This window comes from Azospirillum sp. 11R-A, from assembly GCF_049472615.1.
Classification (GTDB): domain Bacteria; phylum Pseudomonadota; class Alphaproteobacteria; order Azospirillales; family Azospirillaceae; genus Azospirillum; species Azospirillum palustre.
The window spans coordinates 558,518-614,799 of record NZ_JBCEBL010000001.1 but is presented as its reverse complement, the minus strand read 5'-3'; the positions used below and the strand labels follow the sequence as shown (position 1 = coordinate 614,799).

At 67.8% G+C, this 56,282-nt stretch carries 53 protein-coding genes and 1 other RNA gene (2 of these 54 running past the window's edge); 22 read left to right on the top strand and 32 right to left on the bottom strand.

Annotation, left to right across the window (positions count from 1 at the left end):
- The 6 genes from VH569_RS02980 to upp all read left to right on the top strand — a co-directional run.
- Positions 1–212: the 3' end of an ABCB family ABC transporter ATP-binding protein/permease gene (locus VH569_RS02980; RefSeq protein WP_423313906.1), read on the top strand. Its footprint begins 1,684 nt before the window's first position; the window shows 212 of its 1,896 coding nt (coding positions 1,685–1,896); the start codon falls outside the window, past its left edge; the stop codon is at positions 210–212.
- A gap of 24 nt (positions 213–236) precedes the next feature.
- Positions 237–827, top strand: a complete 591-nt coding sequence (locus VH569_RS02975) for a biliverdin-producing heme oxygenase (protein ID WP_423313904.1) — start codon at positions 237–239, stop codon at positions 825–827.
- Positions 828–899: 72 nt separating this feature from the next.
- Positions 900–1,613 (top strand): orotidine-5'-phosphate decarboxylase, encoded by a 714-nt coding sequence (gene pyrF, locus VH569_RS02970; protein WP_423313902.1) that lies wholly within the window; start codon positions 900–902, stop codon positions 1,611–1,613.
- Positions 1,610–2,254 (top strand): phosphoribosylanthranilate isomerase, encoded by a 645-nt coding sequence (locus VH569_RS02965; protein WP_109051926.1) that lies wholly within the window; start codon positions 1,610–1,612, stop codon positions 2,252–2,254. The genes pyrF and VH569_RS02965 overlap by 4 nt, the downstream gene beginning before the upstream one ends.
- A 95-nt stretch (positions 2,255–2,349) precedes the next feature.
- The gene (locus VH569_RS02960) at positions 2,350–3,258 is read left to right on the top strand and encodes a diguanylate cyclase (RefSeq protein WP_423313900.1); all 909 of its coding nucleotides are present in this window, start codon (positions 2,350–2,352) and stop codon (positions 3,256–3,258) included.
- Between the two features lie 109 nt (positions 3,259–3,367).
- A complete protein-coding gene (upp, locus tag VH569_RS02955; RefSeq protein WP_109051928.1) occupies positions 3,368–4,018 on the top strand; it encodes a uracil phosphoribosyltransferase in 651 nt (216 codons plus the stop codon).
- Between the two features lie 102 nt (positions 4,019–4,120).
- On the opposite strand, the gene VH569_RS02950 is transcribed toward upp, so the two are convergent.
- Entirely contained in the window at positions 4,121–5,245 is a 1,125-nt protein-coding gene (locus tag VH569_RS02950) for a DUF2235 domain-containing protein (RefSeq protein ID WP_423313897.1), read from the bottom strand.
- 469 nt (positions 5,246–5,714) lie between these two features.
- On the opposite strand from VH569_RS02950, the gene hemA reads away from it, so the two are divergent.
- The 5 genes from hemA (at position 5,715) to VH569_RS02925 (ending at position 10,427) form a co-directional block, all read left to right on the top strand.
- On the top strand, positions 5,715–6,929 hold the full coding sequence (hemA, locus tag VH569_RS02945) for a 5-aminolevulinate synthase (protein WP_423313895.1): 1,215 nt from the start codon (positions 5,715–5,717) through the stop codon (positions 6,927–6,929).
- A gap of 204 nt (positions 6,930–7,133) precedes the next feature.
- Positions 7,134–7,679, top strand: a complete 546-nt coding sequence (locus VH569_RS02940) for a hypothetical protein (protein ID WP_423313893.1) — start codon at positions 7,134–7,136, stop codon at positions 7,677–7,679.
- A 133-nt stretch (positions 7,680–7,812) separates the two neighbouring features.
- The gene (locus tag VH569_RS02935; RefSeq protein WP_376957533.1) at positions 7,813–8,589 is read left to right on the top strand and encodes an Hpt domain-containing protein; all 777 of its coding nucleotides are present in this window, start codon (positions 7,813–7,815) and stop codon (positions 8,587–8,589) included.
- 101 nt (positions 8,590–8,690) lie between these two features.
- On the top strand, positions 8,691–9,575 hold the full coding sequence (locus tag VH569_RS02930; protein WP_423313890.1) for an ABC transporter permease: 885 nt from the start codon (positions 8,691–8,693) through the stop codon (positions 9,573–9,575).
- Positions 9,576–9,599: 24 nt separating this feature from the next.
- The gene (locus tag VH569_RS02925; RefSeq protein WP_423313888.1) at positions 9,600–10,427 is read left to right on the top strand and encodes an ABC transporter permease; all 828 of its coding nucleotides are present in this window, start codon (positions 9,600–9,602) and stop codon (positions 10,425–10,427) included.
- A gap of 3 nt (positions 10,428–10,430) precedes the next feature.
- Here the strand turns inward: VH569_RS02925 and VH569_RS02920 are convergent, their stop codons facing one another.
- On the bottom strand, positions 10,431–10,676 hold the full coding sequence (locus tag VH569_RS02920) for a hypothetical protein (RefSeq protein WP_014248877.1): 246 nt from the start codon (positions 10,674–10,676) through the stop codon (positions 10,431–10,433).
- Between the two features lie 192 nt (positions 10,677–10,868).
- On the opposite strand from VH569_RS02920, the gene VH569_RS02915 reads away from it, so the two are divergent.
- Together VH569_RS02915 and VH569_RS02910 are read left to right on the top strand one after the other, a co-directional pair.
- On the top strand, positions 10,869–11,306 hold the full coding sequence (locus VH569_RS02915) for an acyl-CoA thioesterase (RefSeq protein WP_423313886.1): 438 nt from the start codon (positions 10,869–10,871) through the stop codon (positions 11,304–11,306).
- Positions 11,307–11,346: 40 nt separating this feature from the next.
- Positions 11,347–12,678 carry a class I SAM-dependent RNA methyltransferase gene (locus VH569_RS02910; protein WP_423313884.1) on the top strand — a complete coding sequence of 444 codons (1,332 nt, stop codon included), beginning with the start codon at positions 11,347–11,349 and terminating at the stop codon, positions 12,676–12,678.
- A 10-nt stretch (positions 12,679–12,688) separates the two neighbouring features.
- On the opposite strand, the gene recR is transcribed toward VH569_RS02910, so the two are convergent.
- From recR to ffs, 4 genes are all read right to left on the bottom strand, one after another.
- Positions 12,689–13,282, bottom strand: a complete 594-nt coding sequence (recR, locus tag VH569_RS02905) for a recombination mediator RecR (protein WP_423313882.1) — start codon at positions 13,280–13,282, stop codon at positions 12,689–12,691.
- A 61-nt stretch (positions 13,283–13,343) separates the two neighbouring features.
- On the bottom strand, positions 13,344–13,667 hold the full coding sequence (locus tag VH569_RS02900; RefSeq protein WP_063635355.1) for a YbaB/EbfC family nucleoid-associated protein: 324 nt from the start codon (positions 13,665–13,667) through the stop codon (positions 13,344–13,346).
- A gap of 3 nt (positions 13,668–13,670) precedes the next feature.
- Positions 13,671–15,533, bottom strand: coding sequence for a DNA polymerase III subunit gamma/tau (locus tag VH569_RS02895; RefSeq protein ID WP_423313879.1), 1,863 nt, complete (start codon positions 15,531–15,533; stop codon positions 13,671–13,673).
- Between the two features lie 104 nt (positions 15,534–15,637).
- Positions 15,638–15,735: signal recognition particle sRNA small type (gene ffs, locus VH569_RS02890), an RNA gene on the bottom strand.
- Positions 15,736–15,885: 150 nt separating this feature from the next.
- Between ffs and VH569_RS02885 the strand changes: the two genes are divergently transcribed.
- The gene (locus tag VH569_RS02885) at positions 15,886–17,064 is read left to right on the top strand and encodes an AAA family ATPase (RefSeq protein WP_423313877.1); all 1,179 of its coding nucleotides are present in this window, start codon (positions 15,886–15,888) and stop codon (positions 17,062–17,064) included.
- Positions 17,065–17,127: 63 nt separating this feature from the next.
- Here VH569_RS02885 and VH569_RS02880 read toward each other — a convergent pair whose 3' ends face one another.
- Positions 17,128–18,321: a phosphoglycerate kinase gene (locus VH569_RS02880; protein ID WP_423313875.1), complete on the bottom strand. Its 1,194-nt coding sequence runs from the start codon at positions 18,319–18,321 to the stop codon at positions 17,128–17,130.
- A gap of 302 nt (positions 18,322–18,623) precedes the next feature.
- Here VH569_RS02880 and VH569_RS02875 point away from each other — a divergent pair, with 302 nt between their 5' ends.
- A complete protein-coding gene (locus tag VH569_RS02875; RefSeq protein ID WP_423313873.1) occupies positions 18,624–20,228 on the top strand; it encodes a CHAD domain-containing protein in 1,605 nt (534 codons plus the stop codon).
- Positions 20,229–20,239: 11 nt separating this feature from the next.
- A complete protein-coding gene (locus VH569_RS02870; RefSeq protein ID WP_109051942.1) occupies positions 20,240–20,863 on the top strand; it encodes a ParA family protein in 624 nt (207 codons plus the stop codon).
- 20 nt (positions 20,864–20,883) lie between these two features.
- On the opposite strand, the gene VH569_RS02865 is transcribed toward VH569_RS02870, so the two are convergent.
- The 6 genes from VH569_RS02865 to VH569_RS02840 form a co-directional block, all read right to left on the bottom strand.
- Positions 20,884–21,579, bottom strand: a complete 696-nt coding sequence (locus VH569_RS02865; RefSeq protein WP_423313870.1) for a helix-turn-helix transcriptional regulator — start codon at positions 21,577–21,579, stop codon at positions 20,884–20,886.
- Positions 21,580–21,602: 23 nt separating this feature from the next.
- Positions 21,603–21,980, bottom strand: a complete 378-nt coding sequence (locus VH569_RS02860) for a VOC family protein (RefSeq protein ID WP_098738987.1) — start codon at positions 21,978–21,980, stop codon at positions 21,603–21,605.
- Between the two features lie 109 nt (positions 21,981–22,089).
- Positions 22,090–25,236: an error-prone DNA polymerase gene (locus VH569_RS02855; protein WP_423313869.1), complete on the bottom strand. Its 3,147-nt coding sequence runs from the start codon at positions 25,234–25,236 to the stop codon at positions 22,090–22,092.
- Positions 25,237–25,340: 104 nt separating this feature from the next.
- A complete protein-coding gene (locus VH569_RS02850) occupies positions 25,341–25,862 on the bottom strand; it encodes a hypothetical protein (protein ID WP_395459058.1) in 522 nt (173 codons plus the stop codon).
- A 25-nt stretch (positions 25,863–25,887) separates the two neighbouring features.
- Positions 25,888–26,454, bottom strand: a complete 567-nt coding sequence (locus VH569_RS02845; RefSeq protein WP_109491188.1) for a hypothetical protein — start codon at positions 26,452–26,454, stop codon at positions 25,888–25,890.
- A gap of 139 nt (positions 26,455–26,593) precedes the next feature.
- Positions 26,594–27,661: a GGDEF domain-containing response regulator gene (locus VH569_RS02840; protein WP_423313866.1), complete on the bottom strand. Its 1,068-nt coding sequence runs from the start codon at positions 27,659–27,661 to the stop codon at positions 26,594–26,596.
- 231 nt (positions 27,662–27,892) lie between these two features.
- Between VH569_RS02840 and VH569_RS02835 the strand changes: the two genes are divergently transcribed.
- Positions 27,893–29,785, top strand: a complete 1,893-nt coding sequence (locus VH569_RS02835; protein ID WP_109051948.1) for a potassium transporter Kup — start codon at positions 27,893–27,895, stop codon at positions 29,783–29,785.
- Positions 29,786–29,890: 105 nt separating this feature from the next.
- Here VH569_RS02835 and VH569_RS02830 read toward each other — a convergent pair whose 3' ends face one another.
- The 6 genes from VH569_RS02830 to VH569_RS02805 form a co-directional block, all read right to left on the bottom strand.
- Positions 29,891–30,145, bottom strand: a complete 255-nt coding sequence (locus tag VH569_RS02830; protein WP_109051949.1) for a hypothetical protein — start codon at positions 30,143–30,145, stop codon at positions 29,891–29,893.
- 69 nt (positions 30,146–30,214) lie between these two features.
- Complete coding sequence (locus VH569_RS02825) at positions 30,215–30,811, bottom strand: hypothetical protein (protein WP_423313862.1); 597 nt, start codon at positions 30,809–30,811, stop codon at positions 30,215–30,217.
- A gap of 126 nt (positions 30,812–30,937) precedes the next feature.
- Positions 30,938–31,879, bottom strand: a complete 942-nt coding sequence (locus tag VH569_RS02820; RefSeq protein ID WP_423313860.1) for an Hsp33 family molecular chaperone — start codon at positions 31,877–31,879, stop codon at positions 30,938–30,940.
- 167 nt (positions 31,880–32,046) lie between these two features.
- On the bottom strand, positions 32,047–33,000 hold the full coding sequence (gene argF / locus VH569_RS02815; RefSeq protein WP_423313858.1) for an ornithine carbamoyltransferase: 954 nt from the start codon (positions 32,998–33,000) through the stop codon (positions 32,047–32,049).
- Positions 32,997–34,154 carry an aspartate aminotransferase family protein gene (locus tag VH569_RS02810; protein WP_423314120.1) on the bottom strand — a complete coding sequence of 386 codons (1,158 nt, stop codon included), beginning with the start codon at positions 34,152–34,154 and terminating at the stop codon, positions 32,997–32,999. The genes argF and VH569_RS02810 overlap by 4 nt, the downstream gene beginning before the upstream one ends.
- A gap of 140 nt (positions 34,155–34,294) precedes the next feature.
- Positions 34,295–35,098, bottom strand: coding sequence for an ABC transporter permease (locus tag VH569_RS02805; protein WP_377808561.1), 804 nt, complete (start codon positions 35,096–35,098; stop codon positions 34,295–34,297).
- A gap of 183 nt (positions 35,099–35,281) precedes the next feature.
- Between VH569_RS02805 and VH569_RS02800 the strand changes: the two genes are divergently transcribed.
- Positions 35,282–35,872, top strand: a complete 591-nt coding sequence (locus VH569_RS02800; RefSeq protein WP_423313856.1) for a regulatory protein RecX — start codon at positions 35,282–35,284, stop codon at positions 35,870–35,872.
- Between the two features lie 260 nt (positions 35,873–36,132).
- Here the strand turns inward: VH569_RS02800 and rpmB are convergent, their stop codons facing one another.
- The 10 genes from rpmB to hisN all read right to left on the bottom strand — a co-directional run bounded on the left by rpmB (position 36,133) and on the right by hisN (position 48,094).
- A complete protein-coding gene (rpmB, locus tag VH569_RS02795; protein ID WP_012973047.1) occupies positions 36,133–36,432 on the bottom strand; it encodes a 50S ribosomal protein L28 in 300 nt (99 codons plus the stop codon).
- Between the two features lie 230 nt (positions 36,433–36,662).
- Positions 36,663–37,406, bottom strand: coding sequence for a hypothetical protein (locus VH569_RS02790; RefSeq protein WP_423313853.1), 744 nt, complete (start codon positions 37,404–37,406; stop codon positions 36,663–36,665).
- A gap of 228 nt (positions 37,407–37,634) precedes the next feature.
- Positions 37,635–38,645 (bottom strand): methylmalonyl Co-A mutase-associated GTPase MeaB, encoded by a 1,011-nt coding sequence (gene meaB / locus VH569_RS02785; protein ID WP_423313851.1) that lies wholly within the window; start codon positions 38,643–38,645, stop codon positions 37,635–37,637.
- Between the two features lie 345 nt (positions 38,646–38,990).
- Positions 38,991–40,631, bottom strand: a complete 1,641-nt coding sequence (locus VH569_RS02780; protein WP_423313849.1) for an ABC transporter ATP-binding protein — start codon at positions 40,629–40,631, stop codon at positions 38,991–38,993.
- A gap of 25 nt (positions 40,632–40,656) precedes the next feature.
- The gene (locus VH569_RS02775; RefSeq protein WP_423313847.1) at positions 40,657–41,742 is read right to left on the bottom strand and encodes an ABC transporter permease; all 1,086 of its coding nucleotides are present in this window, start codon (positions 41,740–41,742) and stop codon (positions 40,657–40,659) included.
- Entirely contained in the window at positions 41,742–42,851 is a 1,110-nt protein-coding gene (locus VH569_RS02770; protein ID WP_423313845.1) for a microcin C ABC transporter permease YejB, read from the bottom strand. Before VH569_RS02770 ends, VH569_RS02775 begins: the two co-directional genes overlap by 1 nt.
- Before the next feature lie 60 nt (positions 42,852–42,911).
- A complete protein-coding gene (locus VH569_RS02765; RefSeq protein ID WP_423313843.1) occupies positions 42,912–44,783 on the bottom strand; it encodes an extracellular solute-binding protein in 1,872 nt (623 codons plus the stop codon).
- A 74-nt stretch (positions 44,784–44,857) separates the two neighbouring features.
- On the bottom strand, positions 44,858–46,708 hold the full coding sequence (locus VH569_RS02760; protein ID WP_423313842.1) for an extracellular solute-binding protein: 1,851 nt from the start codon (positions 46,706–46,708) through the stop codon (positions 44,858–44,860).
- An 80-nt stretch (positions 46,709–46,788) separates the two neighbouring features.
- The gene (locus tag VH569_RS02755) at positions 46,789–47,301 is read right to left on the bottom strand and encodes a hypothetical protein (RefSeq protein ID WP_423313840.1); all 513 of its coding nucleotides are present in this window, start codon (positions 47,299–47,301) and stop codon (positions 46,789–46,791) included.
- Positions 47,302–47,311: 10 nt separating this feature from the next.
- The gene (gene hisN / locus VH569_RS02750; RefSeq protein ID WP_423313838.1) at positions 47,312–48,094 is read right to left on the bottom strand and encodes a histidinol-phosphatase; all 783 of its coding nucleotides are present in this window, start codon (positions 48,092–48,094) and stop codon (positions 47,312–47,314) included.
- 176 nt (positions 48,095–48,270) lie between these two features.
- Between hisN and nudC the strand changes: the two genes are divergently transcribed.
- Positions 48,271–49,206: an NAD(+) diphosphatase gene (gene nudC, locus VH569_RS02745; protein ID WP_423313836.1), complete on the top strand. Its 936-nt coding sequence runs from the start codon at positions 48,271–48,273 to the stop codon at positions 49,204–49,206.
- A gap of 128 nt (positions 49,207–49,334) precedes the next feature.
- Here the strand turns inward: nudC and VH569_RS02740 are convergent, their stop codons facing one another.
- On the bottom strand, positions 49,335–50,201 hold the full coding sequence (locus tag VH569_RS02740) for a prephenate dehydratase (protein WP_109051966.1): 867 nt from the start codon (positions 50,199–50,201) through the stop codon (positions 49,335–49,337).
- An 83-nt stretch (positions 50,202–50,284) separates the two neighbouring features.
- The gene (locus VH569_RS02735) at positions 50,285–51,070 is read right to left on the bottom strand and encodes a 3-deoxy-manno-octulosonate cytidylyltransferase (RefSeq protein WP_423313833.1); all 786 of its coding nucleotides are present in this window, start codon (positions 51,068–51,070) and stop codon (positions 50,285–50,287) included.
- A gap of 389 nt (positions 51,071–51,459) precedes the next feature.
- Here VH569_RS02735 and VH569_RS02730 point away from each other — a divergent pair, with 389 nt between their 5' ends.
- A complete protein-coding gene (locus tag VH569_RS02730) occupies positions 51,460–51,999 on the top strand; it encodes a c-type cytochrome (RefSeq protein WP_423313831.1) in 540 nt (179 codons plus the stop codon).
- 115 nt (positions 52,000–52,114) lie between these two features.
- Here VH569_RS02730 and VH569_RS02725 read toward each other — a convergent pair whose 3' ends face one another.
- Positions 52,115–52,981, bottom strand: a complete 867-nt coding sequence (locus tag VH569_RS02725) for a DUF4743 domain-containing protein (RefSeq protein ID WP_423313829.1) — start codon at positions 52,979–52,981, stop codon at positions 52,115–52,117.
- 222 nt (positions 52,982–53,203) lie between these two features.
- On the opposite strand from VH569_RS02725, the gene VH569_RS02720 reads away from it, so the two are divergent.
- Positions 53,204–53,662 carry a response regulator gene (locus VH569_RS02720; protein ID WP_423313827.1) on the top strand — a complete coding sequence of 153 codons (459 nt, stop codon included), beginning with the start codon at positions 53,204–53,206 and terminating at the stop codon, positions 53,660–53,662.
- A gap of 956 nt (positions 53,663–54,618) precedes the next feature.
- Positions 54,619–56,282, top strand: the 5' portion of a protein-coding gene (locus VH569_RS02715) for a PrkA family serine protein kinase (protein WP_423313825.1). It continues 283 nt past the right edge of the window; the window shows 1,664 of its 1,947 coding nt (coding positions 1–1,664); it begins with the start codon at positions 54,619–54,621; its stop codon lies off the right edge, out of view.

The window sequence follows — 56,282 nt, the reverse complement described above, 5'->3', positions numbered from 1 at the left end:
TCGCCCACCGGCTGTCCACCGTGATCGACGCCGACGAGATCCTGGTGCTGGAGGCCGGCCGGGTGATCGAGCGCGGCCACCACACCGACCTGCTGGCCGCCCGCGGCGCCTATGCCGCGCTGTGGGCACGGCAGCAGGAGGCCAGTCAGGCAGCGGTGGGGGCATCGACCGGGGGCCCGGCGCCGCTGCCCGGCGTTCTGGCGCCGACCTGAGCCGGAAGCGGGGAGCACGGGAACATGGGACCGGCAAGGCAGGCGCTGCGCGCCGCGACGCGGGAAAGCCACGACCGGCTGGACAAGGCCGAGCTGTTGCAGCCTCTGGTCCGGCCGGACATCACGCAGCCGCAATATGTCCGCGCGCTGGCCGTTCTCCACGGCTTCAACGCACCGGTGGAGCGGAGGCTGGGGGAGGCGGGGGGAGACGGCGCGGCGCGGCTGGCGCTGCTGCGCGAGGATCTGCGGGTGCTGGGCACCGATCCGGACGCGCTGCCGGAGATGGCGGGACTGCCGCCGCTGGACAGCGCGCCGGCCCGGCTGGCCGCGCGCTACGTGCTGGACGGCTCGGCCCATGGCGGGCGGGCGATGCTGCCGGGGATCACCCGGGCGCTCGGCCATGACGCCCGGCGCGGCGCCCGCTTCCTGGCGTCGGACGGGCTGGACATGGCAGGGGCCTGGAAGGCGCTGATGGTCCGGCTGGAAGAGGAGCTTGCCGACCCCGCGGCGCTCGCCGCCGCCTGCGCCACCGCAGCCGGCCTGTTCGCGGCGCTGGAGACGTGGACGGCGGATCGGTGGGCGGCCGAGCGGTGGACGGCGGATCAGAGGGGTTGAAACTGGCGTATGGCCCCATCCCTTGCTAGGGTGCCGGACCATTCTCATCCGGGTTCTGGAGACCGCTTTCCCATGACCGCGCCAGCCTCGCGCATCTATTGCTCCGTCGACACCACCGAGATCGAGTCCGCCCGCCGCATCGCCGGGCAGGTGGCCGGGGCCGTCGGCGGCATCAAGCTGGGGCTGGAGTTCTTCATCGCCCAGGGGCCGGCCGGCGTCCGCGCCGTGGTCGGCGAGGACGGACCGCCGCTGTTCCTCGACCTGAAGCTGCACGACATCCCCAACACGGTGGCCGGCGGCGTGCGCGCGGCGCTGCCGCTGAAGCCGGCCTTCATGACCATCCACAGCGCCGGCGGCCCGGCGATGATGCGTGCGGCGGCGGAGACGGCGGCCACCGCTGGCGCCGACCGGCCGAAGATCCTGGCCGTCACCGTGCTGACCAGCCTGGACGAGGACGATCTGGGTGCGGTCGGCCAGTCGGTGCCGGTGGCCGATCAGGTGGTGCGGCTGGCCAGGCTGGCCAAGGCGTCGGGGGTGGACGGCGTCGTCTGCTCGCCGGCCGAGGTGGCGCTGGTGCGTGCCGCCTGCGGTCCCGACTTCATCCTGATGGTGCCCGGCATCCGCCCGGCCTGGGCCGCCACCAACGACCAGAAGCGCTTCATGACCCCGGCGGAGGCGCTGGCCGCCGGCGCCGACCATCTGGTGATCGGCCGTCCGATCACCGCCGATGCCAACCCGGCCGCCGCCGCCCGCCGCATCGTCGCCGAAATTGAGGGGGCCGCATGACCGTCGCCGCCAAGATCTGCGGGCTGAGCGAGCCCGAAAGCCTGCGCGCCGCCGTCGCCGGCGGGGCGCGCTATGTCGGGTTCGTCTTCTATCCGCGCAGCCCGCGCGCCATCGCCCCGCCGATGGCGGCGGAGCTGGCGCGGCTGCTGCCGACCGGCGTGCGCTCCGTCGGGCTGTTCGTCGATCCCGACGACGAGTTCCTGGAGCATGTCACCGGGCAGGTCCCGCTCGACCTGATCCAGCTGCACGGTGCCGAGACGCCGCGCCGCATCGTCGAGATCAAGAGCCGCTACGCCCTGCCGGTGATGAAGGCGATCAAGATCGGCGGGCCGGAAGATTTGACCGCGGCGCTGGAAGCGGCGGAGGTCGCCGACCGGCTGCTGTTCGACGCCAAGCCGCCGGCCAAGGTGTCGGCGCTGCCCGGCGGCAACGGAATCGCCTTCGACTGGACGATCCTGGCCGGGCGCCGCTGGCCGCGGCCCTGGATGCTGTCAGGCGGGCTGACGGTGGACAATGTCGCGGAGGCGGTGCGGGTCACCGGCGCCACCGAGGTCGACGTGTCGTCCGGCGTGGAGGACCGCCCCGGCCACAAAGATCCGGCGCTTGTCCGGTCCTTCCTTTCGGCGGTCGCCGCGCTTTAAGGCTCCTTCTCCGGAATAGCGCCCTGTTTTAGACGAATGCTTCGGCTTATCTTGATCGCATGGCGGGACCCTGCGCCGTCGGCTAGGATGCGCCCATGAGCGATTCCACCACCCTGTCCACAACCGAGGCGCTTGGCGCCGTGCTCGATGAGCATCTGCGCTGGATCGGCCAGTGGCAGCGCGCCGTTTTCTACCGCGACGGCCGCGGCGGGGAACGGTCGTCGGCCCCGGCCTCCTTCCAGACCTGGTGCCAGGCGGCCAGCCGCGACGACCTGCTGCAGCAGCCGGCGGTGCAGAAGCTGGCGAACCTGCACGAGCAGATGCACCGGCAGGCCCGGTTGATCCTGCTGAAGGCGTCCAGCGGCGAGCAGCCGACCGAGTCCGAGTATGAGGGGGTGATCGGCCGCTTCGAGGAGTTCATGCTGCATCTGCGGCGGATGGAGCGTGCCTTCGCCGCCGCCGCCTCCGGCCTGGATCCGCTGACCGGCCTGCGCACCCGGCGCGGCATGGGCGAGGCGCTGGAGCGCGAGCACAACCGCTACCGCCGCACCGGCCAGCCCTTCTGCGTCGCGCTGGCCGACATCGACAAGTTCAAGGGCATCAACGACAGCTACGGCCACGACATCGGCGACCGCGTGCTGGCCGCCACCGCCGCTGTCATCAGCCGCGGCGTCCGCAGCTTCGACGAGGCCTTCCGCATGGGCGGCGAGGAGTTCCTGGTCTGCCTGAAGGAAACCGGGCTGGACGAGGGCTATGCGGTGATCGAGCGGCTGCGCGTCGACCTGATGCGCTCGCCGGTGGTGCTGCCCGACGGCCGGGTGATCCCGGTCACCGCCTCCTTCGGGCTGGTGGAGGCGGTGGCCGACCTGACCGTCGACGATCTGGTGGTCTGCGCCGACCGCGCGCTCTACCAGGCCAAGAATTCCGGCCGCAACCGGGTCATCCGCTACGGCATCGACCGTCCGGAACCGAAGGCGGCGGTGGCGAAGGTGGGGCGGGGGTAGGGACAAACCGCAGCCCCCGAACTGCAGCCCCCGGTCAGCCCCCTTGGCCCCGGACCCCCAGGCGCGCTAGGATCGGGATAACCTTACCGTCAGCCGCGATCCGGATTCCATGCGCACCCTGCCCGAATTTCCCAACCTGTTCGTCCTCGACCATCCGCTGATCCAGCACAAGCTGACCCATATGCGGAACAAGGAGCGGTCGACCGGCGGGTTCCGCACCCTTCTGCGCGAGATCTCGCTGCTGATGGGCTATGAACTGACGCGCGACATTCCGCTGACCACCGAGCGGATCGAGACGCCGCTGCAGCCGATGGACGCCCCGGTGATCCTAGGCAAGAAGCTGGCGGTGGTGCCGGTGCTGCGCGCCGGGCTCGGCATGTCGGCCGGCCTGCTGGAGCTGGTGCCATCGGCGCGCGAGGGGCATATCGGCCTCTACCGCGACCATGACACCAAGCAGCCGCACGAATATCTGGTGAAGCTGCCGCCGGCCGACGGGCGGCTGTTCATCGTCGTCGACCCGATGCTGGCGACCGGCAATTCCGCCGCCCATGCCTGCGACGTGCTGAACCGCCACGGCGTGGACGATCAGAACATCCGCTTCATGGCTCTGGTCGCAGCACCCGAGGGCGTGCGCCGCTTCCACGAGGCGCACCCGGACGTGAAGGTCTTCACCGCGGCGCTGGACAGCCATCTGGACGAGAACGCCTACATCGTTCCCGGCCTGGGCGATGCCGGCGACCGCATGTTCGGCACCAAGTAAGGACCGCCGGGCAAGCACTGCCGACGCCACGACAAGAACGGGGCGGGTGCCGGAGGACGGCCCCGCCCCGTTTTTTTGCCTTTTCCCGCCGGTCCTTCGCCGTCAGCCGGCCGCAGTCGATGCCGGGGCAGGTGCCGGCTGCTGCACAGGCGGAAGGCCGAACTGCGCCAGCGCCTTGCGGTAGCCGATGTTGGGCGGTGCGTAGCCCGCATCGCTGGCGGCGCGGTGCGGTACCGACTCGTGCAGGTTCTCCTGGCTGAAGGGCAGGACGCAGACCGGGCGGTAATGGCGCGGCTGCACCAGTTCGCCGACCCCGTCGAGGAAACGGGCATAGGAATCGACGATGACGCCCAGGGCGTTGCCGGGCGACACCTCCGGCACCCAGATGGGGTCGATGGCGAGGCCGCAGCCCTCGGCGTGCTCCATCATCCATTTCAGCGTGATGTCCGACAGCCTGTCGTCGTCATAGCCGCCGCCGACATTCGAATGGCAGCCGGCGAACCAGCGCTGCTCCATCCGCTGCGCCGGCTTCGCCTTCGGATCCCAGAGGTTGGCGGCGAAGGTCTTGCGATGCTCGTCGATCGCCAGCGCCTGGAAGGCGTTGCGGACAAGGCTGCTGAGTTCGGTGTCGTGGAAGCCGTACAGGTCCTGATCCAGCTGCTTGCAGATGCCGAGCGGCACGCCGAGCGCGCCCACCGTGTCCCAGACGCCGAGGAAATGGATCGGGATCAGCGTCGAACCGTTGGTGTCGCGGAACCGTTTTGCCTCCCCCACGTCCGGACCGTCGTCCCGCTTGCGGTAGAGCGCGTAGGCGTCGTCGGTCTCGCCCAGCCTGTCGGCTGGCAGCAGTCCGGCATTGCGGATCAGACCTACGAGGCTGCGGGCGGTGTAGGCGCCGCGCGAGAAGCCCAGGATGAAGACATGGTCGCCGTCGTTGTAGTGCGAGGCGAGGAACCGGTAGCCGTCCTTGATCTTCTTGTCGAGGCCGAGGCCGAAGGCCCCGCCGAAGATTTTGTCGAACCAGTCGTGGAGAAAGCCGCCCTTTTCATCGGTGCCGACGCCGGAATCGTAATAGCAAACCTGTTCGGTATTGTCCGGTGCGGCACCGAGGACCGACTTGTAGAACTTCCAGACGTTGGTCGATGCCTCGTTGTCCGTGTCGGGCTGGCTGCCGCTGCCCGGCTTGTTCCAGGTTCCGTCGAAACACAGGACGATCCGCTTGCCCATCTTCCTCTCTCCGTCACACGAGTGCGCGCTGGAGATGATGGCAACGATATTTTTTCAACTTCAATAGATTTGTTAAAATCGGCCACAACCCCGAAGAGGTCAGCTGCAAACGTCGCAACCCTGTCCGGTCTGTGGAACAGGCCGATGGATCGGGGCAGATATGCGCACGTATTCCCGGAGCCTCGTCATGGTTATCCAGGACATTCGGACCATATTGCGGCCGATGAATGCAAGTCATCGCCCTGCGGATGCCCTGTCCGCGGGACGCCGACATGCGGCATCCGCAGGGCATGGGAGCCTGCCACTTGTGCGAAGGTCTCATGCGGCGGCGGCTTGATTTCGATCAATGCCGGGTGGCATGCCAGGAAGGATCATGCCATCCTCTTCGACGCGCCGGACGAATGGCCTAGCCCCTAAGTCTGAAACCGGTGCAGCCGACCGTGTGAATGAACGCGAACGGGAACGCGCGATGGATTACGAAACTTTCTTCCGCAACCAGATTGCGACCCTGAAGCAGGACGGCCGCTACCGCGTGTTCGCCAACCTGGAGCGTCACGCGGGCAATTTCCCAACGGCGACCTTCCGCGATTCCCATGGGCGCGAGCGTCCGGTCACGGTGTGGTGCTCCAACGACTATCTCGGCATGGGCCAGCACGCCAGCGTGCTGAAGGCGATGCACGACGCGCTGGACCAGGTCGGCGCCGGTGCCGGCGGCACGCGCAACATCTCCGGCAACAACGTCTACCATGTGCTGCTGGAACGTGAGCTGGCCGACCTGCACCACAAGGAAGCGGCGCTGCTCTTCACCTCGGGCTATGTGTCGAACGACGCGACGCTGACCACGCTGGGCAAGATCCTGCCCAACTGCGTGATCCTGTCGGACGCGCTGAATCACAACTCGATGATCACCGGCATCCGCAATTCGGGCGCCGAAAAGCACATCTTCCGCCACAATGACCCCAAGCATCTGGACGAGCTGCTGTCGGGCATCGCCCCCGGCCGTCCCAAGGTGGTGGCGTTCGAGAGCGTCTATTCGATGGATGGCGACATCGCCCCCATCCATGACCTGTGCGACGTGGCCGACAAGCACGGCGCCATGACCTATCTCGACGAGGTGCACGCCGTCGGCATGTATGGCGCGCGCGGCGCCGGCGTGGCCGAGCGCGACGGCGTCATGGACCGGCTGACCATCATCGAAGGCACGCTGGGCAAGGCCTTCGGCGTCCAGGGCGGCTACATCACCGGCTCCACCGCGCTGATCGACTGCGTCCGCAGCTTCGCCGCCGGTTTCATCTTCTCCACCTCGCTGTCGCCGGTGCTGGCGGCGGGGGCGCTGGCCTCCATCCGCCACCTGAAGCACAGCCAGACCGAGCGGGAGCATCACCAGGAGCGCGCCGCCACGCTGAAGCGGATGTTCGCCGACGCCGGCCTGCCGGTGATGCCGTCGATGAGCCACATCGTGCCGCTGATGGTCGGCGACGCCCACCGCTGCAAGCGGGCCTCGGACGAGCTGCTGGAGCGGCACAACATCTACGTCCAGCCGATCAACTACCCCACCGTTCCGCGCGGGACGGAGCGGCTGCGCTTCACCCCGACCCCGCTGCACACCGATGCGCAGATGGGCATGCTGGTCGACGCGCTGCTGGATGTGTGGAGCCGGCTGGACCTGCGCCTCGCCGCCTGAGCGGGGCTCCTGGAAACAGGTCCGGAAAGACCCTTTTGGCGATAAGGACGTTTTGCCCTCTGGACAGACGGCGTGCGCATCCCTACTTTGAGGAGTAGCGTTGCGACCGGTTCGCAGCTTCAATGCTGCGGACCGGCCGTTGCCGCGCCGTCCTTTTCGTTTTTCCGGGGCTTCGCATCCAGCGGCTCGCCTAGGGGGTTCGCCATGTACCGTGACAACTCGCTGATGCCGAAGGAGGCCGTGCGCCTCGTCGTCCTGGGCACGCTGATCCAGGGCGGGCCGCTGCGCTACGCCGATCTGGCCGGCTCCGTCCGTCATTTCCTCGACCGCATGATGGGTCCGTCGCTGGACCTGATGGGCACCTCGCTGGAGATGCTGCGCTACGAGGGGCTGATCGAGGCGCTGGATGGCAGCGGCATGGAAGACAACGCCCTGCTGGGTCCGACGGAAGCCGGCCGTGCGGAGTTCGACACGCTGATGCGCGCCAATGTCCGCGCGCCGTCGGCCGACGGGCTGAACAAGCTGGTCATCGCGCTGAAGCTGCGCTTCCTGCATCTGCTGGATGTCGAGTCGCAGCGTGACCAGATCGACAATCTGGTGGCGCTCTCCGAGACCGAACTGGCGCGGCTGGGCGACCTGAAGCGGGCGGATGTCGGCAGCGACGGCCATTTCGCCTCCTGGCTGGACCGCGACATCGCCCAGACGGAAGAGCGTCTGGCCTGGTTCCAGGCGCTGCTCGCACGGCTCTGACCTCTCTGTAAAACCAATGGTTTTGTTGCGCGCGGCGCGTCCTTTCGAATAGGGGCGCGCCGTGTCTGTTTCGGCGCAAGGATTTGGTGTACCTTCGGGTTACCCCTTTCCCTCCCCAGCCGGAATCCGCTCCATGGCCTCGCACATGTCGACCGACGACCTCGAAGACCGCTTGCGCATGGAGTTCGTGGACGACGCGCGCGACCGGCTGGAGCTGATGAACGCGTCGCTGGCGGACCGCGTGAAGGGCCAGCGCAGCGATGTGGAAACCATCGGCGTCCTGCGACTGGAAGCCCACAATTTCAAGGGCATGGGCACCAGCTTCGGTTATCCCACCGTCAGCCTCGTCGCCCACCGGCTGGAGGATTACCTCAGCGGCCTGAAGCGGCTGGACGAGAAGCAGCTGGTCGATGCCCAGATCTTCATCGACCGCATTTCCGAACTGGTCGACCGCGCCGAACAGCCGCTGCTGGCCGAGACCAACCGGATCATCCGCGCCCTGCCGGTGCGCTACGAGTTCCAGGTCACCGACGTCGACGTGCGCAACGTCGAGATCATGCTGGTCACCCCGTCCAAGGTCGTCGCCAAGAAGCTGGGGACGGAGCTGGCCGCCTGCGGCTTCCGCACCATGACGGTGACCGACCCCATCGAATCGATCAGCCTTGCCGTGCGCGTGCCGCCGGACATGGTCATCGCCTCGATGGTGATGGACGGCCTGTCCGGCCTGGACCTGATCCGCGGCCTGCGGGCGATGAGCGTGACCCAGCATGTGCCGATGGCGCTGTTGACCTCGCTGAACCTCGACCACCCGTCGCTGAAGGAGATCCCCTACGGCGTTTCCGTCATCCGGGTCGGCGAGCATTTCGGCGACGACTTCGCCGCCGTGGTGGCCAAGCACAATCTGGGCTGAGACCCCTCTGCTGAACGTCATCGTCATATAGCGGCGCTTGCGCCGGCGGGAATCCCCATGTTAGGCGTCAAACCGGTCCCACAGGCTGGAGCAGTGCCCGAATGACGGAGGTTCTTCGCCGGTACGGCCCGGTTCTGACCGGGGTGATCCTGCTGGCCGTGGCGGTCTGGCTGGCTCTGCTGGTGCTGCTGCCGCAGCTGATGATGATCGGCTTCTCCTTCCGGCCATCGCTGCCGCCATCCAAGATCGGCGGGCCGGAGGATGTGTTCACGGTCAGGAACTACCTGACCCTGTGGACCAACCAGATCCATCTGTCGATCTTCCTGAAGACGATCTGGGCCAGCGCGCTGGTCACCGCGACCACGCTGGCCGTCTGCTATCCGGTCGCCTACTATCTGGCGCAGGTGGCGCCGAAGCGGCGGCTGCCGCTGCTGATCCTGATGCTGGTCGTGCCCTTCTGGATCAACGAGCTGCTGCGCACCTTCTCCTGGTACATCATCCTGGCCTTCAACGGGCCGCTGAACGCGATCCTGCTGGGGCTGGGCATCATCGACGAGCCGCAGCGCTTCCTGGGCGGCGATGCCGGGGTGATCGTCGGCATGGTCTATGTCTACATCCTGTTCATGGTCTTCCCGCTGTACAACGCTATCGAATCGCTGGACCGCAACCAGATCGAGGCGGCGCGGGATCTCGGTGCCGGCTGGCTGCGCATCCACCGCCGCATCGTGCTGCCGCACGCCAAGCCGGGCGTCGCCGTCGGCTGCATCATGACCTTCATGCTGGCCGCCGGCAGCTATGCCGTGCCGGCCCTGCTGGGCGGGCCGAACAGCCGCTGGTTCACCGAGATCATCTACAACTGGTTCTTCGAGGGCGGGAACTGGAACCAGGGGGCGGCCTACGCCTTCATCCTGCTGGTGCTGTGCATCGGCTTCATCCTCGGCGCGATGCGGCTGTTCCGCGTCGGGCTGGCGGATATCGCGAAGTGAGCCTCAAGCCATGAGACGGCCCCAATGACCGCTGCCCGCTTCCGCCGCCTGCTGACCGGCGCCTATCTGATGCTGTTCTTCGGCTATCTGTTCCTGCCGCTGGGCATCATGGCGGCGGCGACCTTCAACAGCAGCCGCTTTCCCACCGTGACGCCCTGGATGGGCTTCACGCTCGGCTGGTTCCAGGCGTTGTGGGAGGATCAGCGCATGTGGGCGGCGCTGGGCACCAGCCTGCTGGTGGGGGCGGGGGTGATCGCGCTGGCCGTGCCGCTGGGGCTGGCGGCGGCCCTGCTGCTCGACCGGCTGCACAGCCGGGCCAAGACCGTCCTCTACGCGCTGATGGTGTCGCCGCTGCTGACGCCGGGGGTGATCGTCGGCATCTCGACGCTGGTGTTCTGGCGGGAGTGGTTCGGGGTCAGCGGCGGGCTGTTCCTGACCGTGGTGGCGCAATCCAGCTTCATCGCCGCCTATGCCATGCTGCTGTTCTCGGCAAGGCTGGAGCGGTTCGATCCGGCGCTGGAGGAGGCCGCGCTCGACCTCGGCGCCACCCATGGGCAGGTGTTCCGGCGCATCACGCTGCCGTATCTGATGCCGGCAATCCTGTCGGCGGCCCTGCTGGCCTTCCTGCAGAGCTTCGAGAACTACAACACCACGCTGTTCGTGCGCGGGCTCGACACCACGCTGACCGTCTACATCGCGACCAAGGTGCGCACCGGCCTGACACCGGCGGTCAACGCGCTGTCGCTGGTGCTGATCGCGCTGACCGTCCTGGGTGCCGTCGTCTACGAGATCCTGCGCCGGCGCGAGGCGCGCCGGCAGGCAGGGTCCGCAGCGGCCTTGGAGCCGGCGTAAGCGTCAGTCCTCTTCCGCCTCGTCGGCGTCCGCCTCGATCTGGGCGGCGAGGTCGCGCAGCATGTCGATGACGTCCTCGTGGCTGGTCTCGTCCACGGCGGCGTTCACCGCGGCCTCGATCATGGCGACGGCGATGTAGGGGCCGAGCGGGCCACCTTCCTTGATCGCCTCGTCCAGGTGCTTTTCGGCGATCGACAGCGCCTTTTCGAACAGCGCTTCGGCCGTCTGGTTGGTGGTGTCCTTGCTCATCGTCCGGTCCGTTGCGGAGGGTTGGTCCGACTCCAATAACACGGCCAATCGGGGATTGGCGCGGGAATTCGCGGGCCACCCTGGAAATATGGATGCGAACCGGGGCCGCAGGGCGGGAAGCCGGGCTTGCACCGCTCCGGGCCATACGCCACAGTCCGGAGATGCATTGACCTATACGGCAAGGAAGACGGCATGACCGGCACGCCCGACCTGAACAAACCCGACCTGACCAGCCCCGACTTCTACCGCTTCTGGTGGGAGGAGCGCGTGCGCTTCAACGATCTCGACGCGGTGGGGCACGTCAACAACAATGCTCTCGGCGTCTATTTCGAACAGGCGCGCGTCGCCATGATCCACCAGGTCGGCGGCTTCACCGACGAGGTTCCGTGGACCGTCGTGCTGGCGCGCAGCCTGATCGAATACAAGGCGGAACTGCTCTATCCCAACACGGTGCGCATCGGCGCGCGGACGCTGCGGCTGGGCACCAGCTCGATCACGCTGGGCTGTGCCATTTTCCTGGGCGACCGCTGCATCGCCACCCAGGAGGCGGTGGCGGTGATCGTCGACAAGGCTGCCCATCGCCCGACACCCATCCCGGAACCGTTGCGCGCCAAGCTGCTGGAGGCGTAAAGGGAGGGCGCTCCAGACCCGCATCCAACGGACCCCCGACATGACGCGTCCCGCCAAGCGCCCCTTCGCCAAGGGGCGCCAGCCGACCCGCAAGACCGCCCCGCCGCCCCGTGACGTGCAGGAGATGGAGGTGTCCATCGCCGACGTCGGTGCGCGTGGCGATGGGATCGCCTTTGCCGAGGGGCTGCGCCTGTTCGTGCCCTATACGGTGACGGGTGACCGCGTGCGTGTACGTGCCGCCGACAGCGATGGGAAGGGGGAGGGCGTACGGGCCGAACTGCTTGAGGTGCTTGAGCCCGGAACCGGCCGCCAGACTCCGCCCTGCCGCCATTTCGGCCGCTGCGGCGGCTGTACGCTCCAGCAGATGGACGATCCGACCTACGCCGCCTGGACCGTCGGGATGGTGCGCGGTGCGCTGGAGCGGGTCGGGCTTGGCGATGTGCCGATGGAGCCATTGGCACGGACGCCCGCCGGTGCCCGCCGCCGCGCCCGCTTTGCGGCGCTGAAGCGCGGCAAGCGGGTCTGGTTCGGCTTCAACGAGCGGCAGAGCCATCGGCTGGTCGATCTGGAGGAATGCCCGGTCCTGTCGCCCCGCCTGTTCGCGCTGGTGGAGCCTTTGCGGACCCTGCTGAACGGTCTGCTGCCGGATGGCGGGGACGCCGATGTGGTGCTGACCGATCTGGAGGGCGGGGTCGATCTGCTGCTCGTCGGGCCGCGCAGCCTGGACCGTGCGGCGCGCGAGGTGCTGTTCGGCTTCGAACCGGAACGCATCGCCCGCATCGCTTGGCAGCCGACCGACCGCGCGGCAGCGGAGCCGGTGGCGAATCGCCGGCCGGCCTTCATCCGTTTCGCAGGCGTTCCGATCCAACCGCCGCCCGGTGCCTTCCTCCAGGCGAGTGCGGAGGGCGAGGCTGCCCTGGTGGCGGCGGTGCGTGAGGGAGTCGGGCAGGCAGGCCGCATCGCCGACCTGTTCGCCGGTGTCGGCACCTTTTCCATTCCGCTTGCGCAACAAGCCGCGGTTCATGCGGTGGAGGGCGACGAGGCTGCGGTGGCGGCGCTCGGCCGTTCGGTGCAGGGGCTGCGGCTGACGGCGGAGCGGCGCGACCTGTTCGAAAACCCGCTGAGCGCCAAGGATCTCAATCGTTACGATGCCGTCGTCTTCGACCCGCCGCGGGCCGGTGCCGTGGCCCAGGCGGCGGCGCTCGCCGGCAGCAAAGTGCCGCGGGTGGTGGGCGTGTCCTGCAACCCCGCCAGCTTCGCCCGCGACGCGCGGGTGCTGGTGGATGGCGGCTATCGTCTGGTGAAACTCTGGCCGGTCGACCAGTTCCTGTGGTCGGCCCATGTGGAACTGGTCGGGCTGTTCGAGCGCTGAGGGGCCCGAACTAAAGCGGGCGCCGAGCCTTCAGCGCCGCGGTCAGCGTGCCGTCGTCGAGATAGTCTAGCTCGCCGCCGACCGGGACGCCGTGCGCCAGACGGGAGACCGACACGTCGGACTCGGTCAGGCGGTCGGTCACCACATGGGCGGTGGTCTGGCCGTCGACGGTGGCATTCAGCGCCAGGATGATCTCGCGGACCGCAGGGTCCTTGGCGCGTCCGGCGAGGCCGTCGAGGTTAAGATCGTCGGGGCCGACGCCCTGGAGGGCCGACAGCAGGCCGCCCAGCACGTGATAGGTGCCGCGGAAGGCGCGGGTGCGTTCCAGCGCCCACAGGTCGCCGGCATCCTCCACCACGCAGATGACCGAGCGGTCGCGAGTGGGGTCGGAGCAGACGGTGCAGGGGTCGCGGCTGTCGAGGTTGCCGCAGACGGAGCAGGCGCGGATCGATTCGCCGGCCGCTGCCATCGCCTCCGACAGCGGGATCAGCAGGCTGTCCCGCCGCTTCATCAGATGCAGCGCCGCCCGCCGCGCCGACCGGGGACCGAGTCCCGGCAGCTTGGACAGCAGCTGGATCAGGCGTTCGATTTCAGGTCCGATCATCGATGTGCAAATCCGCCTCTCCCCTCCGGGGAGAGGGGACTTTCACAAAAGACTGTCAGGATCAGAACGGCAACTTGATGCCCGGCGGCAGCTTCAGTCCGCCCATCATCTTCGAGGTTTCCTCGGCGACGTGCTGTTCGACCTTCTTCTTGGCGTCGTTGAAGGCGGCGACGATCAGGTCCTCCAGAACCTCGACGTCCTCGGGATCGACGACGGACTTGTCGAGCTTGACCTTCTTCATCTCGCTCTTGCCGTTGACGGTCACGACCACCATGCCGGCGGCGCTCTGGCCGGTCACTTCGACCTGCTCCAGGCTCGCCTGCATTTCCTGCATCTTGGCCTGCATCTGCTGGGCCTGCTTCATCATGTTGCCGATATTCTTCATCGGTCAGTACTCTCCTTCGTCGTCGAGGGGGTAATAGACCCCGTCGTCCTGCTGCTGAACCATGAAATCGGGTGTCTCGCCGTCATCCGCAACCGCTGCACTCTCCGCTGCGGCAACTTCCGCAAGATCCCGGATGTCGATGATCTTCGCCCCGCTGAAAGCGTCGAGCACGGCGCGCACCACCGGGTTGGCTTCCGCCTCCGCCCAGGCGCGGTGCTTTTCGGCCTTGTCCTGCTCGGCCAGCGTCGGCTGGGCCGGGCCTTCCGACAGCGCGACGATCCAGCGCTGGCCGGTCCATTCGGTCAGGAACTGCCCGACCTTGGCCGGCAGGGTCGGCGGGGCGGCAGGGCGGAGCTTCAGCTCCAGCGTGCCCGGCTCCATGCGGACCAGCTGGACCGTCTCCATCATGTAACCGTAGAGCGCGCCTTCGCGCCGGTCGGAGAACAGCTGCACCAGCGCACGGAAGTCGTGCGGCATCGGCGACAGTTCCTCGCCCTCCGGGATGGCGGCAGGGGCGGGGGCCGCCTGCGCCACGGCGGCGCTCTGCGGCTGGGCGGAGCCCATGGAGCGGGCGACGGCATGAGTAGACTGTGTGGCCACCGCGACCGGGCCGCCGCCACCGCCGGGACCGCGGCCCATCGGCGCGCCGCCTCCGCCGCCATTGGCCTGCTGGGCCTGGAACTGGCGGATCAGCTCGCCCGGAGTCGGCAGGTCGGCGGCGTAGGACAGGCGGACAATCACCATCTCCAAAGCCTGCTGCGGCACCGGGGCGGCCTGTACCTCGTTCAGCCCCTTCAGCAGAAGCTGCCAGGCGCGGGTCAGCGCCGGCATGCCGAGCTTGGAGGACAGGCTGGCTCCCCGTGTGCGCTCGGCCTCCGGCAGGGAAGGATCGTTGGCGCTGTCGGGCACCACCTTCAGGCGGGTCAAATTGTGGACGAGGTCGAGCAGATCCTGGAGGATCACCACCGGGTCGGCGCCGACCCGGTGCAGGTCGGCCAGGATATCCATCGCTTCGGCCGGCTTGGCGGAGACGGCGGCCTCGAACAGGTCGATGACGCGGGTGCGGTCGGCCAGCCCCAGCATGTCGCGCACCTGCTGCGCGGTGACGGTGCCGGCGGCCAGCGCGATGGCCTGATCGAGCAGCGACAGTCCGTCGCGCACCGACCCGTCGGCGGCGCGTGCGATCAGCGAGGTGGCGTCGCCTTCGATGCCGGCGCCTTCCATGGCGGTGACGCGGGTGAAATGCTCCTTCAGCACCTGGGCATCGACGCGGCGCAGGTCGAAACGCTGGCAGCGCGACAGCACCGTCACCGGCACCTTGCGGATCTCGGTGGTGGCGAAGACGAACTTCACATGGCTCGGCGGTTCCTCAAGCGTCTTCAGAAGCGCGTTGAACGCGCTCTTGGACAGCATGTGGACCTCGTCGATGATGTAGAGCTTGTAGCGGGCCGAGACAGGCGAGTAGCGCACGCCGTCGATGATCTCGCGGATGTCGTCGACGCCGGTGTGGCTGGCGGCGTCCATCTCCATCACGTCGACGTGGCGGTCCTCGGCGATGGCGCGGCAATTGTCGCAGACGCCGCAAGGGCTGACCGTCGGCCCGCCGGTGCCGTCCGGCCCGGTGCAGTTCAGCGCACGGGCGATGATACGGGCGGTGGTGGTCTTGCCGACACCGCGCACGCCGGTCAGCATGAAGGCCTGGGCGATGCGGCCGGACTGGATGGCATTGGTCAGGGTGCGGACCAGCGCGTCCTGGCCGATCAGCTCGTCGAAGGTCTTCGGCCGGTATTTGCGCGCCAGCACCCGGTAAGCCTGCCCGGTGGCGGGAGCGGAGGCGGCGGTGATTTCGGCGGTGGTATCGGTCACGCGGCTGGCCTGTCGAAACGACGGGAGGGGAATTTCGGGCCGCAGGATAGCGTCCCGGCACCGCGCTGTCGCCGTCTGTTTCGTGCTGGCAATTTTTGAAGAGGGTGGGAGACTGGACGAACGACCCGAGCCGTAACTCGTTGCGGCTGCTTCCTTCCGGACCTGACCGGGTTGGCGAGGGACTCGTCCGACGCCAGTCTCCCGCCGCTTTTATGACCATTCGTGTGGGCGGATGCAAGGGGAAACGGTTGGTGCGCACGGGTCGTTGCGCAGTCCGCAGCGGACTATTGAAGATTATTTTTCAGACTATAAATTATGGTTCACTCCATAATTGGTCTTAAAGAGGCCGCCCGTGCCGTCACACCCTGTCTCCATGCCTGCACAGAAGTTCCTGTTTCACCGCCCGAAGCTGGCGGCGGCGCTGGCCGACATCGTGACGGGGGACGCGCCGATCGGGGCGGAGCCGACGCTCTGTCTGGCAGCACCGCGGCGGACCGGCAAGAGCACATTCCTGCGCCACGATCTGGGGCCGGAGCTTGAAGGGCGCGGCATCCTCGCGGTCTATGTCGATCTGTGGTCGGACATGGCGGCCGACCCGGCGCATCTGATCGCGGAGGCATTGAAGGCTGAGCTTCGCCGGGCCGACAGCCTGCCGGTCAAGGCGGCGCGGGCGGTCGGACTCAGCAAGCTGGGCATGGGCGGCGTCTCGGTCGACATCGACCGGATTGGGCAGGCGCAGGGGACCACGCTGGCCGACGCGCTGGAGGCGCTGTTGGAACGGACGCACAAGCGGATCGCCCTGCTGGTGGATGAAGCGCAGCACGCGCTGACGACCGAGGCCGGGCTGAACGCCATGTTCGCGCTGAAGGCGACGCGCGACCGGCTGAACACCAGGGACGATGCGCGCGACGGTCCGAATCTGATGATCGTGCTGACGGGATCCCACCGCGACAAGCTGAGCCGGCTGGTGCTGAACCGTGACCAGCCCTTCTTCGGAACCGGCGTCCGCAGCTTTCCGCTGCTCGACCGCGCCTATACCGACGCCTACACCACTTGGATCAACGAGCGGCTGGCCGAGGGCAACCGGTTCGACGCGGACGATGTCTTCGCGGCCTTCGACGCGGTAGGGCGGCGGCCCGAGGCCCTGATGCGGATCCTGTCGGATGCGGCGCTGCTGGTCGGCGATGCCGGCGACCTGAAACGTGCGTTGGCGGACGGCGCGACCGAGCTTCGCCAGCGGGTGTGGGAAGACTACGAGTTCGCATGGTCGGGGCTGACGCCGTTGCAGCAGGCGGTGGTCGAACGGCTGGCGCTGGAGGGGCCGCAATCCGCTCCCTTCTCCGCTCCGGCTCTGCAAGCCTATGCCGATGCGGTCGGGGAGACGGTGGAGCCGCCGGCCGTGCAGGCGGCCATCGAGGCGCTGCGGCAGAAGAACATCCTGTGGCGGTCGGCACGCGGACAATATGCGCTGGACGATCAGGGCCTGGCGGAGTGGCTGAAGATGAGGGCGGAACGGGTTGGACAGGGATGAAAAAGCAAAAAGGCTCCGGGCCGAAACCCGGAGCCTTTTCGTCGGCGATCCTTACGGAACCGCTTACTTCTTCAGAGCCGCCACACCCGGCAGTTCCTTGCCTTCCAGCCATTCCAGGAAGGCGCCGCCAGCGGCGGACACGTAGGTGAACTTGTCCTCGACCCCGGCATGGGCCATCGCCGCGACGGTGTCGCCGCCGCCGGCCACCGACAGCAGGCCGCCGGCCTCGGTGCGGGCGGCGACCAGACCGGCCACCGCGTTGGTGCCGGCGTCGAAGGGCTGGATCTCGAAGGCGCCGAGCGGGCCGTTCCAAACGACGGTCTTGGCGCCCTGCAGCTTCACGCCGAGGAACTCGACGGTGGCCGGGCCGACGTCGAGAGCCATCTCATCCGCGCCGATGGCGTCGAAGGCGACGACGCGGTTGGCCGCACCGGCCTTGAACTCCTTTGCGACGACGAAGTCCTTCGGCAGCAGGATCTCGCAGTTGGCCTCCTTGGCGGTCGCCATGATGGCGCGGGCCTGGTCGGCCATGTCCTTCTCGCACAGCGAGGCGCCGACATCGGTGCCCTGGGCGAACAGGAAGGTGTTGGCCATGCCGCCGCCCAGCACCAGCAGGTCGACCTTGCGGACCATGTTGCCGAGCAGTTCGAGCTTGGTGGAGATCTTCGCACCGCCGACGACGGCGGCGACCGGGCGCTCCGGCTTCTCCAGCGCCAGCGTCAGGGCCTTCAACTCGGCTTCCATCAGGCGGCCGGCGGCGTTCGGCAGCAGGCGGGCAACCCCCTCGGTCGAGGCATGGGCGCGGTGCGCGGCGGAGAAGGCGTCGTTGACGTAGATGTCGCCGAGCGCGGCCATCTCCTTGGCGAAAGCCGGGTCGTTCTTTTCCTCTTCGGCGTGGAAGCGGGTGTTCTCCAGCAGCACGATGGCGCCATCATGCACCTTGGCGATGGCCTCCTTGGCCTTCTCGCCGACGCAATCCTCGGCGAAGGCCACCTTCTGGCCGACGGCGGCGCTGAGAGCGTCCAGCACGTTGCGCAAGGAGTTCTTGGCGTCCGGACCGTTCTTCGGGCGACCGAAATGCGACAGGACCACGACCTTGGCACCCTTGGAGGACAGCTCCTTCAAGGTGGGGGCGAGGCGGTCGATGCGGGTGGTGTCGGACACCTTGCCGTCCTGCATCGGAACGTTCAGGTCGGCGCGCACCAGCACCGTCTTGCCGCTCACCTCAAGGTCGTCGATCGTGTTGAAATCGGTCATCGTCACACTTCCCCAATTATGGCCGATCCCAGCGGGACAGGCCGTTTCAGTTTGCGGGAACCCAACCACAGGCCTGCACGCTTTGCAACGCCCCAGGGGTGGGGCGAAATGGGGCATAATGACCCTGCAACGTCCTGGTTAAAGCCTCGGGCGAAAGCCAGGAACCGGCGGCAGACGTGCAGCCGGCGGGTGCCGCAACCGCAGGCTTCTGCAACATTTCCGTAACTTGACCCTGTCCATTGGCTGTGCAAACACCCAACTGTAGGCCAATGGGCCGCAAAACGGGGGTTGAAGCGCAGGCGATGGCTGAGGCCGAGATCAACCGCGAGACGGAACTGAAGCTGGCGGCGAAGCCGGAAGACTTCGACAGGCTGCGCGCCGCTTCCGCCATCGCAGACCGGGCCACCGGCCCGGCGGCGACACGGACCCTGGAAAGCACCTATTACGACACCGAGGAGCGCCGGCTTGCCGCGCGCAAGGTGACGCTGCGGGTGCGCAAGACCGGCGACGGCTTCGTCCAGACGGTCAAGTCCGCCCCCGACGAGGACGGGCTGGGGCGCGGCGAGTGGGAATGCGCGGTGACCTCCGCCGCACCCGACCTGACGCTGATCGCCGACGGCGACGCCATCGAGCTGCTGGGATCGCTCAGCGACTCGGAACTCCGGCCGGTCTTCACCTCCATCGTCGAACGCACCACGCAGGACGTGACGCTGGGCGAGGGCGACGGCGCCGCCGTGATCGAGGTCGCCTTCGACCGCGGCCGGATCGAGCTGCCCGACGGCCGGTCCACCGACCTTTGCGAGGTGGAGCTGGAGCTGAAAAGCGGCACGCCCGCGGCGCTCTACGATCTGGCGCAGGAACTGACGCAGGCCGCCCCGCTGCGGCTGGAGATGCGGACCAAGGCGGAGCGCGGCCATGCGCTGGCCAACGGCACGGCCGACAAGGCGCTGAAAGCCGAAAAGCTGGTGCTCGATCCCGAGACGACGGTCGAGGGGGCGGTGGCGCGCATCGTGCGCGCCTGCATCGCCCACATGGTGGCGAACGAGGCGGTGACGCTGGCCGGCGAGGATCCGGAGGGCGTGCACCAGATGCGCGTCGCGCTGCGCCGGCTGCGCTCGGCCACTGCGCTGTTCCGGCCCTTCATTCCGGCCGCGCAATATCTGTGGCTGGTCGGCGAGATCAAGTGGCTGGCCGGCAGCCTGGGGCCGGCGCGCGACTGGGACGTGTTCGGCGAGGAGCTGCTGGCCCCGGTGCGCGACGCCTTCCACAAGGCCGACGGGCATGGCCGCTCGGCGGTCGAGGATCTCGACGCGCTGGCGGCGGCGGCCGAGGCCAAGCGGCTGCGCGCCTATGAGGGCGTGCGCGAGGCGATCCGCTCCGACCGCTACACCGCCTTCCTGCTGGGCGTCGGCAGTTGGGTGGAGAAGCGCGGCTGGCGCGACCAGCCGGTCAGCGAGGAATCGGTGCGGCTGTTCCAGCCGGTGATCGGGCTGGCCGACCATCTGCTGAACAAGCGCCACAAGAAGGCCAAGCGGGCCGGCCACGGCTTCGCCCACCTGCCGGTGGCCCAGCGCCACCAGCTGCGCATCGCGCTGAAGAAGCTGCGCTATGCCGTGGAGTTCTTCCGCAGCCTGTATGACGACAAGCCGGTCCGCCGCTACATCCAGCAGATGGCCGCCTTCCAGGACGCGCTGGGCCATCTGAACGACGTGGCGACGGCGACGCGGCTTCTGCACGAGTTGCACGACGACGGCAGCCGCTCGGCCCCCGGCGAGCCGCGCGCCGCCGGCATCGTCATCGGCTGGCATGCCCGCGGCGTGGCCGACACCGAGGCGGCGCTGGTCGCCCTGTGGCATGATTTCATCGACACCAAGCATTTCTGGTCGAAGCCGGACGCCGGGGTGTAGAGTCCACGGCCATGCTCACGATCCTCGTCGCCAACATCAAGGGCGGCTGCGGCAAGACGACCGTCGCCACCCACCTCGCCGCCGCGTCCGCCGCGGCGGGCCTGCCCACCGTGCTGGCCGACGTGGACCGTCAGCGCTCCTCGCTCGGCTGGCTGGAGCGCCGGCCGGAGAAGGCGCCGGCCCTGGTCGGGCTCGACTGGGCCAAGGACTTCACCGACACGCCGCGCGGCATCAAGCGGCTGGTCATCGACGCGCCCGCCGCGTTGAAGACCAAGCAGATCGAGGATCTGGTGAAGATGGCCGACATCGTCGTGCTGCCGGTGTTGCCCGGCGCCTTCGACGAGCAGGCGACCCAGCGTTTTCTGGTCAAGCTCGACGAGCTGAAGCGGATCGCGAAGAAGAAGACCACTGTGGCGGTGGTCGGCAACCGCATGCGCGCCCGCACCAAGGCCGCCGACCGGCTGGATCGGTTCCTCGGCGGCATCGGCCATCAGGTGGTGACGCGGCTGCGCGACAGCCAGATCTATGCAGATGCGGCGGAAAGCGGCCTCAGCCTGTTCGACATGCCGGGCAAGCGCGCCGCCGAGCATCGCGGCGACTGGCAGCCGCTGCTGGCCTACATCGACGGGGTTTGAGGGTTTTTTTGAGGGGGGCCTCACCCCTGCCGGCAGCCCTCCCGGCGCCAGAGGGCGAGATAATCGTCCAGGCCGCGGCCGGGGATCTCGTCGAACCGGCGATCCAGGGGCAGCAAGGTTTCCATGCGGTCGATGCGGAAGCTGCGGAACTCCTCGCGCAGTTCGCACCAGGCGCCCAGCGTCCACACCCGGCCCCAGAAGAACAGGCCCAGCGGCTGGACCGCGCGGGCGGAATGGGTGCCATCCTGGCGCCGGTAATCGAACATCACCACGCGTCTGGCATTGATGGCGCAGCGCAGCACGTCCATCCGGTCGCGCAAAGGGGCGGGGAAGGAGAAGTCGGGGACGAAGACGCGGCTGTCGGCCAGCTCGCGCCGCCGCGACTCCGGCACCACCGCCTCCACCTTGTCGAGCGCACGGGCGGCGGCATCGGCCAGCGCGCCGCCGACCCAGGCACGGGCGAGGCGGGCGCCGACGACCAGCGCCTCCACCTCGTCCTGGGTGAACATCAGCGGCGGCAGGTCATAGCCGTCGCGCAGCAGATAGCCAACGCCGGCCTCGCCCTCCACCGGTACGCCGGAGGAGGCGAGGTCGCGCATGTCGCGGTAGACGGTGCGCTCCGACACCTCCAGGCACCGCGCCAGTTCGGCAGCCGTCACCAGCCGCCCCTTGCGGAGATGCTGGACGATCTGGAACAGGCGGTCGGCGCGGCGCATGGCGGCGGCTCCGGCAGGGAGGATCAGTGCATCGAGAAGAGGCCGACGCGGTTGCCCTCGCTGTCGATGAACTGGGCGAAATAGCCGATTTCCGGGGTGATCAGCGTCTTTGGCACGACGATGCGGGCGCCGGCCTGCTCGGCACGGGCCAGCGGGGCGGACAGGTCGTCGCCGCCGTTCAGGTAGACGGTGGTGCCGTCGGCGCTCGGCTTGCAGGCCTCGTGCTGGATCAGGCAGCCCTTGACGGCGGTGCCTTCGGCCGGGAAGACGGCCATGATCATGCCGCTGGGGCAGGGCTCCTGGACCATTTTGGCGGCGAAGACGGTCTCGTAGAAGCCGACCGCGCGGGCGAGGTCGGTGACCGGAATCTCGAACCAGGTGACGACGTGGGGGATGTTCATCGGAGTGGCTCCTGACAGCGAGTGGGGTGGATGTTCGTGGTTCGTGCCGGCACACCCTCTTGATAGCACGCCCCTCCTGACAGCGTGATGTCAGGAGCGATCGGCTCCCTCAATGAAAATTGCGGCCCTTGGGGAAGGGGGCATGAGTCTCGTTGGCGGCGGGCCGGTTCTCGCCGGTCAGGTCGGCCAGCCGGTGGGTCAGGTCGATCAGCGATTCCACGCGCAGATGCACCACACCCTCGTGGTTCTGCACCCGGCCGGTGGCGGCCATCAGCCGGGCGGTCATGATCGGGCGGCGGAAGGTCTCGAAGGCGTCGGGCATGACGACGAGGTTGGCGATCCCGGTCTCGTCCTCCAGCGTGATGAAGACGACGCCCTCGGCGCTGCCCGGCCGCTGGCGGACCAGGACGAGGCCGGCGGTGGTCAGGCGGCGGCCGTCGCGCGTCTGCGCCAGCCGCTCTGCCGGGGTGATGCCGGGCAGGCCGTCGCGCAGCAGCGACAGCGGGTGGGCCTTCAGCGACAGGGACAGGCTGCCGTAATCCATCACCACATGCTCGCCGAGCGCCATGGCGGGCAGGGGGGCTTCCGGCTCCTCGGCCATCGGGTTGTATGGGGGACCGTCCAGCCGGGCGAACAGCGGCAGCGGCTGGTCGCCCAGCGCCCGCACCGCCCACAGCGCCGCCCGTCGGTCGAGCCCGACGGAGCGGAAGGCATCGGCCTTTGCCAGCTTTTCCAGTGCCGGGACCGGCAGGCGGGCGCGGCGCCACAGATCGTAGGGGTCGCTGTAGCCGCCGGCACGGGAGAGGACGACCGAGTCGGCGTGCTGCGGAGTGAAGCCCTTGATGAGGCGGAGACCCAGGCGGAGGGAGGAAGAGCCCTCCACCGCGCAATCCCAGCCCGACAGGTTCACGTCCGGCGGCAGCACCGTCACGCCATGCTCCCGCGCGTCGCGGACGATCTGGGCGGGGGCGTAGAAGCCCATCGGCTGGCTGTTCAGCAGGGCGGCGGCGAAGATGGCAGGGTGGTGGTGCTTGATCCAGGCGGAGACATAGACCAGCAGGGCGAAGCTGGCGGCGTGGCTCTCGGGAAAGCCGTATTCGCCGAACCCCTCGATCTGCTTGAAGCAGCGCTCGGCGAAGGCGGGGTCGCAGCCTTTGGCGGTCATGCCGGCGATGAACTTGTCGTGGAACCGCTCGACCTGTCCGCTCTTGCGGAAGGCCGCCATGGCGCGGCGCAGCTGGTCGGCCTCCTCGGCGGTGAAGCCGGCACCGACCATGGCGACCTTCATCGCCTGTTCCTGAAACAGCGGGACACCCAGCGTTCTGCTGAGGACCGGTTCCAGCACCGGCATCGGATAGGTGATGTCCTCCGCTCCGCTGCGGCGGCGCAGGTAGGGATGGACCATGCCGCCCTGGATCGGGCCGGGGCGGACGATGGCGACCTCGATCACCAGATCGTAGAATTTCTTCGGTCTCAGCCGCGGCAGCATGCTCATCTGCGCGCGGCTTTCGACCTGGAAGACGCCCAGGCTGTCGGCCCGCCCCAGCATATCGTAGACCGCAGGGTCGTCCTGGGGCAGGGTGGCGAGCGCCCAGCGTTGCCCATGCACCTGTTCGATCAGGTCGAAGGCGCGATGGATGCAGGTCAGCATGCCCAACGCCAGCACGTCGACCTTCAGGATGCCCAGCGCGTCGATGTCGTCCTTGTCCCATTCGATGGTGCTGCGGTCCTTCATCGCCGCGTTGGCGACCGGGCAGAGATCCGACAGCGGGCCGCGGGTGATGACGAAGCCGCCGACATGCTGCGACAGGTGGCGGGGGAAGCCCATCAGCTCGGTGGCAAGCTCCAGCGTGCGCTTGAGCCTCGGGTCGTCGGGATCGACACCGAGCTTGCGGGCGCGATCCTCGTCCACCCCCTGGCCGCCCCAGCCCCAGATCGAGCCGGTCAGCCGCGCCACCAGATCGGCCGACAGACCCATCGCCTTGCCGACCTCGCGCAGGGCGCTGCGGGCGCGGTAGCGGATGACGGTGGCGGTCAGCCCGGCGCGGGCGCGGCCGTATTTCCCGTAGATGTACTGGATCACCTCCTCGCGCCGTTCATGTTCGAAATCGACGTCGATGTCCGGCGGCTCGCCGCGGGCGGAGGAGATGAAGCGTTCGAACAGCAGGTCGACTTCGGTCGGATCGACCGAGGTGATGCCCAGGCAATAGCAGACGGCGGAGTTGGCGGCGCTGCCGCGGCCCTGGCAGAGGATGTCCTGCTCCCTGGCGAATCGGACGATGTCGTGGACGGTCAGGAAATAGGGGGCGAAGCGCTGCTCGGCGATCAGGGCCAGCTCGCGCTCCACCGTCTCGCGCACCGCATCGGGGATGCCGCCGGGGAACCGGTCGGACGGATAGCGCTTGGCCGCCCCGTCCCAGGTCAGGGCGACCAGCGTCTCCTGCGGGTCGCGGCCTTCCGCCACCTCGTCGGGATAGTCGTACCGCAGCTCCTCCAGCGAGAAGCGGCAGGCCTCGGCGATCTCCAAGGTGCGGGCGACGGCGTCGGGATGGTCGCGGAACAGGCGCATCATCTCGACGGCCGGTTTCAGGTGGCGCTCGGCATTGGCGGACAGGCGCCAGCCGGCTTCGTCGATGGTGGTGTGGTGGCGGATGCAGGTCATCACGTCGGCCAGCTCCCGCCGTCCGGCACCGTGATAGAGCACGTCGTTGGTGGCGACCAGCGGCACCCCCTCCGCCTCCGCCAGACCGGCCAGCCAGCGCAGCCGGCGGGCATCGTCGCCCTGGTAGCGATGACTCGCCGCCAGATAGAGCTGTCCGCGCGCCAGCCCGCTGCGCCAGGCGCGCAGTTCGCGCAGGAACGTCTCGTCGCGGCGGTCGGGGCCGAGCAGCAGGAACAGCATGCCTTCGGCATGGGCCAGCACATCGGTGCGGGCGATGAAGCACTCGCCCTTCGGCGCCCGCATCTTGCCCAGCGTCAGCAGCCGCGACAGCCGCGCATAGGCGGCGCGGTCGGTCGGGTAGGCCAGCAGGCTGTCGGCGTCGGTCAGGTCCAGCCGGCAGCCGATCAGCGGCCGGATCCCGACCTTCTTCGCCGCCACATGCATCTGCACCACGCCGGCCAGCGAATTGCGGTCCGTCACCCCCACCGCCGCCAGCCCCAGCGCCGCCGCCGTCATCGCCAGCTCGTCAGGGTGCGACGCCCCCTCCAGAAAGCTGAAGTTGGTGGCGAGCTGCAACTCGGCATAACGGATCATGGCAAGGCTCCCCGGCGCGGGCGGATGGGTGCGCGCGGGGATGATAGTCTGAAAATGGGACTTGTGTCATTATCGTGGCAAGATGCGGCTTTCCGGCCGCATTCTCACTCGATATAGGATTCGACGCCCATAACGGTGAAGCCCTTGTTCTCGGGGAAGCGGGCGTTGACCTTTTCGCGGGCCTTCTTCTCGTCGAGCGCCCAAACGAGGAAGCGTCGGCCGCGCTTCCAGCTGTCGAGCGCGGTGGGAATGAGTGTGGGGTTGACGCGGGTGCCGTATTCGATGTTGACCACCCGCAGGAGCCAGCCCTGGTCCTTCTGGGTGCGGCGGTCGTCCAGCACATAGATGCGGCGGTCGTTGGCACCGGAGGCCTTCAGGCGCTGTTCCAAATCCTCGCAGCCCAGCTCGGCCATCGCCTTGCGGCGGCGGGCGTCGCGCAGGTCGCGGGCCTGCTGGAGCGTGACGCGGGCGATCTTCTTGATCCGCTCGACCTGCGCCTGCTTGCGCGACACCGCGGTGGCGATCCGCTCCTCCGACGTCTTCAGGCGGCGCAACGCCAGCAGCAGCGACACCGCCAGGGAGGCGAGGCCGACCAGACCGGAGAAGATGTAGGGCATGCTGTCCATGGCGGGTCCGGCTTTCGAAGGGGGCTCAGCTGGCCTTGGCGACGGGGGTGTCGGCGGACAGGAATTCCTGCATCCGCGTCACGGCATAGCCGAAGGCGGGCGGGTAGCGCCGCTCGATCTCCGTCCGCGCCTCCGCCATCGAGCGCGCCCAAACCTCGATCATCTGCGGCTGCGCCCAGCTGGGATCGACCAGCGCATGCTGGCTCTGCTGGACGGCGCCGGTGCCGACATATTTGTTCACCACCATGGCGACGTAGCAGGGGCTGCCCTGGACCTCCTCGCCGACCAGACGGACCAGCCGCTCGCCGGACTGGCGCGCCTCCTCGATCTGGCGTTCCATCACCTTGCGGCGGCGCAGCACATCCTCGGCCGCACCGTCCAGATCCTTCAGCTCGCGGATGCGGTCACCGCGGCGGGCCTCCAGCTTTGTCTCCAGCTTGGCGCGGCGGGCGATGATGTCGCGCACCCCCTCCGACCCGTGGCGGCGTTCGATCGCGCGTTCGCCCAGCACGATGACGAGCTTGCCGATGCCGAACCCCAGCCCGGCCAGTCCGAAGGCGGTCATCAGCGCGTTGGTGTAGTTCTGCCACATGTGCGAACCCCCGATCGGAAATGGCATACGCCAAGATGTTTCCAACGATAGGAGTAACCCCTGGCTTGCCGCCATTCAATCGCGGCGCTGAAACGATATTACACAGTCGACAGGATGGAAGGCCGGGTGCGGCATCCCGTTACCCCGCCGCGCGCTCGACCCGGTTGCGGCCGGCCTGCTTGGCTGCATGCAAAGCGTGTTCGGCGCGGTGCAGGGTCTGTTCGACGCCGGGCTCGGCGGGAAGCCAGTTGGCGACGCCGATGCTGGCGGTGACGGGGATCGTCCGCTCCTCCACCAGGATCGGGCTGTCGGCCAGGGCGGCGCGCACCCGTTCCGCCACCACGGCGCTGCCGGCATCGTCGGTTTCCGGCAGAAGCACGACGAACTCCTCCCCGCCCGACCGCGCGATGTGATCGGAGATGCGGAGCGCCGCCCGGATCCGCTTCACCACCGCGCGCAGCACCGCGTCGCCGACGGCATCGCCATGGGCGTCGTTGACCGCCTTGAAGCCGTCGAGGTCGAGCAGGAAAACGCCGAGATGCCGGCCATAGCGCCGTGCCCGCGCCAGTTCCGCCGCCGCCAGTTCCAGGAAGCGGCGGCGGTTCCACACGCCGGTCAGCGGATCCAGCGTCGCCATGCGGTTGAGGCGGACGGTCGCCTCCTCCAGCGCGCGGCCGCGTTCGGCAAGCTTCTGTTCCAGCGCCGCCAGATCGGCATAGGCGCGCAATGCCGTCACCACGCTGGTGAACAGCCGGCGTGCCGTCAGTTCGGTCTTGGCGGTGTAGCCGTCGATTTCATAGGCGAGGACCAACTCCTCCTCCGGCACACGGGCCGGCTGCCCGGTGCGCAGGACGATGCGGATGGCGCGGTTGCCCAACTCCTCGCGGATGCGGCGGGCCAGCCGCAGGCCGGCATCCTCGGTCTCCATCACCACGTCGAGCAGGATGACGGCGATATCCGGGGTGTTGCGCAGGATGCGTTCCGCCTCCGCCGCACTGGTGCAGTCGAGCAGGCGGACGGGGCGGCCGCGGAAGCGCAGCCGGGCGAGTGCCAGCCGGGTGACGGCATGCACCTCCGGCTCGTCGTCGGCGACCAGAACCAGCCAGGGCGGAGCGGCCGGGGCGGTGTCGCCGGTCCCGCCGGCCCCGCTGGACAGATCCTGCGGGGTGGGAGACTCGTCCGAGGCGAACAGGAGATCGTTGGACATGGCTGCCGGCTCGGGACTGTCCACGGTACACGCCAGGATGGAAGCACGGCCCCGGCCCCGATGCAACGGTGCCGAGTGCCGCGCCGGGGCTATGGCGTTCCGAACCCGTCGGGATGAAAATCACCGGGGATCGGTCGTGCCGGTGGCGCGTTTCGCCATTCGGTGCTTGCGCGGCCACGCCAAGCCACCTTAGGCATGGCTGTGCATCGAAATGATCGGAGCGGACCGGGTATGGAAGCAAGCATGGATGGGCGGGAGCATGCGGCCAAGCTGCGCGCGCTCGCGCTGGGGGCGCTGGGTGTCGTCTATGGCGACATCGGCACCAGCCCGCTCTACACGCTGCGCGAATGCCTGACCGAGGGCGGCGGCTTCCCGCTGACGCCCGAAGTCATCCTGGGCGTGCTGTCGCTGATCTTCTGGGCGCTGATCATCACGGTGACGGTGAAGTACGTCATCTTCATCATGCGTGCCGACAACCAGGGCGAGGGCGGCATCCTGGCGCTGACCGCGCTGGCGCTGCGCGGCATGCGGCCGGGGCACCGGCGGACCGGGGTCGTCATGGCGATCGGCGTGATGGGCGCCTCGCTGTTCTACGGCGACAGCCTGATCACCCCCGCCATCTCGGTGCTGAGCGCGGTGGAGGGCCTGCATGTCGTCGCCCCCGCCCTGGACAGCTATGTCATCCCGATCACGCTGACCATCCTGGTCGGGCTGTTCGTGCTGCAGCGATTCGGCACCGAGAAGGTCGGTAAGCTGTTCGGGCCGGTGATGCTGGTGTGGTTCCTGACGCTGGCGGTGCTGGGTCTGGGGCAGATCATCCGCTATCCCGGCGTGCTGGGCGCGGTGTGGCCCGGCCATGCGGTGGAGATGCTGTTCAACCATGGCTGGCACGGCTTCCTGCTGCTGGGTGCGGTGGTGCTGGCGGTGACGGGGGCGGAGGCGCTCTATGCCGACATGGGGCATTTCGGCCGCAAGCCGATCCGCGGCGCCTGGTACAGCATCGTGCTGCCGTCGCTGCTGCTCTGCTATTTCGGCCAGGGCGCCCTGCTGCTGCACGAGCCGGAAGCCATCGAGAATCCCTTCTTCCATCTGGCGCCGGACTGGGCGCAGGTGCCGCTGCTGCTGCTGGCCACCGCCGCCACCATCATCGCCGGACAGGCGGTGATCTCCGGCGCCTATTCGGTGACCTTGCAGGCCATGCATCTGCGCTATCTGCCGCGGATGGAGGTGATGCACACGTCGGAGCACGAGAAGGGCCAGATCTATATGCCGCAGCTGACCTGGCTGCTGCTGGCCGGCGTCATCCTGCTGGTGCTGAGCTTCCAGACCTCCAGCAACCTCGCCGCCGCCTACGGCATCGCGGTGACCGGCACGATGGTGGCGACCACGCTGCTGGCCTACAAGGTGGCGCGCTCGCTCGGCCGCTGGAAGCTGTGGCAGGCGGTGCTGGCGCTGGCGGTGTTCCTGACCGTCGACATGGCGCTGTTCCTCGCCAATCTGGTGAAGGTGGAGGAGGGCGGCTGGTTCCCGCTGGTGGTCGGTGCGGCGGTCTTCCTGCTGATGGCGACGTGGCGGCGCGGGCGCGAGGTGGTGCGCAAGCGGCTGGCCGAGGATGCGCTGCCCTTCGACATGCTGCTGGAGCGGCTGAAGAGCGGGTCGGTGCAGCGGGTGCCGGGCACCGCGGTGTTCCTGACCGGCAACCCGCGCGGCCTGCCGCCGGGGCTGCTGCACAGCATGAAGCACTACAAGGTGCTGCATCAGCGCGTCGTGCTGCTGACCGTCGACATCGAGGATGTGCCGCATGTGCCGGACGAGCAGCGCTTCGAGCTGAAGGCGCTGTCGGCCGGGTTCTTCCGGCTGATCGTCCATTTCGGCTTCAAGGACGAACCGGACATCCCGGTGGCGCTGGAAAGCAAGCGCATCCCCGGATTGCCGTTCGAGCCGATGGAGACGACCTATTTCGTCAGCCGTGAGACGCTGATCCGCAGCCATGGCAAGTCCGGGCTGCCGCGCTGGCAGGAACCGCTGTTCATCTTCCTGTCGAAGCTGTCGTCCAGCGCGTCGGAGTACTTCTGCATCCCGCCCAACCGGGTGGTCGAACTGGGCATGCAGTTGGAAATCTAGGGCCGAACTTGCCGATACGGGCGGCGGGCGGGGGCAGTTTCTGCCGCCCCCGCCAGAAGGCCACTCGCCTCATGCCGCTACTGGATGGTCAAGACCGGACGGCCACTACCAGACAATAGACACCGGCGGTTTGTAGGCGGAGGCGGCGAACATCTGCCGCACCGCCAGTTCAATCTTGATCTGGGCCTCCGATTTCTTGACGAAGGACAGGTCTATGTCGCCCAAGGACTTCACCACGCAGCCGGAGCGGCTGAGATTGCGGAGCGCCGCCTGGGACGACTGCTGTTTTTCCTCGGGGATGGCTGTGATCGTGGCCGATCCCTCCGGCGGCCGGACGACATAGAGGTCGAATTTCGGCATGGGCACCCTCCGTTCTGATGAAACGTCGGGTGCCCCACCGCAAGGGCCGGGCCAACTTTCACAAAAAGGTCAGCGCCGGACCATCGGCGCCAGATCCTTGCGGATGCCGGCATCCAGGCGGGCGTTCAGATCGTCCATCATCCGGCGGGTCATCTCCAGGAAGGTCGCCTCGCGGTCGGCCAGCGAGATGTTCTCCGCCACGGTGGTGGAGTGGGTGACGGTGGAGCGGGTCACGCCGCGGAAGCCGCCATTGCCGGTGTCCGGCACCTCGCCGGCGATCTCCACCTCGATCCGGCCGTCATAGCGCTGGGCCTGGTCGTTGGTGAAATAGCCGGTGATGCCCTTCCTGGTGGGCAGCGCCACCTCGACGATGCTGGCGTCGCGGATGGTGACGCGCAGGCGCCCCGTTCCACCGGCCGCCTGCAAGCGCTCCGCCGCCCAGCGCCGCACCGCCTCGGCCGGCGGAACCGCGGAGCGGTCCTCCACATGCTTGCCGCCGACCGGACGGTAGGCGTCGACCACGTCGACGGTGCCGGCATTCAGAACGATCGGCCCGAAATTGGAGAAGTCGACCGGACGGGGCGCCGGCCGTGGCGGCGCGCTCTGGCAGGCGGCAAGCAGGAGGGTGGCCATTCCGGCGGCGAGGGTGAAGCGGCGCGACAGCATGGGGGCTCCGGTTCTTGGGCTGCTTTCGGCAACCTGGGTTACTGGAAAAGGAAAGGGGCGCGGCGCGGACGCCGCGCCCCCATGAACGCGTTTTTGTCTGACCCTATTCCCACGAAGGAGGCGAGGTCAGGAGGCAGGGCCATAGACGCGGTCGAGATCCGCGTCGGTGAAGTGGTAGTCGGTCGAGCAGAACTGGCAGGTCACCTCGACCCGGCCGTCGTCGATCTTCAGCTCCTGCACCTCTTCACGGGGCAGGCCGCGCAGCATGGTCTCCACCCGCTCGCGCGAGCAGCGGCAGCCGAAGCGCAGGGCGGTGCCCTCATAGACCCGCACGCCGTCCTCGTGGAACAGGCGGTAGAGCAGGTCGGCGGCCGGCAGGTCGGTCGACAGCAGCTCGTCGCCGGACACGCTGGCCATCAGCGCCATGGCGCGGCGCCAGTCGTCCTCGCTGTCCGATGCGGTCAGCCCCTGCTCCTGCGGCAGGCGCTGGACCATGATGCCGCCGGTCCGCCAGGGGCCGAAGGAGCCGTCCGGCAGCGCCGCGCGGTCGACCGAGACGGTCAGGCCGGTGTCGATCTGCTCGGACTGGCGGAAGTAATGCTGGACGCAGTCGGTCAGCGTCTTGCCGTACAGCTCGACGATGCCCTGGTAACGGTCGGTGTCGGGACCCTGGTCCACCGTGAAGGCGATGTAGCCCTTGCCCAGCAGAGCGGCGGCCGGGGCGATGTCGACGTCCCGCTCGGCCTTGGCCAGCGCTTCCGGATCGAACTGGGCATAGGCGCGCACGTCGCCGACCGAGGTGACGTCGGCCACCATCAGGTTGATCGGCCCGTCGCCCTTGGTCTGGAGCGTGAAGATGCCCTCGTACTTCAGCATGCTGGCGAGCAGCACGGCGAGCGTCGCCGTCTCCGCCAGGAAGCGGGCGACGGTGGGCGGATAGTCGTGGCGGGTCAGGATCTCGTCGATCGCCGGTCCCAGCTTGATGATGCGGCCGCGCAGGCGCGACGCCTCGATCTGGAACGGCAGGACGAAATCATCGGTGAGCGGGCGGACGGACGGATCGTCCATAGGGCGCATTCCTTAAGACAGAGACCGGTTATGCAGGCGTAGGGCCGAAGATCGGGGTGCGGGGGGGCCGAATCAAGATCGGTAGAGCACCCATGCGAATTTGGCCCTCTCCCGGGGTGGGGAGAGGGCCAATCGAAGCGTCGACTGCAGGGATCGGGCGTGGAATGTCAGTCCAGCACGCCCATGCACCAGCCGAGGATGGCCTTCTGGGCGTGCAGGCGGTTTTCCGCCTCGTCCCAGACCACCGAATGGCGGCCGTCGATCACGCCGTCGGTCACTTCCTCGTTCCGGTGGGCCGGCAGGCAGTGCATGAACAGCGCCTCGGGGTGGGCGTGCGCCATCAGCGCCTCGTTCACCTGATAGGGGGCGAGGATCGCCGCGCGCTCGTCCACGTCGGTGTTGTGCATCGAGGCCCAGGCGTCGGTGATGACGCATTCGGCCCCGCGCACCGCCTCTTCCGGGCTGTCGGTGACGACCAGACGGCCGCTGCCCTCGCGCTCGGCCCAGGCCAGCAGCTCCGGCGACGGGCCGTAGACGGTCGGGCAGGCCAGACGCAGCTCGAAGCCGAAGCGGACGGCGGCGTGCGCCCAGCTGACCGCGACGTTGTTGCAGTCGCCGATCCAGGCGACGGTCCGGCCGTTGATCGGACCGCGATGCTCCTCGAAGGTCATCAGGTCGGCCATGATCTGGCAGGGGTGGGTCTGGTCGGTCAGGCCGTTGATGATCGGAATGCTGGCGTGGGCCGCCAGCTCATGCACCCGCTCCTCGCCGGTGGTGCGGACCATCACCGCATCGACGAAGCGCGACAGCACGCGGGCGGTGTCGCCGATGGTCTCGCCGCGGCCCAGCTGCATGTCGTCGGGCTTCAGCACCACGACGTTGCCGCCGAACTGCTGCATGCCGACCTCGAACGACACGCGGGTGCGGGTCGAGGGCTTCTCGAAGATCAGGGCCAGCGAGCGGCCGGCCAGCAGGGTGGAATGGGCCAGCCGGTCCTTCTTCAGGTCGGCCTTGATGCGGACGGCATGGTCGAGCAGGCGGCGCAGGGTGGCGCCGTCCATCCGGTCGATGTCGAGGAAATGCCGAACCGTGCCGTTGGCGGTGTTGTTGTCGCCGTTCATCCCACGCACTCCTGCGCCGTCCGGTCGAGAATCCCGACGGCTTCGTTCACTTCGGCTTCGCCGATGTTCAGGGGCGGCAGCAGCCGCACCACATTGTCGCCGGCCGGAACCGACAGCAGGCCGTTGGCGCGCAGCTTCGCCACCACCTCGCCGACCGGCTGGCCCAGCTTGAGGCCCAGCATCAGGCCCTGGCCGCGCAGCTCCAGGAACATCGACGGATGCCTGGCGATCAGCTCCTCCAGGCGGCCGCGCAGCAGGGCCGAGGTCTTCTGCACGTCGTCCAGGAAGCCCGGCGCCAGCATGACGTCCAGCACGGCATTGCCGACGGCGGTCGCCAGCGGGTTGCCGCCATAGGTCGAGCCGTGGGTGCCGGCGGTCATGCCGGATGCCGCACGCTCGGTCGCAAGGCAGGCGCCGAGCGGGAAGCCGCCGCCGATGCCCTTGGCGACGCACATGACGTCCGGCGTGATGCCGGCCCATTCATGGGCGAACAGCTTGCCGGTGCGGCCCATGCCGCACTGGATCTCGTCCAGGAACAGCAGCAGGCCATGCTCGTCGCACAGCGCACGCAGGCCGCGCAGGAACTCCACCGAGCCGGCACGGATGCCGCCCTCGCCCTGGATCGGCTCGACGCAGATGCCGCCGGTGGCCGGCGTGATCGCGGCGCGCACGGCGTCGAGGTCGCCGAACGGCACCTGATCGAAGCCGTCCAGCAGCGGATCGAAGCCGTGCACCAGCTTCTCCTGCTTGGCGGCCGAGATGGCGCCCAGCGTGCGGCCGTGGAAGGCCTGCTCGAAGGTGATGATGCGGTTCTTCTGCGGGTTGCCGCTGTCATAATGGTACTTGCGGACGGCCTTGGCGCCGCATTCCCACGCTTCCGCACCGGAGTTGGTGAAGAACACCGTGTCGGCGAAGGTCACCTCGGTCAGGCGCTTGCCCAGGCTCTCCTGTCCGGCGACCCGGAACAGGTTGGAGGTGTGCCACAGCTTCTGCGCCTGCTCGGTCAGCTTCTCAACCAGATAGGGATGCGCGTGACCCAGGGCGTTCACCGCGACGCCGGCGGCGAAGTCGAGGAATCGTCGCCCGTCGGTCGCGTAGAGATACGGACCTTCACCGCGCTCGAAAACAACATCGGCGCGGGCGTATGTGGGCATAACGACGGGGATCACGGCTTTGGTCTCCCAAAAAAGGAAAATCCGGCGGCCATGCCTGACCGCCGGGAACGGCAAATATCCGGAGATTGATGGGTTCTGTCAACGGACAGGGGTGAAAAAGCGCTGTTTTCGCAGCGTCTTCACGCCTTAAGCTTGTAGCCGGTCTTGAACATGCGCCAGGCGAGCCACCACAGACCGATATTCACGCCCAGCATCACCGCCACGCCCAGCCAGCGCGCCCCGTCGGACACCCCGATGAAGCCATAGCGGAAACCGTCGATCATGTAGAAGAACGGGTCGAAATGGGCGACCCACCAGAAGACCGGCGGCAGGGTGTCGACCGAATAGAAGGTGCCGGACAGGAAGGACAGCGGCGTCACCACGAAGTTGGTCACCGCGGCGATGTTGTCGAACTTCTCCGACCAGACGCCGCCGACCAGACCCAGCAGCGCCAGCAGCATCGACGCCATCACCGCATGGAAAACGACGAAGCCCGGATGCGGCATGTGCATCGGGATCACCGCCCAGATGGCGAGGCCCGTCACCAGGCCGACCACGACGCCGCGGGTGACGCCGCCCAGCACGAAGCCGCTGACCAGTTCCATCGGCGACAGCGGCGGCATCAGGATGTCGACGATGTTGCCCTGGACCTTGGCGATCACGACGGAGGAGGAGGTGTTGGCGAAGGCGTTCTGCACCATCGCCATCATGATCAGGCCGGGGGCCAGGAACTCCAGGTAAGGCGTCGGGCCGACCATCCGCACCGCCGACCCCAGCGACAGGGCGAACACCGCGTAATAGAGCAGCGTCGTCACCACCGGCGCCCAGACGGTCTGCTGGTGCACCTTGATGAAGCGCCGCACCTCGCGTGCGTAGAGCGTCCACAGGCCGATCCAGTTGACGGAACCGACATTGCGCGGCATGGGAGGAAGGGGAAGGGTCATCGCGTCACGATCTGCCTTTAGGGAACCGGCACCCGCGGTTTCGGCACCCCTTGGGGGAGCCGGGTGAGGGCCGGAACTGTTTCGCCAGGAAAGGGCGCCGGGTAGGTCACGGACCGCCAGTAAGGCCACGGACTGTACGTGCGGCCCGCCCATCCGGCAACCGCCGCCGCCGAAGGGACTGCCATGAACACCGACGATAAGCGTTCCGTTCCCCCCGCCCGGTCGCCGGCGAGAAAGCCGCCGAAGCGGGTCACGCCGCAGTATCTGGAAAATGCGGCGCTGTATTATCTGGAGCGCTTCGCCAGTTCGACATCCAATCTGCGCCGGGTGCTGATGCGCAAGGTCGACCTGTCGGCCAAGGCCCACGGCACCGACCGCGAGGAGGGTGCCCGCTGGATCGACGAGCTGCTGGCGCGCTATGTCCGCAGCGGCCTGCTGAACGACGAGACCTATGCCCGGATGCGCACCGAAAGCCTGCACCGCCGCGGCGCCTCCACCCGGCTGATCGCCCAGAAGCTGGCCGGCAAGGGCATCGGCCGCGACGAGGCCGACAAGGCGCTGGACAGCCTGCGCGAGGATGTCGGGCCCGATCTGGATTTGACGGCAGCGCTGGCGCTGGCGAAGCGGCGCCGTCTGGGACCCTACCGGCGACCGGACCAGCGCACGGCGCAGCGGGAGAAGGACATGGCGGCGCTGGGCCGCGCCGGCTTCGGCTATGAGATCGCCCGGCGGGTGGTGGATGCCGAGGATCCGGACGGGCTGCTGGAGGAGTAGGGCGCCAGCCGATGAAATATTGAAGATGGAACGGCGTGGAACATCTTTCCGGAGATGTTCCATGGTTCACATAGCAAGAAATTGAGAGGCCCAGAAATGACTGGCCCTGAAACGACGAAACGCGCGGCACCCTTTCGGATGTCGCGCGCCGCTCTCTTACCGGGAGTCGGAATCGTCCTGTACGCGTCCTAAACTTCTTCAGCGGAGCGGCAAGCGCCCCGCCTCAGCACACCAAACGCGCCCCAGAATCGGGGAAGCGATCAGGCCGCAGCCTGCTGCTTCTCCTGCGCCTTGGAGATCCGGCGCTTGATGCGACGGGCATCCAGGCTCAGCACCGCGTCCTTCGCATCGAGCAGGAAGGCGTCGAGGCCGCCCTTGTGCTCGATCGAGCGGATCGCGTTCACCGAGAGGCGCAGACGCACCAGCTGACCCAGGCTGTCGCTGAGCAGCGACGTTTCCTGGAGGTTCGGCTGGAAGCGGCGACGATTCTTGTTGTTGGCGTGGCTGACGTTGTTGCCAAACTGCGTGCCCTTGCCGGTCACGGAGCACCGACGTGCCATCGGACTGTTCCTTTATTTTAGCAAATGAAACCCGGTAACGGACGGCCCGCCGCCCGAAGGAGGCCGCTATATAGTCGAACAAAAGCGCCGTCGTCAAGCCTGTCTTCAAACCGGGAACCGCGATGAAACCGTCAAAGCCCGAGTCGTCGCGGTATTGTGGAGAGTCGAAGCGCGGCGGCCTCTTCGATCCGACGAAGAGACGAGCCGCGCCAATCTTGTGCCGACGGGTGTCAGTTCACGGTCGGCGAGGTCTTCGACGCCGGCTTGGCGGCCAGAGGCTTGCCGGGGCGGCGCTGCGCCGGCTTGGCCACGGCCTTCGCCTCGGCGGCGATTGCCGCGGCGGGGGCGGCCGTCTCGGCCTTCACCGTTTCGACCAGTTCCTTCACCGGAACCTCGACCGAGTCGGCGGCCGGAGCGGCAACGGTGGCGGCGACCGGAGCGATCTCGGCAACCACGGCCGGAACCGGGGCAGCCTGCAGAGCCTCGACGGCCGGCGCCGGGGCGGCGATTTCGACCTTCGGAGCCTCGACCTTCGGGGTGGCAATCACCGGGGCCGCCACCGGTGCCGGCTTCGGAGCCTCGGCCTTCGGGGCCGGGGCGGCGACGGGGGCCAGGGTGGGGGCCGCCACGGGAGCGGCCACAGGAGCGGCCTCCGCGGCCGGAGCCGGCAGGGCGGTGATCTCGGCGGCGATCTTGGTGGAGACGTCCAGGAAGCCCTGCACGCTCTCGGTCACGCGGGCCTGGGTGGTGGACAGCCAGTCGCGCTGCAAGGCCGCCAGATCGGCGGGGTTGCGGGCCTTGCCCAGCCCGGCGGCCAGGCGGCTGGCGTCGTTGACCGAGGCGGTGACGCCGTCGAACCAGCGGCGGTAACCGTCCTGCACCAGCGTGGCGACGCGGGCGGACTTGGCGGCGGTGGTCTGGGCGTTGGTCTTGAGCAGGTTCAGGACGTTGGCGGGGGTCGGCTGAGCGGTCATGGCGTTGTCTCCCGTAGAGCAAGGCATATTGGCGGAAACGGAAAGGCCGCTCCGGCGTAACCCCAGGAGACCGCGGGCACCCCGGCCCAAGCGACGAAGGCGAATCGACAAAGTCGAATCGGCGCACGTCGCCCCTTTCCCGCCCGGTGCAGAATAGCCCTACGGTTGGTGCGGTGCAACGGATTTGTTGCGGTGCAACATAAGCTGAACGGTTTATGTCTCGTTGGATCAGAGGGTTTCCGTCCGGTCGAGAAAGCGCCCGAGAAGGGTATGGGCCGCCGCCGCCGGGATGGTGGTTCCGGCTGTCACCTCCGCCTCGAGGCGCGCCAGATCGGCCCGCACCGCCGGATGGGCACGGAAACGGTCGATCAGCGTCTCGCGAATCTCGCTCCACAGCCAGGCGCGGGCCTGCTCCGCCCGACGGGTGGCGCGGGCGCCGTTGGCCTCGGTCAGCGCCTTGTGCTCGCCGATGGTGTCCCAGATCGTGTCGATGCCCACCTTCCGGAAAGCCGAGCAACTGAGGACCGGGACCCGCCAGTCGCCATGGCGCAGCAGGGTCAGCGCGTGGCGGTAATCGGCGACGGTGTGGCGGGCGGTGGCGGCGAGGTCGCCGTCGGCCTTGTTGACGACGACGAGGTCGGCCAATTCGACGATGCCCTTCTTGATGCCCTGCAACTCATCGCCGCCGGCCGGCAGCAGCAGCAGCATGAACAGGTCCACCATGTCGGCGACCGCGGTCTCCGACTGGCCGACGCCGACCGTCTCCACCACGATCACGTCGAAGCCGGCGGCCTCGCAGACCAGCATCGCCTCGCGCGTGCGGCGCGCCACGCCGCCCAGAGTCGCACCGGCGGGGGAGGGGCGGATGAAGGCGTCGGGGTCGCGCGACAGGTCGACCATCCGGGTCTTATCGCCCAGGATCGAGCCGCCGGTGCGCTGCGACGACGGATCGACCGCCAGCACCGCGACCTTGTGCCCCAGCCCGATGACATGCAGCCCGAACGCCTCGATGAAGGTCGATTTCCCCACCCCCGGCACGCCGGAGATGCCGAGTCGCACCGAGTTGCCGGTATAGGGCAGCAGCGCCGCCAGCAGCGCTTCGGCGGTGATGCGATGGTCGGCGCGCGTCGATTCGATCAGCGTGATCGCCCGCGCCAGCGCCCGCCGGTCCCCCGACCGGACGGCCCCCGCAAGTTGGGTTGCGAGGCGGGCGGCGTCTTGCGGGGCGGTGTCGGTCATGGCGGTGGCATCGGCTTGTGCGAAGGGAGCGGTACCCTACCCGAGGGAGCGGTTCGGGATAAAGCCTTTGGGGAGTGGCGGGTTGCCCCACGGCGGGAGGGTGCGGCCGTGGGGAGCAAGATTGACACGGATGACACGGATGTCGCGGATGACGTTTGAAACAGGGGGGGCCGGTTTGGCAAGCATCACCAGGGGCATCTGAATATCGAGCTTGGTCAGGCGCCCGCTTCGGCACCGGGCGTCCCGCTCGGCAAGCTCAAGAATATCCGTGATATCCGTGTCTCCATCCGTGACATCCGTGTCAATCTTGTCTGCACTTCCTGCACCCTCGGGATCACGCCCACGTCACGTCCGCACCGCCGGCGATTCCACCGCCTCCAGGTTCAGCGCGGCGGCGAGCAGGGCGCGGGTGTACTCCTCGCGCGGCTCCTCGAAGATGCGCTGGGTCGGTCCCTGTTCGACCACCTTGCCGTCCTTCATCACCATGACGTGGCTGGACAGCGCCCGCACCACCCGCAGATCGTGGCTGATGAACAGGTAGGCGAGGTTGTGGCGGGCCTGGATGTCGCGCAGCAGATCGACGATCTGCGCCTGCACCGACATGTCGAGCGCCGAGGTCGGCTCGTCCAGCACGACGAATTTCGGCTTCAGCACCAGGGCGCGGGCGATGGCGATGCGCTGGCGCTGGCCGCCGGAGAACTCGTGCGGGTAGCGGTTGCGCGCCTCGGGCGGCAGGCCGACCTCCTCCAGCGCGCGGGCGACCATCGCCTCGCGTTCCTTGGCGTCGCCGATGCCGTGGATGCCCAGCCCTTCGCCGATGATCTGGCCGACCGACAGGCGCGGCGACAGGCTGCCGTAGGGGTCCTGGAAGACGATCTGCATCTCGCGCCGCAGGCTCCGCAGGCGCTTCGGCTGCCAGCCCTGGATGTCGGTGCCGTCGAAGCGGATGGCGCCCTGGCTGGCGTGCAGCCGCAAGAGCGCGAGGCCCAGCGTCGTCTTGCCCGATCCCGATTCGCCGACGACGCCGACGGTGTGGCCGCGGCGGACCGCCACGTCGACGCCGTCCACCGCCTTGATGTGGCCGACGGTGCGGCGCAGCAGCCCCTTCTTGATCGGGAAATGGACCTTCAGCCGGTCGGCGGCCATCACCTCCGCTGCATCCTCGGGCGGCGACAGGGGGTTGCCGCGCGGCTCGGCCGACAGCAGCTTCTTCGTGTAGGCGTGGCGCGGGCGGATGAACAGGTCGTCGACCTTGGCCTGCTCGACGATCTCGCCCTGGTTCATCACGCAGACGCGGTCCGCCATCTTGCGCACCACGCCGAGGTCGTGGGTGATCAGCAGCAGCGCCATGCCGAAGCGGCTTTGCAGATCCTTCAGCAGCGCCAGGATCTGCGCCTGGATGGTGACGTCGAGCGCGGTGGTCGGCTCGTCGGCGATCAGCAGGTCGGGCTCGTTGGCCAGCGCCATGGCGATCATCACCCGCTGGCGCTGGCCGCCCGACAGTTCGTGCGGGTAGGCGGTCAGCCGCTTTTCCGGGTCGGGCAGGCCGACGAGGCGCAGCAGCTCCAGCGTGCGGGCGCGGGCGGCGCCGGCCGACAGGCGCTTGTGCAGGAACAGGGTCTCGTTGATCTGCCGCTCGATGCTGTGCAGCGGGTTCAGCGAGGTCATCGGCTCCTGGAAGATCATGGCGATGCGGTTGCCGCGCACCTGACGCAGGGTCTTCTCCTCCGCGCCCAGCAGCTCGGTGTCGCGGAAGCGGATCGACCCGGCGGGGTGGTGCGCCATCGGGTAGGGCAGCAGCTGCAGGATCGACAGCGCCGTCACCGACTTGCCGGAGCCCGATTCGCCGACCAGCGCCAGCGTCTCGCCCTTCTGGATGTCGAAGGACACACCCTTGACGGCCTGGGTCGCGCCGGCGCCCGAGCGGAAATCGACGCGCAGGCCCCGCACGGACAGCAGGTCGGGGTTGGGGGGCATCAGGCTCATGTCGGGCTCTTCACGGTCGTCGTCGTCATTCCGCCGCTTCCTTGCGCGCCGCGGTCGCCGCGGCGGCCTCGCCGGGCAGCGCGGTCGACATCTGGGCGATGGTCTTGCGCGGGTCGAAGGCGTCGCGCACCGCCTCGCCGATGAAGATCAGCAGGCTCAGCATGATCGCCAGCACGAAGAAGGCGGTCAGGCCCAGCCACGGCGCCTGGAGATTGGCCTTGCCCTGGGCCAGCAGCTCGCCCAGCGACGGCGAGCCGGGCGGCAGGCCGAAGCCGAGGAAATCCAGTGCGGTCAGGGTGGTGATCGAGCCGTTGAGGATGAAGGGCATGAAGGTCAGCGTCGCCACCATGGCGTTGGGCAGCACATGGCGCACCATGATGGTCACGTCGCCCGCGCCCAGCGCCTTGGCGGCGCGCACGTAATCGAGGTTGCGTGCCCGCAGGAACTCCGCCCGCACCACATGGACCAGTGCCGTCCACGAGAACAGCAGCAGCAGGCCCAAGAGCCACCAGAAGGTCGGCGTCACCACGCTCGCCAGGATGATGAGCAGGAACAGGGTGGGCAGCCCCTGCCAGATCTCGATGAAGCGCTGGAACAGCAGGTCGGTCAGCCCACCGAAATAGCCCTGGACCGCGCCGGCCGCGACGCCGATGACCGACGAGAAGAGGGTCAGCACCAGACCGAACAGCACCGAGATGCGGAAGCCGTAGATCAGCCGGGCCACCACGTCGCGCCCCTGGTCGTCGGTGCCGAGCCAGTTGTCGGCCGACGGGGGGGCGGGCGCCGGGACCGGCAGGTTGTAGTTGATGGTGCGGTAGCTGTAGGGGATCGGCGGCCAGACCATCCAGCCCTTGGCGGCGATCAGGTCGCGGACATACGGGTCGCGGTAATCGGTCTCCGTCTCGAACTCGCCGCCGAAGGTGGTCTCGGGGTAGGTCTGGAAGACCGGCCAGTAATAGTGGTTCTCGTATTCGATCAGCAGCGGCTTGTCGTTGGCGATGAACTCCGCCCCCAGCGAGACGGTGAACAGCACCAGGAAGATCCAGAAGGACCAGAAGCCGCGGCGGTTCGCCTTGAAATTGGCCAGCCGGCGCCGGGTCAGCGGAGTCATCACACCCTCCGCGAGTCGAAGTCGATGCGGGGATCGACCATCACATAGGTGATGTCGCCGACCAGATTCATGATCAGCCCCAGCAGCGTGAAGAAATAGAGCGTGCCGAACATCACCGGATAGTCGCGGTTGATCGCCGCCTCGAAGCCCAAGAGCCCCAGCCCGTCGAGCGAGAAGATCACCTCGATCAGCATGGCGCCGGTGAACAGGATGCCGATAAAGGCACCGGGGAAGCCGGCGATGACGATCAGCATGGCGTTGCGGAAGACATGGCCGTACAGCACGCGGTTCTCCGTCAGGCCCTTGGCCCTGGCGGTGGTGACATACTGCTTGCCGATCTCCTCCATGAAGGAGTTCTTGGTCAGCATGGTCAGGCCGGCGAAACCGCCGATCACCATGGAGAACACCGGCAGCGCCATGTGCCAGAAATAGTCGAGCACTTGTTTGTACCAGGGCAGGCTGGCCCAATTGTCCGAGACCAGCCCGCGCAGGGGGAACCAGTCGAGATAGCGCCCGCCGGCGAACACCACGATCAGCAGCACCGCGAACAGGAAGCTGGGAATGGCGTAGCCGACGATGACGACGCCCGACGTCCAGACGTCGAAGGGCTGGCCGTCGCGCACCGCCTTGGCGATGCCCAGCGGAATGGACACCAGATAGACGATCAGCGTCGTCCAGATGCCGAGCGAGATCGACACCGGCATCTTTTCCAGCACCAGATCGACCACACGGCGGTCGCGGAAGTAGCTGGTCCCGAAATCGAACGCGATGTAGTTCGACATCATGTGGATGAAGCGTTCGTGCAGCGGCTTATCGAAGCCGAATTCCTTCTCCAGTTGCTTGATGAAGGCGGGGTCCAGCCCCTGGGCGCCGCGATACTTGCCGCCGCTGTCGCCGCCGGTCTGGTTCTGGCGCTGGGCGGCGTTGGCGTCGCCACCGGCGTTGCCGCCGATGCGCGAGGTCGCCTCCACCGCGGTGCCCTGGACGCGGGCGATCATCTGCTCGATCGGGCCGCCGGGGGCGATCTGCACGATCAGGAAATTGATCACCATGATCCCGAACAGGGTGGGGATGATCAGCAACAGGCGGCGGATGATGTAGGCCAGCATCGCGGGTGTCCCGACCCTCCCCAATCCTCAAGGAAACGACAGCTTAGACCAGACTACAGGTCAGGGTCCCGTGCGGCGTGCGCTGTTGGCGAGCTTCGCGTTCTTGTCCGCGTCGATCCACCAGCTGTCCGGGAAGCCCAGGCCGTACTTTGGGGCAACCGCCGGATGGGAGAAACGGTTCCAATAGGCCACGCGGTACACCGTGTCGTGCCAGTGCGGGATGACGTACCAGTTCCACAGCAGCACGCGGTCGAGCGCCCGGGTGGCGGCGATCAGCGCCGGGCGGTCGGGGGCGGCGATCAGCGTCTCCACCAGCTTGTCGATGGCCGGGTTCTTGATGCCGATCGAGTTGCGGCTGCCGGGCTGGTCGGCACGCGAGGATTCCCAGTAATCGCGCTGCTCGTTGCCGGGCGACAACGACTGCGGGAAGCGCTCGATGATCATATCGTAATCGAAATTATCGGTGCGGTTCTGGTACTGCGCGCTGTCGACCACGCGGATCTGCGCCTCGATGCCGGCGCGTTCCAGATTGCGGACGAAGGGCTGGACGATGCGTTCCATGTCGGCCTGGACCAGCAGGAACTCGAAGCGGAAGGGCTGGCCCTGCGCATTCACCAGCTTGCCGTTCTTGAGATCCCATCCGGCGTCCTTCAGCAGGCCCAGCGCGGTGCGCAGGTTGCCGCGGATGTTGCCGCTGGCGTCGGTCTTCGGCGGCTCGTAGGGCTTGGTGAAGACCTCGTCCGGGATCTGGCCGCGGAACGGCTCCAGCAGTTTCAGTTCCTCAGGGGACGGCAGGCCGGTGGAGGCCAATTCGGTGTTGGCGAAATAGCTCCTGGTGCGCTGGTACAGGCCATAGGACAGGTTGGCCCGCGTCCATTCATAATCGAACAGGTAGTTCAGCGCCTCGCGCACGCGGCGGTCCTGGAAGACCGGGCGGCGGATGTTGAAGACGAAGGCCTGCATGCCCTGCGGGTCCTCGTGCTTGATTTCCTCCTTGATGATCTGGCCATTCTGCACCGCCGGAACATTGTAGCCGGTGGTCCAGTTCTTCGAGGAGTTCTCCAGCCGGAAATCATAGGCGCCGGCCTTGAACGCTTCGAAGGCGACGTCGAGGTCGCGGTAATAGTCGTAGCGGATGCGGTCGAAATTGTAGCGGCCGCGGTTGATCGGCAGATCCTTCGCCCACCAGTCCTTGACCCGCTCATAGGTGATGGCGCGGCCGGCCTGCACCTCCACCACCTTGTAGGGGCCGCTGCCGATCAGCGGATCGAGGGTGGTGGTGGCGAAATCGCGGTTGGCGAAGGCATGCTTGGGCAGCACGGGCAACTGGCCCATGATGACTGGAAGCTCGGGATTGTTGCCATCCCGGAACGAGAATTTGACCGTGCGCTCGCCGGTCTTCTCCGCCTTCGTTACGTCGGCGTAATAGGTGCGGTAGAGCGGGTGGCCCTTTTCCTTCAGCGTGTCGAAGCTCCAGATCACGTCGTCCGCCGTGACCGGCTGGCCGTCGTGGAAGCGGGCTTCCGGCCGCAGGGTAAAGGCGACCCAGGTGCGGTCGGGAGCGATCTCGATGCTTTCGGCCAGCAGGCCGTATTCGGTGATCGCCTCGTCGCCGTTGCTGGTTGTCAGGGTCTGGAACACCAGCCCGGCCCCGGCGGCGGCCTGCCCGCGCAGGATGAAGGGGTTGAGATTGTCGAAGCCGCCGAAGGCCATCAGCTTGACCTCGCCGCCCTTCGGGGCGTCGGGATTGGCATAGTCGAGATGCTGGAAGTCCGGCCCGTATTTCGGCTTGCCGTGCAGGGCCAGGGCGTGGCTGCCCCCCGTCTTGCCCTGGTCCTGAGCCGAGGCAGGGGATGCCGGCAGAAGTGCTGCCGCCATCATCACCGCTGCCGCCGCCATACCGGTGCCCAGCCACCGCATCCGACCCGTCATGCCCGATCCCCTCCCTCGCTTGTTTTCCCGAAAAGCGTTCAGACCGATGGAGTTAGCGCCGCAATGGGGCGTCATCAAGGCTGCGCCGCCTTGCCGGCCGGATCGACCCACCAGGTCGCCGGGAAATTGGTGCTGCGATAGTCCTGATCGTATTTCGGCCAGACCGCCGGATGGGCCAGCCACGCCTTGTGGGCGACCCAGCTTTCCGGGTTGTGCCATTGCGGCACCATGTAGAACCCCCACAGCAGCACGCGGTCGAGCGCGCGGGTGGCGGCCTGCACCGAGTCGAGATCCTTGGCGGTCAGCGCCTTCTCGATCAGCGCGTCGGCCACCGGGTCATGGATGCCGGAATAGTTGGCCGATCCCTTGAGGCCGGCGGCGGCCGAGCCGAAATAGCCGCGCAGCTCGGTGCCCGGCGGGGTGAAGAAGGCGAGGTTGACGATGATCGAGTCGAAATCGAACTCGTCCAGCCGCGCCTGATACTGCGCGGTGTCGACCAGACGCAGGGAGGCGTCGATGCCGACGCGGCGCAGGCTCTCGACATAGGGCTGGATGACGCGGGTCAGCGCACCGGTGCCGTCGAGGAACTCGATGGCCATCGCCTCGCCGGTCTTGCCGTTGGTCAGCTTGCCGTTGCGGACCTCCCAGCCGGCCTCCTTGAACAGGCGGGTCGCCTCGCGTACCTGGGCGCGGTTGTTGCCGCTGCCGTCGGTGGCCGGCAGGGTGAAGGGCTGGGTCAGCAACCGCTCGGACAACTGCGGCTTGAACGGCTCCAGCAAGGCCAGTTCCGCCGGGCCGGGCGGGCCCTTGGCGCCGAAGTCGGAGTTGGGGAAGTTGCTGAGCGTCCGCTTATACTGGCCGTACAGGATGTTCTTCTGGATCCAGTCGAAATCGAACAGCAGCGCCAGCGCCTCGCGCACGCGCGGGTCGGCGAACTTGTCGCGGCGGGTGTTCAGCCGGAAGCCCTGGGCGCCCAGCGGCAGTTCGCTCGGCACCTCCAGCTTCCGGACGCGGCCGTCCTTCATGGCGGGAAAATCGTAGCCGGTGGTCCAGCGCTGCGCTCGGTATTCGCCGCGGAAGTCGTAGGCGCCGGCCTTGAACGCCTCGAACATCACGTCGTCGTCGCGGTAGAAGTCGTCCTTCACGATGTCGAAATTGTAGAAGCCGCGGGCGGTCGGCAGATCCTTCGCCCACCAGTCGGCGACCCGCTCATAGGTGATAGAGCGGCCGGCATCGACCGTCTTGATCCGGTAGGGGCCGCTGCCCAGCACCGGCTCCAGCGTCGTCTTGGAGATGTCGCGACCGTTCGACGTCCACCAATGCTTGGGCTGGGGCGAGAAGGTGGTGGCGAAGTCGATGATCGGCTTGATCTCCCCGGTGCCGGTCAGGGTGATCTTGAAGCGGCGGTCGTCCAGCGCCTCCACCTTGGCGGTGCGGTCGAGGAAGGACTTGATGAAGGGGGCGCCATGGGCCTGGATCGCGTCCCAGGTGAAGACCACGTCGGCGCTGGTGATCGGCGTGCCGTCATGCCAATGGGCGCCCTGGCGCAGCGTGAAGACCGCCCAGCCGTAATCGTCCGGCACCTCGACGCTTTCCGCCATGTGGGCGTAGGCGGCGTCCAACTCCCAGCCGGACCCGACCATCAGCGTGTCGGAGATCAGCCCCAGCGTGCGCGGCCGCACCCCGCGCAGGATCAGCGTGTTCAGGCTGTCGTAGGTGCCCGGCTGCGATTCGGCCAGCCCGACCGACCCGCCTTTCGGCGCGTCGGGATTGACGTGGGGGAAATGGGTGAAGCCGGGCTTGAACTGCGGCTCGCCGAACTGCTTCAGCGCGGTGACGGTCCGGGTGGCGGCCTGCGCGGGCGTCAGGATCGCCGGCGCGGACAGGGTCAGGATCGTGGCGGCAATGGCGAGAAGGCGGCGCATCGGCGGTCCTGTGTGGGGAGCGGACGTTCTGGTTAGATTGCCACGCCCGCTCCCCGGTCAAGCGCAATTCCGGTTTGCGGTCAGTTGCTTCGCGCCGTGCGCCAATGGTCGGCCATGCGGTCCATCAACTGGCGATAGCGGCGGTCGGTCCGGATCAGCCTGCGCACCGACTTTCCGTTGCGCGGGTCGGCCAGCATCCAGGCCTCCGCCGCCGCCTGATGTTCCGGATGGATCGACAGCAGATAGATCGCCGCCTGTTCCGGGGACGCAATGACCGTCTCCCGCATCCCCTCCAGGATGGCGCCGACATAGAGCGGCAGGACCTTGCGGAAATCCTCCGGCCCGCCTTCGGCCTTGCCCTCGGCCTCGGCGATGTCGGGAGAGGCGCCGCCGTCGGCCATCAGGGCGCTGCGTTCGGCCGCCGGCAGGGCGAAGAAGGCGTCGAGCCCCAGCAGCAGGTCGCAGACGGTCTTCTTGCGCACCATCCAGTTCGACCCGCCCGACACCCGTGCCGCCAGCCCCTCCAGAAAGGGCCTCAGCTTTTCAGGGGACGTTTCGAAGACGGAACGGGCGGGAGGGGTGATGGCGGTCATGTCCTGCCCCTCAGCCTGCCAGCACCGTCATGGCGTCCCGGTGGGTCTGGGGATCGCCGGCGGCGATCACCCGGCCGGTGGAGTTGGCGTCGAGCGGCTTGCCGTCCCAATCCGTCATCAGCCCGCCGGCCCCGGTCACCACCGGCACCAGCGCCGCAAAATCGTACAGCTTCAGCCCCGACTCGACGACGAGGTCGTAATAGCCGGACGCCAGCAGGCCGTAGCTGTAGCAATCGCCGCCGTAGGAGGCCGTCTTCACCTTGGCGGCGACGCGGCGGTAGGCCTCGTAGTCGCTGCCGGGGAACAGGTCGGGGGAGGTGGTGCCGAACATGGCGGCGCCCAGCCCGCCGGGGCAGGGGCGCACGCGCACCGGCTGGCCGTTGTGGGTGGTCGGGCGGCCTTCGACGCCGATCCAGCGGTCGCCGACGATGGGCTGGTCGATGATGCCCAGCACCGGGCGGCCCCGGTGCAGCAGGGCGATCAGCGTGCCGAAGATCGGCCGGCCGGTGATGAAGGACTTGGTGCCGTCGATGGGGTCGATCACCCACACCCATTCGGCGTCCAGGTTCTTGGTGCCGTGCTCCTCGCCATAGATGCCGTCGTCGGGGCGCTGGCTTTCGATGATGGTGCGGATGACGTGCTCGGCCTCGCGGTCGGCGATGGTGACCGGCGACGCGTCGGCCTTGTCGTCGATGGCGACGGGGGTGCGGAAATAGCGGCGGACCACGCTGCCGCTGGAGTCGGCCAACCGCTGGGCGAGCGCCACCATCGGGGCGGGGCAGGGTTCGGTCATGGTCGCTCCTTGAGGATCTTGTCGATATCGGGTGCCGCATCCTAACGGCGCGGGTCCGCTGCGAAAACCCGAAAGGCTCCCGCTGCCGCTTGAGGGGAGGTCGCGGTTTCCGTCGGGCAGACCCTTCGCCGCTGGGGCTTTGCGCCCGGCCCGGCTTGTGGCAGCCTCGATGGGCCATGACGAACCGACCCAACATCTACGCCGCCACGCCCATCGACCGCGCCTCCCTCCGCCGCAAGGACGAGGATTGGCTGACGGAAGCCTGGCTCGCCCCCGCCTCCCGCGTCCTGCCGATCTGGCAGAGCAAAAGCTTCGTCGCCGGCCCGGAGGATGCGCCCCGCGCCGTCCTGCTGCCGGCGGAGGGGCTGGACGCCGTGCCGATCTTTCTCGGCCTGATGAATGGGGGCCTGATGAACGGGGGCCTGATGGACGGCACGCCGGTCTTCACCGTCGACCTGTCGATGGTCGAGGATCCGGACTCGCTGCCGGCCCTGCGCGGCCATGGCCGGTTCGAGGATCTGCGCGTCACCGGCCCGCTGATGCCGGAAGGGGAGGCGGCGCTGTGCGCCTACGCCCGCGGCATGGTGTGGTGGAACGCCCGCCACCGCTTCTGCGGCGTCTGCGGCTCTCCGGCGGCGACGGCGGAGGGCGGGCATGTGCGGCTCTGCACCAACCCCGACTGCGCCATCCACCATTTCCCGCGCACCGACCCGGCGGTGATCATGCTGGTCCATGACGGCGGCGACCGGGCGGTCCTGGGCCGGCAGAGCCGGTTCCCGCCCGGCATGCATTCGGTGCTGGCCGGCTTCCTCGAACCGGGCGAAAGCCTGGAGGACACCGTCGCCCGCGAGGTGTTCGAGGAGGTCGGGCTGACGGTGACGGACATCCAGTACCGCTCGTCGCAGCCCTGGCCCTTCCCGTCCTCGCTGATGCTGGGCTTTACCGCGCGGGCCACCAGCTTCGACATCGACACCGGCAACGACGAACTGGAAAGCGCCCGCTGGTTCGACCGCGATTTCCTGCGCACCCACACCCCGGACGAGAATTTCCGCCTCGCCCGGCCCGACTCGATTGCCCACCGCCTGATCCGGGAATGGATGGCGGAGGGGTGAGGGATCAGTGGATGAACAGCTTCACGAAGATGCCGATCTGAAAGGCAAGGACGAAGCCGAGCATCCACTTCATCAGGTTCATGTCGGAATTCAGCGCTCCGACATCGTCATCCCGTTTGCTCAAGGACTCAGTCCTCGCCGACGCGCTGGCTTTCCTGATAGCGGAAGGGGTTGGCCGGATAGACGCCCAGGATCTTCACCTCGCGGGCGAAGAAGTCCAACTCCTCCAGGGCGAGGCGCAGCGGGCGTTCGTCGGGATGGCCCTCGACATCGGCGTAGAACTGGGTCTGGGTGAAATGGCCGCCGACCATGTAGCTTTCCAGCTTGGTCATGTTGATGCCGTTGGTGGCGAAGCCGCCCAGCGCCTTGTAGAGCGCGGCCGGCACGCTGCGCACACGGAAGACGAAGGTGGTGATCGTCTTGCAGGAGCCCTGCGCCGGCAGCTTCGGCTCGCGCGCCAGGATCAGGAAGCGGGTGGTGTTGTGGGTGGCGTCCTCGATCCCGCTCTTCAGGATGTCGAGGCCGTAGATCTCGGCGGCGAGAGAGGAGGCGATGGCGGCATGGCGCGGGTCGTTCATCGCCGCGATCTCCTTCGCGGCGCCGGCCGTGTCGGCATGGTTGATCGCCTGCAGGCCCAGGCCGCGGATGGCGGTCTGGCACTGCGACAGCGCCTGGATGTGGCTGCGCACGGTCTGGATGCTGTCCAGCGTGGCCCCCTTCGGCGCCAGCAGCTGGTGGTTCACCCGTTGGAAATGCTCGCCGATGATGTGGAGGCCGCCTTCGGGCAGCAGATAGTGGTTGTCGGCGACACGACCGGCGATGGAGTTCTCCACCGGGATCATCGCCAGCGACGCCCGTCCGTCGCGCACAGCGGAGAAGGCGTCCTCGAAGGTGGCGCAGGGCATCGTCGTCATGGTCGGCCGCGCGTTGCGACAGGCCAGATCGGAATAGGCGCCGGGGAAGCCCTGGAAGGCGATGATGTTGGACGTGCCCATGAGCGGAATTCCCCCGGCGGATCTTAAATATGAGACCGATATATCAGGTGCAGGCCAGCCTTGCGGCCGGATGTCGGCGAGTTTCAGCCGGCCTGACGGCTGGAGAGGAGGGCGCAGGCGCGCTCCAGATCGGCGGGAGTATCGACACCCAGCGGAACCGCGTCAACGACCGCCGCGTCGATGCGCATGCCGTTCGACAGGGCGCGCAGCTGCTCCAGCCGCTCGCGCTGCTCCAGCACCGACGGCGGCAGCGACACGAATCGCTCCAGCGCCGCCCGGCGGTAGGCATAGAGGCCGATGTGGTGATAGAGCGGGCCGTCGCCGGTCGGTGCGGTGGCGCGGGTGAAATAGAGCGCGCGGCCCTGGCGGGCTCCGGCCGGCAGCTCCAGCACCGCCTTCACCACGTTGGGGTTGGTCCGCTCCTCCTCCCGCGTGATCTCGGCGACCAGGGTGGCGATGTCGACCTCCGGGTCGGCCAGCGGGGCGAAGGCGGCGCGCACGCTCTCCGGCTCGATGGTCGGCAGGTCGCCCTGCACATTCACCACCGCATCGTGCCGCCCTTCCGGGTCGATCAGCTGCAGCGCCTCGAAGATACGGTCGGAGCCCGAGGGATGGTCGGGGCGCGTCAGCACCGCGGTGCCGCCGGCGGCCTCGACCGCGCGGGCGATCTCCGGCTCTGCGCAGGCGACCACAACCGGGCCGATCTCCGCCTCCATGGCGCGGCGCAGCACATGGACGATCATCGGCGCGCCGAGGATGTCGGCCAGCGGCTTGCCGGGCAACCTGACGGAGGCCATGCGTGCCGGGATCACCACGACCGGGTTGGCCGGACGGGCGACGGAGTTGCTGGCGGGGGCGGCGGTCGGCATGGCGCGGAAACTCCGGTGGGAAGGTCCGGTGGGTCAGGGAATCGGAACGCCTGGAGATTCGTGGCGCTTGGATTCGTGACGATTGTCTGGCGCGGGTGAACCACGGACGCCGGGGCGGCGTCAAGGGGCGGCGTCGAGCGATGGCATGGGGGACGGTCTGGGAGCTGCTATGGAGCCGCAGAGCCTGCCTTTCCGCTGTTTTGCGATGCAGCGTAATGCGCAAGCAAATTAAGTGGTTGGTGACTGCGACAAATTTGTATGCGACCTTTTTTCGCGGTCCGCCGGGCTATGACAAGCTTCGGACCGCGGGCTATGGTAGCCGCGGCGCGTTCAGCCGCGGGCGGGAGAAACGCCGAGTGTACTGAAATTAGGGAACAAGGGGCTCATCAATGAGCATGGAGTGGAACAAGGTTTTCGGCGCCGTGCTGCTGGCCGGGCTGATCGCGATGCTGGCCGGATTCGCGTCCAAGGTGCTGGTTCATTCGAAGCCGCTCGAAAAGAGCGTCTATGTCGTCGCGACGCCCGAGGGGGCCAGCGCGCCCGCCGACAAGGGTGCCGCTCCCACCGGTCCGGCGCCGATCGCGCCGCTGCTCGCCGCCGCCAGCCCGGAGGCCGGCCAGAAGGTCGCCAAGGCCTGCGCCGCCTGCCACAGCTTCGACAAGGGCGGCGCCGCCAAGGTCGGCCCGAACCTGTTCGGCGTCGTCGGCGGTCCGAAGGGCCACATGCAGGGCTTCGGTTACTCCGACGCGCTGGTCAAGACCGGTGGTACCTGGACCTATGACGAGCTGAACAAGTTCCTCTACGATCCGAAGGGCTACGCCCCGGGCACCAAGATGACCTTCGCCGGCCTCAAGAAGGATGAGGACCGCGCGGCTGTCGTCGCCTACCTGCGCTCGCTGGCCGACAGCCCGCAGCCGCTGCCCCAGTAACTACCTCCAGTACCAAAGTACCGGGCGCCGCCGCGGCCGGAAGAAAAAGGCCCCGCTCTCGCAAGAGGGCGGGGCCTTTTGTTTGTCCGGAGCAGCGCCTGACCGGAGGCCGGGCCTACCGCCGCAGGCTGCGGGCGATCTCCAGATAATCGGGGTCGTTTTCTGGCGTCAGCCAGCCGTGGCGGATCAGGAAATCGGCCACCACAAGGGTCACGTTGAATTTCCAGTCGCCGGTGTTGCGCACCGACTCCGCCACCTTGTCCAGCGGCCAGAGGTCGAAGCTCTCCACCTCGCCGTCGGTGTTGACGGGGGTGAGGCCGGGCGGAAGCTCCAGATCGTAGACGAACAGGCGGTCGCGCTTCAGCCCGGCCGGCGTTTCCATGGTGTAGCTGATGGCGCCGACCGGCACGGCGCGCCGCGCGGTCCCGGCGTCCAGCCCGGCCTCTTCCGCCGCCTCCTTCTCCAGATTCTCGGCCAGGGTCAGGCCGATGGGCTGGCCGCCGGCGATCAGGTTGTCGAGCTGGCCTGGTGCCACCTCGCGGTCGCTGGCGCGCCGGCCGACCCACAGCAGAAGGCCGCCGGCCCCATTGCCGGCGGATTCGTCGCGGACGAAGCCGTTGATGTGCAGGCCATAGGCCTCGATCCCGAAGGCGCCGACGGCGGCGCGGTCCAACCGGGCCAGCGGCTCCGCCCCCCAGCGCGGCAGGACCGGGTAATATTCGCCGCGCAGCGCCTTGACCGTTCCCTGTTCCACCAGATAGGCGGCGGCATGGTCGAGCAGGGTGGAGCGCGCCTCGAAATCCCGGATCTCGGGCGCGACGGTCAGCCGGTCGGCGGTGACGACGAAGCCGGGATCGACCTCGGGCAGCGCCTCGGCCAGGGCATGGCGCACCCAGCCCACGGTGTGGCCGTCCAGCTCGAACGGGCGGAAGCCGGACAGGTCGTGCGCGTTGCACGCGCGGATGTGATCGAGGAAGCTCATGCCGTCCATCTAAGCGGGGCGGGCGGACCGGTGCAACCGCTCATCCATAGCATGGGCCAGAGCATAGGCCAGAGCATGGGCCGGGGCGGTGGGTCAGGGCAGTGGGCACCCTCGTATTTTTGGACATCTTGCGCGTCCCTGGTTGCCATCGTACACAGGTCGGGTCACGAAATGACCGTCGGCAGCATTCCGCCGGCCGGTCGCTCAAGCGAAAGGGCGGGCGTGGTGACTGACCGGTCGGTTGAGGGCGCTGCGGCAGGCAAGACGTCAGGCGAAACGGGGACGCCGTTCGGCGCCCTGTCGGTCCTGGTGGTCGAAGACGAATCCTTCACCCGCATGGTGCTGGCGAAGATGCTGGGCACGCTGGGCGTCAAGGCGGTCCATCAGGCCGCCGACGGCGAGTCGGGACTGGCCGTGGTCGCCGCCCATGCGCCCGATCTGGTGCTGTGCGATGTGGAGATGCAGCCGATGGACGGATTCGGTTTCGTCCGGGCGCTGCGCACCAGCGGCGAGTCGCGCCACAGCAGCCTGCCGGTCGTGTTCATGAGCGGCCGCGTCGATGACGACCGCAAAGCCCAGGCGCGCGACAGCGGCGCCCACGCGGTGCTGGCCAAGCCTGTCACCCCTGCGAGCCTGCGCGAGGCGCTGAGCATCGGGGTGAAGGCCTGGCAGCCGGCCTGAGGGGCCATGCTGAGGGGCCGTCCAGCGGGACGGCTGTCGGCATTGTCCGAAAGTCCGGTTTACCGCCGGAGATTGCTGCCGCCACTGGCGGCAAGCGGGGGGGCGCAGGCCCGCCCTTAAAATTTCCCACCCCGTGGCAAGCGTGCCAAGTCATTGAAACAATTCGGTAATCCAGCGGTAACCCTCCACCGTGCCGTGTTGGTGCCGCATCCTCACCCAATTTCCGCCTTGTTGATGAGGACGATTGGGACGCAACATGACCTCAAAGAAGTGTTGGGGGAGGTGTTGCGAGGCCGTGACCGACACTGCGGCAGACCGCAAGGCCCCTGACCGGATATTGTTAAGGTTTGGAGTTCAGCATCGACGGTAAATCCCTGCGCCGTGCTTGGTCGAGGCGGCGCGTCTGCTTGAGGAGGCCGATGGCGTGACAAGGAGCGCCCGATGGAACCCGCTTGGGTCGCATCGCACTGGGCAGTTCTTCCCGATCGGACGGGCAACGACGATTGCCGCCGGTTCCACGCCGTCTTCTCCCGACACCGTCACACGTCTTTCGCCGAACCTTCCGACGCATGCGCGGCAGATACCCGCATGGGTTGAGCAGGTGCGCTCGACGCACCCACACTGGCCGCGCGACCTAGGTCCTATGGCCAGGGCCAGCTTCACCGCGGGCTTTCCGGCTATGGAGCCTGAGTGCCTGGAAAGCTCCAGGTGGAGCATTACATTCAAAAATGACTCGTTCGGGGGTCGCCGCGTCGCGAGACGGACCTCTCCCGGCCTTCACAGGACCGTTCCTTACACCAGACCGCTGGCTTCTATCGCTGAGCGGGGAGGCTGCGGACCCTGCGCGGTCCGCGTCTTCCCTGGAGTGCCCCTTGGATCGCGGCATGCGCCGCGCCCTGCCGCCGCAGCCACCGGCGGTCCCCCGGCGCATCGGACCAGATAAGACGGAGCGACGAATGTTCCCGGCCGACGAACTGTTCACGCGCTACACGCAGAATTACGAGACCCGCCGCGAGACCGAGATGTCCCTGATGGACTATCTCCAGCTGTGCCGCGACGACCCGATGTCCTACGCCTCGGCCTCCGAACGCATCCTGGCCGCCATCGGCGAACCGGAGGTGGTCGACACGGCCCGCGACCCGCGCCTGGGCCGCATCTTCATGAACCGGACCATCAAGGTCTATCCCGCCTTCTCCGAGTTCTACGGCATGGAAGAGACGATCGAACGGATCGTCGGCTTCTTCCGGCACGCAGCGCAGGGGCTGGAGGAGCGCAAGCAGATCCTCTACCTGCTGGGCCCGGTCGGTGGCGGCAAGTCGTCGCTGGCGGAACGGCTGAAGTCGCTGGTGGAGAAATGCCCGATCTATGTGCTGAAGGCCGGCAAGGAGATCAGCCCGGCCTTCGAAAGCCCGCTCGGCCTGTTCAACCCGGACGAGATCGGCGACGAGCTTGAGGAACGCTTCGGCATCCCCAAGCGCCGCCTGACCGGGCTGATGAGCCCGTGGGCGGTCAAGCGCCTCGACGAGTTCGGCGGCGACATCAACCGCTTCAAGGTGGTGAAGCTCCACCCCAGCAAGCTGCGCCAGATCGGCGTCACCAAGACCGAGCCGGGCGACGAGAACAACCAGGACATCTCGTCGCTGGTCGGCAAGGTCGACATCCGCAAGCTGGAGATCTACAGCCAGAACGATCCCGACGCCTACAGCTTCTCCGGCGGCCTGAACCGGGCGACCCAGGGCATGCTCGAATTCGTCGAGATGTTCAAGGCGCCGATCAAGATGCTGCACCCGCTGTTGACCGCGACGCAGGAGGGCAACTATGTCGGCTCGGAGAATATCGGCGCCATTCCCTTCCAGGGCGTGATCCTGGCCCACTCCAACGAGGCGGAGTGGCAGACCTTCAAGAACAACAAGAACAACGAAGCCTTCATCGACCGCATCTGCGTGATCAAGGTCCCCTACTGCCTGCGGGTGGCGGAGGAGCAGAAGATCTACGAGAAGCTGGTCAACGGCTCCGACCTGTCGACCGCGCCCTGCGCGCCGGCGACGCTGGAGATGCTGGCGCGCTTCTCGGTGCTGTCGCGCCTGCGCGAGCATCCGAACAGCAGCGTCTACAGCAAGATGCGGGTCTATGACGGCGAAAGCGTCAAGGAGACCGATCCCAAGGCCAAGTCGATGCAGGAGTACAAGGACCAGGGCGGCGTCGACGAGGGCATGGGCGGCATCTCCACCCGCTTCGCCTTCAAGGTGCTCGCCTCGACCTTCAACTACGACTCGACCGAGATTTCGGCCGACCCGGTGCATCTGATGTATGTGCTGGAGCAGGCGATCCGCCGCGAACAGTTCCCGGAGGAGACGGAGAAGAAATACGTCGAGTTCATCAAGGCCGAGCTCGCCCCGCGCTACGCCGAGTTCATCGGCAACGAGATCCAGAAGGCCTATCTGGAATCCTACTCCGACTACGGCCAGAACCTGTTCGACCGCTATGTCGATTATGCCGACGCCTGGATCGAGGATCAGGACTTCAAGGATCCCGACACCGGCCAGCTGATGAACCGCGAGCTGCTGAACCAGGAGCTGACCAAGATCGAGAAGCCGGCGGGTATCGCCAACCCGAAGGA

Coding starts and splice junctions, on each gene's coding strand:
- VH569_RS02975 (WP_423313904.1), top strand. CDS start 237: ATGGGACCGGCAAGGCAGGCGCTGCGCGCCGCGACGCGGGAAAGCCAC.
- VH569_RS02800 (WP_423313856.1), top strand. CDS start 35,282: ATGAACACCGACGATAAGCGTTCCGTTCCCCCCGCCCGGTCGCCGGCG.
- VH569_RS02900 (WP_063635355.1), bottom strand. CDS start 13,667: ATGAAGAATATCGGCAACATGATGAAGCAGGCCCAGCAGATGCAGGCC.
- VH569_RS02930 (WP_423313890.1), top strand. CDS start 8,691: ATGACGGAGGTTCTTCGCCGGTACGGCCCGGTTCTGACCGGGGTGATC.
- VH569_RS02920 (WP_014248877.1), bottom strand. CDS start 10,676: ATGAGCAAGGACACCACCAACCAGACGGCCGAAGCGCTGTTCGAAAAG.
- hemA (WP_423313895.1), top strand. CDS start 5,715: ATGGATTACGAAACTTTCTTCCGCAACCAGATTGCGACCCTGAAGCAG.
- VH569_RS02820 (WP_423313860.1), bottom strand. CDS start 31,879: ATGGACGATCCGTCCGTCCGCCCGCTCACCGATGATTTCGTCCTGCCG.
- pyrF (WP_423313902.1), top strand. CDS start 900: ATGACCGCGCCAGCCTCGCGCATCTATTGCTCCGTCGACACCACCGAG.
- VH569_RS02780 (WP_423313849.1), bottom strand. CDS start 40,631: ATGAGCCTGATGCCCCCCAACCCCGACCTGCTGTCCGTGCGGGGCCTG.
- VH569_RS02940 (WP_423313893.1), top strand. CDS start 7,134: ATGTACCGTGACAACTCGCTGATGCCGAAGGAGGCCGTGCGCCTCGTC.
- VH569_RS02810 (WP_423314120.1), bottom strand. CDS start 34,154: ATGCCCACATACGCCCGCGCCGATGTTGTTTTCGAGCGCGGTGAAGGT.
- VH569_RS02790 (WP_423313853.1), bottom strand. CDS start 37,406: ATGACCGCTCAGCCGACCCCCGCCAACGTCCTGAACCTGCTCAAGACC.
- hisN (WP_423313838.1), bottom strand. CDS start 48,094: ATGACCGAACCCTGCCCCGCCCCGATGGTGGCGCTCGCCCAGCGGTTG.
- VH569_RS02935 (WP_376957533.1), top strand. CDS start 7,813: ATGGCCTCGCACATGTCGACCGACGACCTCGAAGACCGCTTGCGCATG.
- rpmB (WP_012973047.1), bottom strand. CDS start 36,432: ATGGCACGTCGGTGCTCCGTGACCGGCAAGGGCACGCAGTTTGGCAAC.
- VH569_RS02870 (WP_109051942.1), top strand. CDS start 20,240: ATGCTCACGATCCTCGTCGCCAACATCAAGGGCGGCTGCGGCAAGACG.
- VH569_RS02865 (WP_423313870.1), bottom strand. CDS start 21,579: ATGCGCCGCGCCGACCGCCTGTTCCAGATCGTCCAGCATCTCCGCAAG.
- VH569_RS02860 (WP_098738987.1), bottom strand. CDS start 21,980: ATGAACATCCCCCACGTCGTCACCTGGTTCGAGATTCCGGTCACCGAC.
- VH569_RS02825 (WP_423313862.1), bottom strand. CDS start 30,811: ATGCTGTCGCGCCGCTTCACCCTCGCCGCCGGAATGGCCACCCTCCTG.
- VH569_RS02950 (WP_423313897.1), bottom strand. CDS start 5,245: ATGGGCAAGCGGATCGTCCTGTGTTTCGACGGAACCTGGAACAAGCCG.
- VH569_RS02965 (WP_109051926.1), top strand. CDS start 1,610: ATGACCGTCGCCGCCAAGATCTGCGGGCTGAGCGAGCCCGAAAGCCTG.
- VH569_RS02875 (WP_423313873.1), top strand. CDS start 18,624: ATGGCTGAGGCCGAGATCAACCGCGAGACGGAACTGAAGCTGGCGGCG.
- VH569_RS02840 (WP_423313866.1), bottom strand. CDS start 27,661: ATGTCCAACGATCTCCTGTTCGCCTCGGACGAGTCTCCCACCCCGCAG.
- upp (WP_109051928.1), top strand. CDS start 3,368: ATGCGCACCCTGCCCGAATTTCCCAACCTGTTCGTCCTCGACCATCCG.
- VH569_RS02755 (WP_423313840.1), bottom strand. CDS start 47,301: ATGACCGCCATCACCCCTCCCGCCCGTTCCGTCTTCGAAACGTCCCCT.
- VH569_RS02845 (WP_109491188.1), bottom strand. CDS start 26,454: ATGTGGCAGAACTACACCAACGCGCTGATGACCGCCTTCGGACTGGCC.
- VH569_RS02760 (WP_423313842.1), bottom strand. CDS start 46,708: ATGCGCCGCCTTCTCGCCATTGCCGCCACGATCCTGACCCTGTCCGCG.
- VH569_RS02735 (WP_423313833.1), bottom strand. CDS start 51,070: ATGCCGACCGCCGCCCCCGCCAGCAACTCCGTCGCCCGTCCGGCCAAC.
- VH569_RS02775 (WP_423313847.1), bottom strand. CDS start 41,742: ATGACTCCGCTGACCCGGCGCCGGCTGGCCAATTTCAAGGCGAACCGC.
- VH569_RS02725 (WP_423313829.1), bottom strand. CDS start 52,981: ATGAGCTTCCTCGATCACATCCGCGCGTGCAACGCGCACGACCTGTCC.
- meaB (WP_423313851.1), bottom strand. CDS start 38,645: ATGACCGACACCGCCCCGCAAGACGCCGCCCGCCTCGCAACCCAACTT.
- nudC (WP_423313836.1), top strand. CDS start 48,271: ATGACGAACCGACCCAACATCTACGCCGCCACGCCCATCGACCGCGCC.
- VH569_RS02915 (WP_423313886.1), top strand. CDS start 10,869: ATGACCGGCACGCCCGACCTGAACAAACCCGACCTGACCAGCCCCGAC.
- VH569_RS02730 (WP_423313831.1), top strand. CDS start 51,460: ATGAGCATGGAGTGGAACAAGGTTTTCGGCGCCGTGCTGCTGGCCGGG.
- VH569_RS02765 (WP_423313843.1), bottom strand. CDS start 44,783: ATGACGGGTCGGATGCGGTGGCTGGGCACCGGTATGGCGGCGGCAGCG.
- VH569_RS02770 (WP_423313845.1), bottom strand. CDS start 42,851: ATGCTGGCCTACATCATCCGCCGCCTGTTGCTGATCATCCCCACCCTG.
- argF (WP_423313858.1), bottom strand. CDS start 33,000: ATGAACGGCGACAACAACACCGCCAACGGCACGGTTCGGCATTTCCTC.
- VH569_RS02830 (WP_109051949.1), bottom strand. CDS start 30,145: ATGCCGAAATTCGACCTCTATGTCGTCCGGCCGCCGGAGGGATCGGCC.
- VH569_RS02850 (WP_395459058.1), bottom strand. CDS start 25,862: ATGGACAGCATGCCCTACATCTTCTCCGGTCTGGTCGGCCTCGCCTCC.
- VH569_RS02805 (WP_377808561.1), bottom strand. CDS start 35,098: ATGACCCTTCCCCTTCCTCCCATGCCGCGCAATGTCGGTTCCGTCAAC.
- VH569_RS02910 (WP_423313884.1), top strand. CDS start 11,347: ATGACGCGTCCCGCCAAGCGCCCCTTCGCCAAGGGGCGCCAGCCGACC.
- VH569_RS02960 (WP_423313900.1), top strand. CDS start 2,350: ATGAGCGATTCCACCACCCTGTCCACAACCGAGGCGCTTGGCGCCGTG.
- VH569_RS02855 (WP_423313869.1), bottom strand. CDS start 25,236: ATGATCCGTTATGCCGAGTTGCAGCTCGCCACCAACTTCAGCTTTCTG.
- VH569_RS02740 (WP_109051966.1), bottom strand. CDS start 50,201: ATGGGCACGTCCAACATCATCGCCTTCCAGGGCTTCCCCGGCGCCTAT.
- recR (WP_423313882.1), bottom strand. CDS start 13,282: ATGATCGGACCTGAAATCGAACGCCTGATCCAGCTGCTGTCCAAGCTG.
- VH569_RS02925 (WP_423313888.1), top strand. CDS start 9,600: ATGACCGCTGCCCGCTTCCGCCGCCTGCTGACCGGCGCCTATCTGATG.
- VH569_RS02880 (WP_423313875.1), bottom strand. CDS start 18,321: ATGACCGATTTCAACACGATCGACGACCTTGAGGTGAGCGGCAAGACG.
- VH569_RS02835 (WP_109051948.1), top strand. CDS start 27,893: ATGGAAGCAAGCATGGATGGGCGGGAGCATGCGGCCAAGCTGCGCGCG.